This window comes from Aurantimicrobium sp. MWH-Uga1, from assembly GCF_003325955.1.
In the GTDB taxonomy this organism is placed as follows: Bacteria; Actinomycetota; Actinomycetes; order Actinomycetales; family Microbacteriaceae; genus Aurantimicrobium.
The window spans coordinates 1,369,052-1,425,829 of sequence record NZ_CP030929.1; the positions used below are offsets into that span (position 1 = coordinate 1,369,052).

The window sequence follows — 56,778 nt, forward strand, 5'->3', positions numbered from 1 at the left end:
GAGGGCGACTTAGCTCACCGAACAAGCGACGCAGCGAAGAGGCTCTCTACCCTTGCTGAAGGGATGAAAGAACTTCTCGGGCTTTAAAGTTCTATTCGGCAGTGATGCGCTCAGCGATGAGTGAGGTGCGCGGCACAAAAGTGTTTGCATCGCCGATGGAATATGCGCCTTCAACTGCTTCTAAAGCACGTTCAAAACGAGCGGCATCGTTGGCATACAAAGTGAATAGCGGTTCACCCTTGCGAACCATATCACCGGGCTTGGCGTGAAGATCAATGCCTGCAGCATGGATAACCGCGTCCTCAGCACGAGCTCGGCCAGCGCCAAGGCGCCAGGCAGCAATGCCGAAGGGAAGAGCTTCTTGGCGAACCAACATGCCATCACTTTCAGCATGTACCACATGTGATTCAGATGCGGAAGGCAGTTCTGCGTCTGGATCCCCGCCCTGAGCAGCTATCGTGGCACGCCACGAATCCATTGCTTTGCCATTGCGGAGATTCTCCGCGACGTCTACATCGTGTAAACCTGCCATGTTGAGCATTTCGGTGGCGAGTGCAACAGTCAGCTCAATGACATCGGCGGGGCCGCCACCTGCCAGCACCTCAACCGATTCACGCACTTCGTTGGCGTTACCGATAGTCAGACCCAGCGGGATGTTCATATCGGTGAGCAACGCTGTGGTGTTCACTCCAGCATCCGCGCCGAGGGCAACCATGGTGCGGGCCAGCTCACGTGAACGCTCAATGTCTTTGAGGAATGCGCCTGAACCAAACTTCACATCCAGCACGAGGCTGTCAGTTCCTTCAGCAATTTTCTTGCTCATGATGCTGGAGGCAATGAGAGGAATAGCTTCCACCGTTGCGGTGATATCACGCAAGGCATAGAGCTTGCCGTCAGCAGGAGCCAGACCAGAACCCGCAGCACAGATCACCCCGTTAAGCTCAGCTAGTTGGTTAAACATCTCCTGGTTAGAGAGATGTGCTCTCCAACCAGGAATGGATTCCAATTTGTCTAGGGTGCCACCGGTGTGACCCAGCCCGCGGCCGGAAAGCTGAGGCACTGCCACTCCAAAAGAGGCAACAAGAGGCATCAGTGGCAGGGTGATCTTGTCTCCGACACCACCAGTGGAGTGCTTATCCGCCGTGGGACGCTTCAGCGCAGAAAAGTCCATCCGTTCGCCCGAGGCAATCATGGCCATCGTCATGTCTTTGATTTCTCGACGGTTCATCCCATTGAGGAAAATGGCCATGGTCATGGCAGACATTTGCTCTTGAGCGATGAAACCTCTGGTGTAGGCATCGATCATCCACTGAATCTGTTCAGTACTGAGCTCACCCTTGTCTCGTTTGATGGAGATTAATTGAACAGCATCAAAGGGTTCGATAGTGGGCGTGCTCATCATTAATCCTTGGTTTGAGACGTAAATGCATCAAGTTGCCGCGGACCAAAAGCGTCGGGCAATACTTCTTCGATGGTTTTCAACCCAGATACTGTCTCCAGAACCATTCCTTCTTGGGAGTGTTCAAACAGAAGTTGTCGGCATCGGCCACACGGCATAAGAATTTCCCCATTGCCATCGACACAGGTGAACGCAACAAGCTTCCCTCCACCGGATGCGTGTAACTGAGAGACCAGACCACATTCTGCGCACAGAGTGAGGCCGTATGACGCATTTTCTACATTGCATCCAGAAATAACTCGACCATCGTCTACTAGAGCTGCTGCCCCCACTGGGAACCTGGAGTAGGGAACATAGGCATTCTTCATGGCTGCTTGTGCAGCATGACGTAAGACATCCCAATTGATGTCTTCATGTGACGAACCCATATTGTTCCTAGCTCTTTACGTAGGGTTTTCCCGCTGCTGCAGGTCCTCGGACGCGGCCGACAAAGCCGGCAACAGCGAAGATGGTAACGACATAAGGCAACATGAGCATGAACTCACTTGGCACCGGTGAGCCAATAATCGACAGTACGTTTTGGAGGTTGCTGGCAAAACCAAACAACAGGGCAGCCAACGTTGCGCGAATGGGGTCCCATCGGCCAAAAATGACTGCTGCTAAAGCAATGAATCCCGCTCCGGCTGTCATTTCTTTTTGGAATGCTCCCACTGAACCGAGTGTGAAGTATGCTCCACCGATACCAGCAATGGCGCCAGCAAGGGCAACATTCCAGAACCGTGTGGCTGCCACATTAATTCCTACGGTGTCAGCAGCCATGGGGTGCTCGCCCACCGAACGCAGGCGCAGACCCCACTTGGTTTTAAACAGGGCATAGGCAACCACAGCAACAATCACATACATCAAATAGACAATGACGGTTTGCCTAAACAGCACCGGTCCAATTATGGGAATTTGGCTCAGTACAGGAATATCTATGCGGTCAAATCGCGGAGGAGAGTTCAATGCAGGAGTATTCGCGCTCAACACTTGCGAATAGAGAAAGCTTGTTAAGCCCAAGACCAAGACGTTTAAGACAACTCCTACGATGACCTGATCTACCAAATACTTCACAGAGAATGTCGCCAACACAAAGGAGACGAGCATTCCAGCAACCATGGCCGAAGCTAGACCGAGGTAAGGGGATCCTGTCAGGGTAGCGACCATCGCAGAGACAAATGCTCCGGCAAGTAGCTGCCCCTCAATTGCGATGTTGATGACGCCAACACGTTCAGAAATAATTCCGCCGAGAGCACCAAAGATCAGAGGAATACTCAGACCAAGCGTTCCTAAGAGCAAACCAGGAATGAGAATTGAGCCATCTGCACCCGCCCAGGTGAGGAACCCAACCATAAAGAAAAAGCCGAATGCGCTGATCATCCACACAGGGGATGATTTCCCCGTTCGAGAAAGTAGGAAACTCACCACTGTGAAAGCAAATAGCACAGCAGTAACGACAATTCCTGTCCCTAAGGCAGGCAAATCTATGGCAGGAAGTTGAATGAAATCTGACTCTGTAGACAGTCTGAAATTGGTGCTTGCACCTGTATTGAGAACAATGAAAATGAGGAAAGAAACTGCAGTGAACGCTGCAAAAGCTATGGGTGCTTTCCAGCTTCGCAACACTACGGTGTTTGCAGATTCATTCTTGAGGGTAAGGGCCTGGCTCATTGCGCCACCACCTTCACTCGTGGCCGACGCAACGATACGGGCTGAGGTTCGCCCGGAGGAACAGGCAACCTAAACAACGCACGAATGAGAGGCGGTGCAGCAATAAATAGGACAATCAGAGACTGAACAACCAGAACGATATCGATTGGAATACCTTCAGCGGCTTGCATGGCAAATCCACCAGCTTTGAATGCCCCGAAAAGGATTCCTGCAAAGAACACGCCCCATGGCTTAGCTCTGCCCAACAGAGCTACAGTGATGGCGTCAAAACCGATACCGGCATCGATACCAGAACTGAAGCCAGAGGGAACAACACCCAATACTTGTATTACTCCCGCAACGGCAATAAGTCCGCCGGAGAAGAGCATTGCGTAGATGTACATCCGATCGACGCGAATACCTGCAACTCGAGCTGCATTAGGGTTCTCACCAACTGCGCGGAATTGAAATCCCAGACTTGATCGCGACAGAAGCCACCAGACAAAAACTGTGAGCAAGACAACGAGGATAAATCCTGAGTTGAGGTTATAGCTTGGTCCAAGCAACTTTGGGAGCACCGCTGTTTCAAGAATGGGTGCTGTTTTGGGGTTGTTTGAACCGGGAGCTTGCAAAAAACCTTGAGTTCTCAACATCCATGAAACTAAATAAAAGGCAATGTAGTTGAGCATGATGGTCACAATGACTTCATGTGCGCCCGTACGAGCTTTGAGTACACCAACAATTCCAGCCCACAATGCACCACCAACAATTCCGGCAACAATCGCAACGATGAGGTGGATAACCGGAGGTAACTGCCACGTAAATCCCACGTAGCCTGCACAGGCAGCGGCAATCAACATCTGACCTCGTCCACCAATGTTGAACAAACCAACCCGAAACGCGAGGGCAACACCTAGTCCAGCAACGATGAGAGGTGTTGCGAAGGTGAGCGTCTCGGTGAGCGGTTTGATACCAGTGGCAAAAGCTGGCCGTCGGAAGTTATACACCGAACCTTGGAATAGGGAGGAGTAAGCGCCAAAAACAGAGTCCCAAATTGCTTGGAATGTGGAGAGTGGTCGAGCAAAGAAATAGGTGGTCGCTTTGTGAACCTGGGGGTCAGTAACAGCAATAAGTATTGCTCCCACAAGCAACGCACTAATGACAGAGAGGATTGATATCACTACACTGCCACCGAGCATTTCTTTCAACGCGATATTCCAGCGGGATGGGGGTGCAATCTCACCCTGCGGTGTGAGACCGGCTTCGGTCGTTTTCTTGCTCATGCAGCAACTCCTGAAGGTACTTCGCCGGCCATCATCAAACCAAGGACTGCACGCGGAGTATCGGATGGAACGATTCCGACAACACGCCCTTTGTACATCACCGCAATCCTGTCTGCGAGCGCAACAACTTCATCCAATTCACTGGACACGACCAGCACAGGAATGCCGTTATCGCGAGTCTCAACAATGCGTTTGTGAACAAATTCGATGGAGCCCACATCAATTCCGCGTGTTGGTTGCGCTGCAACGAAAAGGTTCAAATCACGACTGAGCTCTCGAGCAAGAACTATCTTCTGTTGGTTTCCTCCAGACAATTGAGATGCCTTCGAGGTGATGCCTTGAGAGCGAACATCAAATTCAGCAGAGGTCCTGGTGGCAAATTCGGCGAGTGTTTTGAGTTGCAAAGCACCTGCTCGAACAAATGGTGCGCCGTGAGCTCGGTCCAGCATGAGATTCTCAGCAATCGTAAAACTTCCGACAAGACCATCTTCTGTTCTGTCTTCGGGAACAAATCCAACACCGGCATCGAGTATGTGGCGCACTGACTTACCCAGAAGTTGCTCCCCATTGAGGGTGATGGAACCTGTGGTGTGGTGAGCAAGACCGAGGATTGCTTCGGTCAATTCTGTCTGACCGTTTCCTTGGACTCCTGCGATACAGACAATTTCACCTGCCCTGATCGTGAAACTCACATTGTCAACGACGGCAATGCCACTGGGGTCTAATACGGTCAATGATTCAACGACAAGGGCGTCTGAACCAAGTTGGGCTTTTTTCTTCTCCACTGTGAGTTGAACAGCACGGCCAACCATCATTTCTGCCAGTTCAGTATTTGTGGCCGTTGGTGAAGCTTCACCAACGACCTTACCTAAGCGAATCACGGTGATTTCGTCGGCAACTTCTCGAACTTCACGTAACTTGTGGGTAATGAAGATGATTGCTGTTCCCGCATCACGAAGTTGTTTCATGATGGCCATCAACTCGTCTGTTTCCTGCGGGGTAAGTACCGCGGTGGGCTCATCAAAAATCAAGACCTGTGCATCACGCGATAGGGCCTTGATGATTTCTACACGCTGTTGAACGCCAACAGGTAAATCTCCTACCAGGGCGTCGGGGTCAATATCGAAACCGAATCGGGCACTTACATCAAGCACTAGCTTCCGCGCAGCCTCAATATCCAGTCGTCCACCACGCTTGGTTTCCTCGTGACCGAGCATCACATTCTCGGCAACAGTGAAGACCGGGATAAGCATGAAATGCTGGTGGACCATTCCAATACCCGCTGCCATTGCATCACCGGGACCAGAAAAGTGCTGTACGACATCGTCCAGCAAGATCTCTCCCTCGTCTGCTTGATAGAGCCCAAACAGAACGTTCATCAGGGTGGATTTACCAGCGCCATTTTCTCCAACTAATGCATGAATTTTGCCAGGCAATGCCACAAGGTTGATGTGGTCGTTGGCAGTCAGCTGGCCAAAACGCTTAGTGATATTGCGCAGTTCGAGCTTCATTGATCTCACAACTTCGTGGGCGGAAAGTGAACAATTTGAGTCTAATCACTGCTAGGTAATGACCTAGCAAGGAAAAGTTTGGGGAGGCAACCGCCGAAGCGGGGCCTCCCCAAACTAGTGCTGTATTACTTTGGCGAAGAAGGAGAAACTACCTTGATCGAACCATCGTTAATGCCCTTGGTGATGGCATCCAGCTGGCTCTGCAGGTCAGGATTTACCTTCGATGCGTAGTCGTGGAATGGTGCAAGACCAACACCGCCGTTAGCAAGTGTTCCCACGAATGGGGTGTTGTCGAACTTGCCGTCTGCTGCTGCGAGAGTAACGTCAGCAACACCAACACCAACCTGCTTGAGAACAGAGGTCAAGAACATGCTCTTGATTTCTGGGGCAGTGAGGTAAGCGTCGGAGTCAACACCGATCAGTGGGATGTCCTTGCCGGAGTCCTTGATTGCTTCAGCTGCGCTGAGGAAGATAGGACCACCAACGGGGAAGATGACGTCAGCGTTCTGGTCAATCAGACCCTGTGCTGCGGTCTTTGCCTCAACGCCAGCTGCAAATCCACCGGTAAAGGAACCGGTCTGAGATGCAACGTCCCAACCAACAACCTTGACGTTAGCGCCGTTTTCCTGGTTGTAGTAAGCAACACCATCAGCAAAACCATCCATGAAGATAGTTACTGGTGGGATCTGCATTCCACCGAAGGTACCTACGACACCAGTGGTGCTGTAGCTAGCTGCGGTGTATCCAGCGAGGAATGCTGCCTGTGCAGTGTCGAAAACGATGGGCTTTACGTTGTCAGCAACAATGCTGCTGTCGTCAACAATGGCGAAGTTCACATCAGGATTTGCTGCTGCTGCTTCCTTGGTTGCGTCAGCAAGCAAGAATCCAACAGTGGTGATCAGGGTACAACCCTGGTCAACCAAGCTCTGAATGTTAGGTGCGAAATCGGTTTCTGCAGCGGATTCAACGGTGATGGGGGTTACACCCAATTCATCTGACGCAGCAGTGAGGCCTTCGTAACCAGACTGGTTGAACGACTTGTCGTCAAAACCACCTGAGTCAGAAACCATGCAAGGTACTGCGAGGCTGCCGCCGTCGGCAGCGTCGTCTGCTGGTGCGCTTGCACATCCAGCCAAAAGGGCAACTACACCCAGCGCTGCTGCGCTGCTGATGGCTACCTTACGAGAAAAAATTCCCAATGTGTCCTCCAAATACGAGTCCACATACAGGCCGTATGAGGTAGAGACCACGTTACTCGAAACAGCGAATTTCGCCACTCATCGGGTTCTTCTTAGCGGATAAGTTACACAATAGAAATAAAGATCTACGGAATCAGTCGTTTTGAGCCTAACGAACGACGATTTCCTTCGGTTTACTTCTTACCCTTTTCGAGAGCGGCAGCTGTGAGATCCCCCATAAGAACTGCAGCTCCACCCTCCACGATGCCTTGAGCTGCATACTGCTCAAGGCGTTCGCGTGAGTCTGCAATGTCGAGGTTACGCATGGTGAGTTGGCCAATGCGATCCTCCGGACCAAATGCAGCATCTTCAACACGTTCCATCGAGAGCTTGTCGGGGTGGTAACTGAGGGCAGGGCCGGTGGTGTTAAGGATGGTGTAGTCATCTCCGCGGCGCAGGCGCAGCGTCACTTCACCGGTGACTGCAGAGCCAACCCAGCGAACAATGGACTCACGCAGCATGAGTGCTTGTGGGTCAAACCAGCGACCTTCATACATCAGGCGACCAAGGCGGCGACCTTCAGCAGCATAGTTAGCCAGAGTGTCTTCGTTGTGGATGGCATTGAGCAGTCGTTCGTAAACGATGTGTAGTAGCGCCATTCCTGGAGCTTCATAAATACCTCGGCTCTTTGCTTCGATGATGCGGTTCTCAACCTGGTCAGAAATACCCAGACCGTGGCGACCACCAATAGCGTTTGCTTCGAGCACGAGAGCGACAGGGTCGTCAAAACGCTTGCCGTTGATTGAGACGGGGCGGCCTGCTTCGAAGGCAACCGTAACTTCTTCAGTCTTGACCTCTACGTCATCACGCCAGGCAGCAACTCCCATGATGGGCTCGACAAGGTCGAGACCTTGGTCAAGGTGTTCCAACAGCTTCGCTTCGTGTGAAGCACCCCAAATGTTGGCATCGGTGGAGTACGCCTTTTCTTTGGATGCGCGGTAAGGAAGATCGCGAGCTAGAAGCCACTCGCTCATCTCGTGGCGACCACCGAGCTCATTGACGAAGTCTGCATCAAGCCAGGGCTTGTAGATACGAAGTGACGGGTTAGCCATCAGCCCATAGCGGTAGAAACGCTCAATGTCATTGCCCTTGTAAGTAGACCCGTCACCCCAGATGTCCACGCCATCTTCGTGCATTGCACGCACCAGCATGGTTCCGGTAACTGCACGACCCAAAGGGGTGGTGTTAAAGTACGTCTTTCCAGCAGTACGAATGTGGAATGCACCACACTGCAATGCGACGAGACCTTCCTCTACAAGAGGCCCACGGCAGTCAATCAGGCGAGCAATCTCCGCGCCGTATTCGAGTGCGCGGCCGGGAACACTGTCGATGTCGGGTTCGTCATACTGGCCAAGGTTGGCGGTATAGGTGCATGGGATAGCTCCCTTTTCGCGCATCCACGCTACAGCGACAGAGGTGTCTAGACCTCCAGAGAAAGCAATACCAACGCGCTCACCAACAGGCAAAGAAGAAAGAACCTTAGACATGCCTCAATTCTAGCTGGGGGTGAACTCTCCCAAGGTTCTCCCCTAACATGAGCTACACCCCCTCTCTTTCAAGGATCACTGATGCTCCCCACTTCGTTACCTGCCCCTCGTTTGATTGAGCCCAACTCGGTACCTTCCCTCCGGTGGGGAATCATTGGGCCTGGTGGAATTGCGGCAACCTTTGCTGACTCGGTTCACAAACACACTGCACAACGCGTTGTCGCGGTGGCATCTCAAACTCCCGGCAAAGCAGAAGCCTTCGCCACACCACGAGGCATTCCCTACGCACTGACCTCGTATCAGGAACTTGTCTCTCACCCAGAGGTGGATGTGGTTTACGTTGCCACCACACACGAATTCCATAAGGAGCATGCACTCCTTGCTATTGCGGCAGGTAAGCATGTCTTAGTTGAAAAGCCACTGGCCACCAACCCCACCGATGCACAAGAGATCCAGGATGCTGCCTTCAGTGCCGGGGTCCTCGCTATGGAAGCGATGTGGACCAGATACATTCCTCAATCCGACGTGATGCGTCAACTTCTCAGCGACGGAGTCCTCGGAGAAATTCAATTCGTGCTCTCCGACTTTGGTCAAGATCTCCGCCATGTTCCACGTTTGATGGATCCTCTTTCTGGTGGTGGATTGTTGGATTTGGGTATCTACAACTTCGCGTTCTCTTCTTTTGTATTGGGAGAGGCATCTGAGGTTGCAACAGTTGGTTCTCTCACTTCAACTGGCGTGGACCAAACGACAACAACTTTGTTGACCTATGCCTCTGGTGCTCAGGCCGTGGCAACGGTGACCATGGCCGCATTCACACCTACCGCAGCATCCATTTCAGGAACAAAAGGACGGCTCAATATCCACGAGCCTTTCTTCACTCCAAGCGGCTTGACCCTTTTTGCTTCAGAGTTCAACCCAAACCCAGTTGCCTCCTGGCGAGATGAGACTGGAGTTCCTGCACATGAAGGGTTGAGTTATCAGGCAACCGCGCTGGCGTCCTTCGTTGATCAAGGGTTGAATGACTCTCCCCTGCGTCCGCTACATGAAGCAGTCAGCGATATCGGTCTGATTCTCCAGGCCCGCCATCAGATTGGCGCATTCCTGACAGGAGAGAAGTAACCTCCGGTTACTTGCCTCGAGCAGGGAAGAGTTGCGTTACAGCAGGCTCAGCCAATAGTGGTGCAATAGGTAATCCAGCTGCTCCAATCATCAGCAGGTTGGGTCCAAGTTCTGCTGTTTTCACTAGCAGCCTGTCTTGAGGCGCGGTAAGTGTGCTCCAACGGAAACGACTGAGCAACCGGTCACGATCGTATGAATGCAAAACTGCAAGATAACCAGCGATGAGTACTATCTCAGGGTTGAAGATGTTGACATAGTTACCAACTGCTACAGCCAGAGCGTCAATTTGTGATTCAAGAAGTTTTTGAACTTTTGAACTGACCGGTTTTGAAAGCACTACTTCAAGTTCTGCATCATCAGCGCTTTCTATTTTGAGCGCTGCTAACAAATCTTCACGGCGAACCAATGACTCTAGCGTTCCTTGCAAACCTGAATAATCTTCGCGTGGGGAATCTGAAATACGGACGTGCCCGAGCTCACCGGCATAACCTGCAGCCCCACGAAGAAGTATTCCTCCGTGAATAACTCCACCGCCGATGCCACCGGAACCACCAAAGAGATACACAATTTCACTGAAGCCGCGGCCTGCTCCAAGATCGCGTTCAGCAATAGATCCCAAACTCGCGTCATTGTCAATAAACACTGGGAGGCCTGTTTGTTGATGCAACATGCGTGCAAAAGGAACTTCTACCCAGTTGAGGTGGGGAGCGAGCCGAACCACTCCATCCTCAACTCGAATCTGCCCGGGGATCGCAACCCCTATTCCAGCGATACGGAATGTAGCGGGCATCTTGGCTCGAAGTTCCGAGATGAGCTTGGTGGCAATCTCTACTGATTCATTCGGGCTGGGAACTGAAGGATGGGTGTGGCGTACCTTGTCGATTACTTTTCCGGATAACGTCACCACACCCACAGTGGTGGCGTCAGTATCAGGATTAACAGCAAATACAACTACTTCATCTGAGAATGACACCATCAAAGAGGGTCGTCCAACCCCTTGAGTGACATTTGCTTCAGACTCAATAATGAGTCCGAGTTCTTGTAATTCAGTAACCAGGTCAGAAATAGTCGAGCGATTCAGCCCGGTCCGTTGGGTAAGGGCAGAACGAGACATTGTTCCAAATTGACGAAGCAATCTCAGAATTGCCGACAAATTATGTTGGCGAACTTGTTCACGGTTACTGCCGACGGTTGACGCACCACTACTGGCTTTTGCCCCGGAAGGTGTCATAGAAATTTTCTCTCTGTGTGAATGCTGTCAAACATATTCTTACCTCTAAACAACAAATTAATACAGTTATGTGTTTTTGAGTTGACAAGTATTACACGTACGGGTCTATATTGTTCCCTAAGGCAACAAATACACAAGACCACTAAGGACAAATCGACAATGTCGTCACTAACCCCTACCCGCGAAGACAAATTCTCTTTCGGCCTCTGGACGATTGGCTGGGCAGCCCAAGATCAGTTTGGTGGGCCAACTCGTGAGCATCTGGATGTTGTTGAAGCTGTTGAGAAGCTCGCCGAACTGGGCGCGTACGGTTTGACCTTCCATGATGACGATCTCTTCCCATTTGGAAGTAACGATGCCGAACGCCAAAAGCAGATAGACCGCCTCAAGCAAGCTCTTGCCGACACTGGTTTGATCATTCCGATGATCACCACCAACCTCTTTAGCCACCCCGTTTTCAAAGATGGTGGTTTCACAAGTAATGATCGAGGTGTTCGTCGCTTTGCTTTGCGTAAGGCACTTCGCAACCTCGACCTTGCTGCCGAGATGGGTGCAAAGACCTTCGTTATGTGGGGTGGCCGCGAAGGTGGAGAGTACGACAGTGCCAAGGACATTCAGGGTGCTCTTCAGCGCTACCGCGAAGGTGTCAACCTGATGACCTCCTACGTCAAGGACAAGGGCTACGACATTCGCTTTGCCATTGAGCCCAAGCCCAACGAGCCACGTGGAGACATTCTTCTGCCCACGGTTGGTCACGCTATGGCGTTCATTAACACTCTGGAACATCCAGAGCTCGTGGGTCTCAACCCCGAGGTCGGCCACGAGCAAATGGCAGGACTGAACTTTACTGCGGGCATAGCTCAGGCCATTGAACACGGAAAGCTCTATCACATCGACCTCAATGGTCAGAAGGGTGTGAAGTTTGACCAGGACCTCGTCTTTGGACATGGAGATATTCTCAATGCCTTCTCCTTGGTGGATCTTCTTGAATTTGGTGGCCCCAACGGCGGCCGCGCATATGACGGTCCCCGTCACTTTGACTACAAGCCCAGCCGCACCGAAGACTTCACTGGGGTGTGGGACTCAGCGGCTGCAAACATGCGCATGTACCTTCTGCTGAAAGAACGTGCCGCAGCATTCCGCGCAGACCCCGAAGTCAAAGCTGCTCTTGAAGCTTCACGCGTAGCGGAGATTCACACCACCACACTTGCTCCAGGTGAGACCTACCAGGATCTTCTGGCAGATACCGCTTCCTATGAAAACTTCGATGCGGACTCCTACTTCAACGGACGTGGTTTTGGATTCGTCAAGCTCAACCAGTTAGCTATTGAACACCTCATGGGCGCTCGATAACTCATGGCTTTAGTAGCTGGGGTTGATTCATCAACTCAGAGTTGCAAAGTTGTCATTGTCGATGCCCTCACCGGTGAGCTAGTCCGACAGGGTCGAGCGAGCCACCCGAATGGTACCGAGGTCGACCCCGCCCTGTGGTGGGAAGCATTGCAAAATGCAATCCGGGAAGCCGGCGGGCTTGACGATGTTGACGCAATATCTATCGGTGGCCAGCAACACGGAATGGTTGTTCTCGATTCCGAAGGTCGAGTTATCCGTGATGCACTGTTGTGGAATGATACGCGGAGTGCTGCGCAAGCAGACGAGCTCATCGCCCACTTCGGAGCCGAGAACCTAGCAGCACAAACAGGTTCTGTTCCTGTTGCTTCATTCACCTCAACCAAATTGTTGTGGCTTCGACAGAACGAACCAGACAATGCAGCCCGAGTTGCTGCTGTTGCTCTCCCGCACGACTGGTTGACCTGGAGACTTGCAGGTTTTGGGCCTACCGGGGAAAGTGAAAAGGGTCCTGTTCTTGACGCTTTAACCACCGACCGCTCTGACGCCAGTGGAACTGGGTATTTCAATCCCACCACCAATGAATATCTCGAGGATGTAGTTACCTTTGCCCTCGGGCATGTTCCGATTCTCCCCCGAATTGTGTTGCCGGGTGAACCTGCGGGAGAAACACCAAAAGGAACACAGATTGCGTGTGGCGCTGGAGATAATGCTGCAGCTGCGTTTGGAATCGGAGCAACGGAGGGGGATGTAGTTGTTTCGCTTGGTACTAGTGGAACTGTCTTCTCTGTTTCGCGATCATCAACTCAGGACAAGGGCGCAACAATTGCGGGCTTCGCGAGTGCTTCCAATTCTTTCTTACCTTTGGTCTGCAGCCTCAATGCTGCCCGCGTGATTGATTCTTTCGCTGACCTTCTCTCTGTCTCTCATGATGAGCTGGGATCACTTGCACGTGATGCTGAGCCAGGTGCAGGGGGAATTGTTCTGGTTCCTTATTTTGAAGGTGAACGCACTCCTAACTTGCCCAAGGCCACAGCTGAACTTGTTGGCCTGACCTTGGCAAATCATTCTCGCCACAACATAGCTCGCGCTGCCATTGAGGGAATGTTGTGTGGTTTGAACGCAGGTCTTGATGCTCTTGTTGAAGCAGGTGTCGAGTGCAAACGTATTTTTCTCGTGGGTGGCGCGGCCGCCAATCCTGCTGTGCAAGAGATAGCTGCAGAGATTTTTGGTGTTCCAATTGTTGTCCCTCAGCCAGGAGAATATGTCGCTACGGGTGCCGCACGACAGGCTGCCGAATTGCTCATGGGAACCGAGCCGACATGGGAGACAAGCACCATAGCCACCCTCTCACGTGGACGTAGGGTTGACGTCATCGATAACTACCGAAAAGCAGCTGATTTTGCTGCGAAACGTTAAACCTCCTATTTAGTGTTTTAAACAACAAAATAAGCAGTTTCCCTGTTTTGTTACCAGTTTGTAACCAAATCAGGTTGTTATTTATTTGTTGGATAGGGCAACATATAGGCAGGGCTCACCGTCGAGCCCGACTCGAAGTTAACTTCGAGAAACCAAGAGAAAATTGAAGGGAGAGAAATGAAGAAGTCTTCATTGATCTCAATCGCAGCTCTAGCAGCTGTGTCCGCACTTGCCCTCTCGGGTTGTGCTGGTGCATCTAACGATGCAGCTGCAAGCACTCGTGCTTGTGTAATCCTCCCCGACACCGAGTCTTCACCTCGTTGGGAATCTGGCGACAAGCCAGCTCTCGAGGCTGCTTTGACCGACGCTGGTTACGAAGTAGACATCCAGAACGCTCAGGGTGACACTGCAAAGTACGCAACCATCGCAGACCAGATGCTCAGCAAGGGCTGTGGCGTTATGATCCTCACCGACCACCAGGGTGCAGCTATCCAGGTAGCTGAGAAGGCAAAGGAACTTGGAGTTCCAGTTATTGCTTACGACCGCCCCGTTGAAGGTGCTGACTACTACGTTTCATTCGACAACGAAGCAGTTGGTGGTATTGAAGGTCAGTGCATCGTTGACGGTCTGACCGCCGCTGGCAAGGACCCTGCAACCGCATCTGTTGTTTACGTTGGTGGAGACCCTGCTGACGGTAACGCAAAGATGTTCTACGACGGTGCTGTAGCTGTCATGTCAGCTGCTGGTATCAAGCCTGCCGCTGAGACCCCAGGTACCTGGGATGGAACCAAGGCTGGAACCGCATTCGAGCAGGCTTACACCTCTCTCGGCGGTAACGTTGACGCTGTTTGGGTAGCAAACGACACCAACGCAGCTGCAGTTATCACCATCCTTGACAAGAACGGCAAGACCGTTCCTGTTTCTGGTCAGGACGCATCTGTTGCTGGTCTTCAGAACGTTCTTCTCGGCAAGCAGACCTGCACGGTCTACAAGCCATTCTCTGTAGAAGCTGCTGCTGCCTCCGACCTGGCAATCCAGATCCTCGGTGGCAAGGCTCCTTCTGTTGAGAAGAAGCTCGCTGACGGAACTCCTTTCGTCGCAGTTACCCCCATCAAGGTCGGTCCTGAACAGGTCATCGACGTTGTATCCGCTGGTGACGCATCTGCCAAAGACATCTGCACCGCAGAGCTCAAGGCTGCATGTGAGAAGTACGGCGTAAAGTAATACCCCAATAGATAAGACTTTGCGCCGGTCTATCCGGCCGGCGCAAAGTCTTTATCTTGTTAGACCCCCACACTTCCTGTCATTCTTATGACACACCCGCCCCGGCACTGACGCTGGATGACACATCAAAGGAGATGGGCATGGATGTGCCACTGATCGAACTCTCAGGAGTTAAGAAAAGCTTCGGACCTGTCGATGTACTTAAAGGAATCGACTTCAAGGCATACGCCGGTCAGGTCACCGCACTAGTTGGAGACAACGGTGCAGGTAAGTCGACACTGATTAAGGGACTTTCAGGAGTCCAGCCCTATGACGAAGGAATCGTCAAATTTGCCGGTGAAGACGTTCACCTCACTTCACCCCGCCAGAGCGGTGCTCTCGGTATCGAGGTTGTGTATCAAGACCTCGCTCTCTGCGACAACTTGGACATCGTGCAAAACATGTTCCTCGGTCGTGAAGAAATTAGCCAAGGGACCCTCGATGAGGGCTCAATGGAATTCCAAGCAACCAAGGCCCTGCAAAGCCTCTCAGTTCGAACCGTGAAATCAGTTCGCCAAAAAGTTTCCTCGCTCTCTGGTGGACAACGTCAGACCGTTGCTATCGCTCGATCTGTCCTTCGTAACGCCAAACTCGTCATCCTTGATGAGCCAACAGCCGCATTGGGTGTAGCCCAGACCGAACAGGTTCTCAACCTTGTTCGCCGTCTTGCCGACAACGGCATAGGCGTCATCATCATCAGCCACAACCTGGCTGACGTCTTCCAGGTCTGCGACTCAATCAACGTCCTCTACCTGGGCCGTATGGTTGCATCCCTCAAGACTTCAGAAACAACCCAAGCCGATGTTGTGGGATACATCACCGGCACTAAGAGCATGGAAGAGGTTGCGTAATGGCTTCGCTTGAACCCACAGCAATTGGAAGTGGCCACGAAGGTAGCGTCCGCGATCAAATCACCGCCTACGTTCAGCGGCTGAAGAACGGTGAAATGGGAGCGCTTCCTGCTGTCATCGCACTGTTTGCTCTCGTCGTGCTCTTTGCTTCACTGAGCCCCTACTTCCTGACAACCTTGAACTTTGCCAACCTGTTTGTTCAGGCAGCACAGCTCACTGTTCTTGCAGCAGCATTGGTTTTTGTTCTGCTACTGGCAGAAATTGACCTTTCGGCCGGTGTGACCGCTGGTGTTGGTATGGCCGTATTTGCGGTGTTGAACCTCATGATGGGAATCAACTGGATCATTGCCGTTATCGCGGCACTCCTAGTTGGAACTGTTGTTGGGTGGACCATCGGTATCTTTGTCGCAAAGATTGGTGTTCCCTCCTTCGTGGTCACCCTGGGTCTCTTCCTTGGTTTCCAAGGCCTCATGCTTGTAATGCTGGGTGACGGTGGCCTTTACCGCCTTGACGTCCCCGAGCTCAAAGCCATCATGAACGGAAACATGCCTGTGTGGGCAGGATGGCTCATGCTGGCCATCATGGTTGCAGTCTCATTGGGACTGGGATTCTATGACCGCGCCCGTCGCGCTAAGGCTGGTGTGGCTAACCGCCCCATCTCATTAATGTTGCTTCGTGTTGGAACCATCGCTGTCCTCGGTGGTATCGCAGTAGGTGCCATGAGCGTCAACCGTAGTGTTTCGGTTGTCCCTATCGAGGGTGTACCCATCGTTATTCCCATCGTGATCGGAATTCTCTTTGTGGGAACTTTCGTGTTGGACCGCACCACTTTTGGCCGTCACCTTTATGCCGTTGGTGGAAACCCTGAAGCCGCACGCCGTGCAGGTATCAAGGTTGCCAAGATTCGCATCACCGCATTCATCATCTGTTCAACACTTGCTGTTGTCTCCGGCATCTTGGCTGCCAGCCGTATTGGTGCAATTGAATCAACAGCTGGTCGTTCGATCGTGCTCAGCGGTGTAGCAGCTGCTGTCGTCGGTGGAGTCAGCCTCTTCGGTGGACGTGGCCGCTTGATTCACGCTGCTATCGGTGCTCTGGTCATCGCCATCATCGATAACGGCCTGGGCCTCATCGGTCTGCCTGCAGGTGTGAACTTCCTGGTTACCGGTGCAGTGCTGATTGCTGCTGCAACTATTGACGCCCTCTCTCGCAAGCGCTCCGGCGGCGGGGTTCGCGTCTAACACTCAGTGGAGTAGTTGTGCCCCCACGATGTGCAAACATGTGGGGGCACTACTGTCTTCAAAGAAGAAACTCATGAGCATCACTCTCGATCACTCTGGATTCACACGACTGAGTACCTCCTCAGGAGTGTCAATGGTGGTTTCCACCTTTGGTGCACGACTGGTTGAGCTGTGGGTTCCAGATAGAAATGGTCGCCTGGCCAACGTTGTCCTGGGTTTACCCACTACCCGGGATTATGCCCATCGAGCTGGGCTGTATCTGGGCTGCACGGTCGGTCGTGTTGCCGGGCGCATTCCGCAAAGCCATTTTGTTGGGGGCGGGCTATCTTTCGACGTTGAGCCTAATGAACGCGGTAATCACCTTCATGGCGGACCAGCACAAAGCTTTGATCGCGTGGAATGGGAGCTCGTTACTTTCGACACCGATGATGTTGTCTCTGCTGAGTTTCGCTACTGCAGTCCGGCAGGAGAAGAGGGCTATCCCGGTGAGCTCACTGTGACCTCACGGTATGACCTGAGTTCTGATGGAGAACTAACCTCGACCCTCACAGCACACACCACCGCGCCAACCCCTGTTAACCTCACCACGCATGCCTATTGGAACCTGTCCGGAATTCCTGGACACACTGTTGAAGATCATGAATTGTTCGTGGATCATGCTGGGCAGTTGGAAACAGATAGTGCGCAACTGCCCACGGGACACTTTCTTTCCTCACCTCAGCAACTTTCATTATCTGAACACAGCTGGGATGACACTTTCATCTTGACCAACGCCAACCACCTCACAACTGCTGCAGCGCGGCTTCACCACAGCGGAACTGGCAGGACTTTAACCCTCTACACCTCAGAGCCCGCCATGCAGGTCTATTCAGGGGCCTACCTTCCACAAGAAGAACTCGATGCTGAGCACATCCTCACGCCATTTGGTGGGCTGTGTTTAGAGCCACAACGCATCATTGACAACCCATTGCTGCCCCAGTTCCCCTCCATTGTTCTGCTGCCTGACGAAACCTACCGGCACATCACACGACACAAGTTCAGCGCAACATAACTCGATCGAAGAACATTTCTGGTCTAGGTGACCAAACACGAGGCGGAGATAGTGCTTGTAGTCTGAATGGGAAGACGAAATACGTCCATCCCAGCGAAATTGAGTAGCGATGTCGACCCCACCCGCCACACCTCCGACGACTCGTCGAGCGCGTGCACTGAGGGTTGTTCCGCTCCTTGGTCCGGCACTAGTAGCAGGTGTGGCCTATCTAGACCCTGGCAACGTGGCCAGCAATATGACCGCCGGGGCCCAGTTTGGTTATCTGTTGGTCTGGGTTGTCGTAGTTGGCAATCTCATTGCCTGGCTGGTGCAATATCTTTCCGCCAAGCTGGGGATAGCAACAGGTAAATCTCTCACCCAGATTTTGGGTGAACGCATACGCAATAAATGGCTGCGTCGAGGGTTTTGGGTTCAAGCAGAAATAGTGGCTATGGCCACCGATCTGGCCGAAGTTATTGGTGGGGCAATTGCTCTGAATCTTCTTTTTGGAATGCCCTTGCTGGCAGGAGCCCTCATCATGGGGTTGCTGTCCTTGTTCATGCTTTCCATGAGGGACAGATCTGGCTCCCAGGTCTTCGAGCGCATGATTATTGGCCTGCTCTTGCTTATTGCCGTTGGGTTTGGCATGGGATTAGTTGTGGCTCCGCCTGATCCTTCTTCAGTTCTGGGAGGTCTGTTCCCCCGCTTTGACGGCCCCGACTCTGTGCTGTTGGCAGCATCTATCTTGGGCGCTACCATCATGCCTCACGCCATTTATGCTCACTCCGCATTGACTCGTGACCGTTTTGGTTTAGTGCAAGCTGGTGTTCAGCGAGGAACAATTCTCAAAGCAACGCGGGTGGATGTGACCATAGCTCTTGTCATCGCTGGAAGTGTCAATCTAGCTATCCTGCTTACTGCAGCAGTAAGCCTGCAGGGTGTGGCAGGAACGGACAGCCTCGAGGGTGTCTACAATGCTTTGGGCACTGAGCTTGGACCTGCCATCGCCGTCTTGTTTGCTATTGGCTTATTGGCCTCAGGATTGGCCTCAACTTCTGTGGGCGCCTATGCCGGCGCAGACATCATGAGTGGTCTTACCAAACTGAACGTGTCCCTGCTGTGGCGCAGGCTTATTACGCTTATCCCTGCCTTTATTATCTTGGGGCTAGGAATAGACCCCACTTGGGCATTGATAATGAGCCAAGTTGTTCTCTCCTTCGGTATTCCCTTTGCGCTGATACCGCTCTTGATTTTCACGAAAGATAAAAAGATTGTGGGAGAGGACTCCAACCGCACAGCAACCACGGTGCTAGCAATTACAGCAGCAGGATTTGTGATTGCTTTGAATCTCGTTCTTCTCTGGATCACCTTCGCGAGTTAGAGGTTAAAGCACAAGGGCGCCGAACCCTGAGGATCGACGCCCCTGAAGCGTGTAGTTCGAAAGACTACTTGAGAACAACGGTTGCGCCAGCCTCGGTGAGGGCAGCGTTAGCCTTGTCAGCGGTCTCCTTGTTTGCACCTTCGAGGATGGTTGCAGGTGCACCATCAACGAGAGCCTTTGCTTCACCAAGACCGAGGTTAGTAAGGGTACGAACCTCCTTGATAACAGCAATCTTGTTAGCACCAGCAGCTTCGAGAACGACGTCGAAAGAGTCCTTCTCTTCAGCAGCGTCGCCACCAGCAGCGCCAGCAGCAGCAGGTGCGCCAGCAGCAGCAACAGCTACGGGAGCTGCAGCGGTGACCTCAAAGGTCTCCTCGAATGCCTTAACGAACTCGCTGAGCTCGATGAGTGAGAGCTCCTTGAAAGCCTCGATGAGCTGCTCAGTTGAGAGCTTTGCCATGATTTTCTCCTTGTTATTTTTCGTTTAAACCGAGAACTAGTAAGGACTAGTTGCCGGACTCTTGCTTTGCACGCAGTGCGTCGACTGTACGAACAGCCTTGGACAGTGGTGCGGTGAACAGGTATGCGGCACCGAAGAGAGAGGCCTTCGCAGCACCGGCAAACTTTGCCAGAAGTACTTCGCGGGACTCGAGATCGGCGAGCTTTCCAACCTCAACTGCGTCGAGAGGCTTACCGTCGAAGTAGCCGCCCTTCAAAATGAGCTGAGGGTTTGCCTTGGCAAAGGCACGCAGAGCCTTCGCAACAGCGACAGCGTCACCGTGTACGAATGCAATAGCCGATGGGCCAGCAAGCTGGTCATCGAGACCAGTGATGCCAGCCTTAGCGGCAGCAAGCTTGGTCAGCGTGTTCTTTACCACGGCGTAAGTCGCGTGCTCACTGATTGATCTGCGCAGCTCCTTGAGCTGTGCAACAGTGAGGCCGCGGTACTCGGTGAGCAGAACTGCATTCGAACCAGAGAAATTCTTCTCGAGTTCGGCGAGCATTGCTTCCTTGTTCGCCATGGCGCTCCTTGTGGTTTCACACACCCCACTTGTGTGGGGTGATTTTCCGCAGGCCGCTGAAAATAAAAAAGCTCCAGCGCAGGGCTGGAGCGAAAGAAAACACGTGAACGTGCATATCACTAACAGTTAGCCTGCGCGGGTTTTCGTCGAAACGAACTTTAGATGGATGTTCATTTTCATGAACACACCAATAACCAGCGGTCTTTGGTTATCTCTAGGTTATGTGAGAGTTGCCCTCTCCCGCAAATCGGTAGACTAGAGACTTCCCTCCCTTATTAGCGCTGACGCTGACACAGTTACCTCGTGAGAGACGGTAACAAGATGTGAGCTGAAGCATGTCACGAAGATTAGAGGCCTCGTGAACGCAGTTGTAACCCTGACCCCCGCTCCCGTGCTGGACCGCACGTACCTTGCTGAAGATCTCACTGTCGGCAAAGTGAACCGTGCCTATGAAGTCCACGAGTACATGAGCGGTAAAGGCCTGAACGTTGCCCGCACCCTGCACTTGGCAAAGCACCCCGTCTCTGCTGTGCTGCCCATTGGTATGCAGGACCAATACCTTTTGTTCTCAACACCCTTCCCCCAGATTCTGCGCATCATGCCTGTCCAGGGGCGAGTGCGTGTGAATACGACAGTGGTTGAGCGGGGTGGCCGAACAACCAACATCAACCAACAAGCCATCCCTTTCACCACCGAGGACTGGCGCAACGTCGTCGAGACCACTCTCGAACAGGTTTCAGACATGAACGCGGACTGGCTTGTGGTCTCCGGTATGCACCCGAAGATGATTGATACAGGTCTGCCAATTGACCTGAGTGAGCTTTTTGCCCGTGCACGTGATCTGGGTGCTCGTGTTGGCTTGGACACCTCTGGTCCTGAGCTCAAGCACTGGGGACGCAGTGGCGAAGTCAACCTCATCAAACCCAACGCAGATGAACTTGCTTCACTCGTCGGGCACGAACTTCACACCCTGGGTGAAGTCATTGATGCCGGTCGCGAACTTATTGAGACTGGACTCGAAATTGCACTCGTGAGCCTTGGTCCCGACGGGGCTATTGCCATTACAGCCGATGAGGCAGTTTGGGCAAGCGCTATTGCACCAGAGGTAATAAACACCACTGGTGCTGGCGACGCATTCTTGGCCGGGTTCCTGAGCCAGGTAGTGAGTCCCGAAGCTTCTGCAGCAGGTCGCGAAAATGGCACACTACCCAAGCTCAGTCCGGAGGCAGCACTGACAACTGGCTGCTCCTGGGGAGCTCTTGCTGTGTCACTTCCGACCACATTGATTAGTTCTTTCGGTGATGCACCGAAAGCTCAATTACGTGAAGTTGACCCAAACTACACCCTGCTCGAGAAAGCTACCGTTCGCTACTAAGACTTCGGTAGGGTCACTATGAACTCGGTATTGCCTGGTTCACTTCTGACAGTCACTGTTCCGTTGTGGGCATGAACCACCGCGTGGACAATAGCAAGACCGAGGCCAGTGCTTCCTGTGGCACGGGTACGTGACGCATCTCCTCGAGTAAAGCGCTCAAAGAGATCTGGCATCTGGTCTGCAGGAATCCCCGGACCGTTATCAATGACACGGATGTGGACGCTGTCCTCGGTTTCTTCAAGAGCGACTCGGACCGTTGAACCTGCTGGAGTGTGCACCCGTGCATTAGCCAGGAGATTCACAACAACTTGGTGAAGTCGCGCCTGATCACCCAACACCTCAACGGGAACTTCGGGAATATCGATATCCCACGTGTGGTCTGGACCGGCAGCGTGTGCATCACTAACCGCATCAACCACAATGCGAGAAAGATCAACCTGGTGGTGTTCGAGTTCTCGACCTTCATCAAGTCGTGCCAACAAGAGAAGGTCTTCGACCAAACCGGTCATCCGTGTTGCTTCTGACTCAATGCGATTGAGGGAGTGACTGACGTCCTCTGGCAATGTGGCACTACTGCGTCTGGTGAGTTCGGCATAACCACGAATAGAAGCCAGTGGTGTTCTCAGTTCGTGACTTGCATCAGCAACAAAGCGACGCACTTTTTCTTCACTAGCCTGACGTGCTGTCAGAGCACGCCCAATGTGCACCAGCATGTTGTTAAAGGCTGAACCCACGCGACCTACCTCTGTTCGTGGATCCGTATCTTCTTCGCTGAGGCGCTCGCCCAGGTCGACATCACCTTTATCAAGGGGCAATTCGGACACTCGAGTTGCCGTGTCTGTCACACGATCCAGTGGACGAAGTTCATACCGTATGAGTGCACGACCTACCACGATGGCAGCAGCCACACCCAGCCCCGTGACAATCAAAATCACGATGAGCAATTGAGTGATGGCAGCGTTTACTTCCACCATGGGAAGCGCGATGACGAGTGAAGAGCCATCTTGGGCAGCAACGGAAACTGCACGATATTCTCCTGCGCCCTTAACGTGAATTGTTTCAGGTTCGCTGTTGGATTCCACTGATGCTAAAGCATTTGTATCTTGGAGGTTCACAGCAACCACGGCACCGCGATTGTTGAGAACTCCGGCGGTGACCTGCCCAGAAGGATCAACGATGGCAACCAGTGTTCCGGCCGCTTGGCCAGGGGCGAGAAGTGCATCGTTAGGACGATCGTCATGATCATCATCGCCGTCGCCCCGATGCCCAGGTCGGCTATCTTCCATGCCGTTTGAAACCGCCGCGGTTGAGCGCACAACGGCGTTAGTAATTTGCTGGTCCAGCCGGTCGACAAGAAAAGCGCGCAGTGAGACAACACTGACAACACCGATCAGTGCCGCAGCAACAACCAATAAGCCAGCCATCGTCACCGTGAGGCGACGACGCAAAGTCCAGGGAGCGCGACCTGCAGAAGACATTAGTCGGCTGGCTTAATCATGTAGCCAGCACCGCGCACAGTGTGCAACATGGGTGAACCTTCTGCATCAATCTTTTTGCGCAGATAAGAGATGTAAATCTCTACGACGGAACTCTTTCCCCCGAAGTCGTAGTCCCACACACGGTCAAGAATTTGTGTCTTGCTCACGACGCGGCGGGGGTTGCGCATGAGATAGCGCAATAATTCAAACTCAGTGGCCGTGAGTTCGATAGGTCGCCCTGCACGACGAACCTCGTGGCTATCTTCATCCAGTTCCAAATCACCTACGACCAAGACAGGGCTTTCATTGGCATCAATAGTCAAGGTTGATCGACGAATCAATCCTCGAAGCCTGGCCACAACTTCTTCTAAGCTGAAGGGCTTCGTGACATAGTCATCACCACCAGCGGTCAAGCCTGCAATACGGTCATCAAGGGAATCTTTCGCGGTGAGGAACAGCACAGGTACATCGTTACCGTCTGCCCGCATACGCTGGAGAACCTGAAGACCATCAATATCAGGAAGCATGATGTCAAGAACGACGGCATCGGGTCGGAAATCACGCGCCGTGGCGATGGCAGAGGAGCCATCGGCGGCAGTCTTGATTTCCCAACCCTCATATCGAAGGGCCATCTGTAGTAGATCAGTGAGGGAAGCTTCATCGTCGACGACGAGAACGCGAATGGGGGAACCATCAGCGCGGGTGAGGCGCATAGGGGCTGCAGCTGTGGAATCGTTCACATTTCGAGTATGACTAAGTTTTCTATGAGAATCCTATGAATCACCTAAGAAGCCAATGAATATCTCGAGAGATCGTCGGCACCCCGGCGAGCGCCTGCCCGAATGTCAGTGACCACCGCCAGAATAGAAAACGTGAATTCACCAGTGAACGTGGCAGGTATGCCCGAGACAAAGCCACAGGCAGAATTCCCACATATTGCCTATCTCGATCGTCTTGTCACGGACGGAACAGACGAAGCTGCGTGGCTTCGTGCCCGTGCTCGTGGAATTACTGCCACCGATGTGGCCAAGCTCAATAGCGTTAACGCCATCCCGACTGCAGCTTTAGAGAAACTTCGCGGATCCACCTTTACCGGCAATGTTTTCACTGACCATGGCAAAGCACGCGAACCGGTCATCGCTGCCTGGGTGAAAGAAAACTTTTCCATCAACCCCAGCTCTGCGTTATTCCACGCAGAGCCCGAACCTCGGCATCTTGCCACCCCAGATGGCATTGGAGTCATTGATGAGACTCTCGTGCTTGCCGAGATAAAAACTAGTCAAAAGCCCTTCGAGGGTGTCCCTGCCGGATATCTTCGTCAGGTCTATTGGCAGCAATATGTTCTTGGCGCAGAAAGAACGTTGTTCGTCTGGGAACAGCATGAGAACTTTGTTCCCATTTCAGATACTCCCAAACACATCTGGATCGAGCGCGACGAGCGTGCAATCCGTGAACTTGTGTATCTTGCCAACGGACTTATTGGTGAACTCCACCGTCTCACAAACTAAATCCACTTCCTAAGGAACATAAATGTCACTTCCCGAGATTCCAATCCTGGAGGGCGACTACGTTCGGCTAGAACCTCTCAGTAACGAGCGTGCTGAAGAACTCTCTGCTGCGTGCGAAGATGGCAAACTCCACGAGCTCTGGTACACCGCAATCCCCAGCCCTGAAAGCATGAAGGCGGAAATTGATCGTCGTATAGGTCTCTACACGGCAGGTTCGATGATGCCTTTTGCCACGATTGACGTTGCAACGAATAAAGCCATTGGCATGACCACCTTCATGAATATGAAGCTGGAGAACTTCAAGGTAGAGATTGGATCCACTTGGATGGCCAGCAGCTACCAAGGCACCGCCATCAACCCTGAAGCAAAGCTCTTGATGCTCAGCTATGCCTTTGATGTTTTGAGCTGCAACGCGGTCGAACTGCGCACGCATGAAAAAAATGCTCAGTCCCGTGCCGCAATTGAGAAGCTTGGTGCCAAACTCGACGGCATACTGCGCAATGACATGGTGATGGCGAATGGCACATTGCGCAACACTGCGGTTTACTCCATCACCAAGGACGAGTGGCCTGCCGTGCATGATGGTCTTATTGCTCGTCTTGATGACTTTGAGCAGGCAGAAGAGTCCTAGAGACTAGCTCCGGCTATAGCTATCCAGCGCATCAATGAGAGCAAGGTTGGCCTCAGGAGATCCGATAGAAATACGAATACCTGTGCCGCTGAATGCCCGGCAAATAATTCCTCGGCTCATCAGATGGGATTGAAGAGAATCAGTTTCTTCACCCGCTGCGAGCCAGACAAAGTTCGCTTGCGAGGAGGGAACATCCCACTCGGTCGTTGCGAGGTAGGCTTCGAGCTTGTCTCGTTCATCCAACAAGACATCGATGCGTTCTTGAAGTTCGGGTTCTGCAGCTAGCGAAGCGACCCCTGCGGCTTGAGCAATATCGGTCACTCCGAAAGGCAGTGCGACCTTGGCCAGGCCTTCCATCACCTCAGGGCGTGCAACGGTATATCCCAAACGTAATGCTGCGAGGCCGTATGCCTTTGAGAAAGTGTGCAGGACAGCTACATTCTCAAACTCTCGGTAAAGCTCCAGGCCACGTGCCGCTTGTGGGTCATTCTGAAAGTGAACATAAGCTTCGTCAATAACCACAAGGATATGAGCAGGAACCTGGGACAGAAAATCCCTCAGCTCGTCATGGCTAACAGCTGTACCAGTGGGGTTGTTAGGCGTGCAAATGAAGATGACTTTGGTTGCGGGAGTAATCGCCGCAAGCATGGCAGAAAGGTCATGACGATGATCGGCCGTGAGGGGAACCTCGACAGGTGTTGCCCCAGCACCACGAACCAAGATGGGATAAGCCTCGAAAGAGCGCCATGCATAGATCACCTCATCTCCGTGACCAGCAAAAGCACGAATGAGCTGTCCAGCAACCTCAACCGATCCAGTGCCAAAAGCGATTTCTGATTCCTTGACTCCTAAGCGTGCAGCTAATGCGGTGGTGAGTTCGGGCGCAGCCATGTTTGGGTAGCGGTGCATAGTTGATGCGGCATCTGTGATGGCCTGAATCACAGAGGGAAGCGGTGGATAGGGGTTCTCATTCGACGAGAGCTTGTACACCGGGCCATCCCAGCCATCCACAGTTGACTTTCCTGGTTTGTAGGCAGGGATTTTCTCAATGTGCGCAGGCTGCTTAATCACTCTTCAACGATACCGGGCATAACTTGCCAGAAAAACAAGAAGCCCCGTCGCTTACGCGACGGGGCTTCTTTGAGTTCAGTTGAACTTAGATGCTTGCAACATCGAGTGGGATGCCCGGACCAAAGGTGGTCGAGACAGCGCCCTTCTGGATGTAGCGACCCTTAGCCGATGAAGGCTTGAGGCGAACAACTTCTTCGAGAGCTGCGTTGATGTTATCGCTGAGCTGCTCTGCGGTGAACGATGCCTTACCAACGATGAAGTGAACGTTGGAGTGCTTGTCTACCTTGAATTCGATCTTTCCGCCCTTGATGTCACTCACTGCCTTTGCAACATCTGGGGTTACAGTTCCCGTCTTGGGGTTTGGCATCAGGTTACGAGGGCCGAGTACCTTACCGAGACGACCAACCTTACCCATGAGTTCAGGGGTGGAAACAGCTGCATCGAAATCGGTGTAGCCAGCGGCTACCTTCTCGATGAGCTCGTCGCCACCAACCTCGTCTGCACCAGCTGCAACAGCAGCTTCAGCAGCAGGACCGGTTGCAAACACAATAACGCGTGCGGTCTTACCGGTACCGTGAGGAAGCATGACGGTTCCACGAACCATCTGGTCTGCCTTACGAGGGTCAACACCGAGCTTGAGGGCTACCTCAACGGTGCTGTTGAACTTTGCTGAACCGGTTTCCTTAGCAAGTGCGACTGCTTCGGTTGCGGTGTACAGCTTGCCTTCTTCTACCTTTGCGGCAGCAGCAAGATATGCCTTTGACTTTTTAGCCATGATCTATCCCCTTAGCCCTCTACCGTGATGCCCATGGAACGAGCGGTTCCGGCGATGATGAGCTTTGCAGCTTCAATGTCGTTTGCGTTGAGGTCAGCCATCTTTGCTTCTGCAATGGTCTGAACCTGTGCTTGGGTGAGCTTGGCAACCTTCACTGTGTGAGGAGTACCAGAACCCTTAGCAACGCCAGCAGCCTTCTTGATCATTTCAGCTGCAGGTGGAGTCTTGAGGATGAAGTCGAATGAACGGTCTTCGTAAACGGTGATCTCAACGGGAATGATGTTTCCGCGCTGTGATTCGGTTGCTGCGTTGTATGCCTTGCAGAAATCCATGATGTTCACACCGTGCTGACCCAGAGCGGGACCAACAGGAGGAGCTGGATTCGCGGCGCCGGCCTGGATCTGAAGCTTAATCAGACCTGTGACCTTCTTTTTCGGTGCCATTTCTTTTTCCTTTTTTTGAATTCGAACTCATCGGGGTTCCGATGAACTCTCCCGTGAAATCAGGTGAACCTGATTCGCGGTAATCCCTGAGACTGAGCTCAGGGAAATCTGTATTACTGCTTAGTGACCTGGTCGAAGCTCAGTTCAACTGGAGTCTCACGTTCGAACAAAGAAACCAGAACAGTGAGCTTGCCGCTCTCAGGTTTGATTTCGCTGATCGAACCAGGAAGACCTGCGAAGGAACCTTCCTTGATAACCACGGTCTCGCCGATTTCGAAGTCGATCTCTGCGATAGGAGTACGAGCAACAGCCTGACCACCCTTGGCCTGAACAGCCTTGGCAGTAGGAACATCCTTGACCTCAACCAGGGGCTTGAGCATGTTGAATGCTTCCTGGAAACGCAGAGGGGTGGGGTTGTGTGCGTTGCCCACGAAGCCGGTCACACCTGGGGTGTGACGGACACACGACCAGCTGTCTTCGTTGAGGTCCATGCGCACGAGCACGTATCCGGGGATACGAACACGAGTGACCATCTTGCGCTGACCGTTCTTGATTTCAACAACGTCTTCCATGGGCACTTCGATCTGGAAGATGAAATCAGTGAGCTGCATTGAGGCGCGACGGTTTTCAATGTTGTGCTTAACTTTGCGCTCAAAACCTGCGTAGGAGTGAATCACGTACCACTTACCTGGCAGGGTACGAAGCTCTGCTTCGAAGGCCGCGTAGGGGTCTTCGGCAACTTCTTCTTCATCTTCAGAGGCAACAATGGCTGCTTCTGCTTCTTCGATGGTGTCGATGTCGAGAGCATCGGCAATTACTTCGTCAGCCTCCACGTCAACCACTGCGGCAGCATCGGTTTCGGTTAGTGCATCCAGAGCAGCCTCGAGCAGCTGCTCGTCTTCGCGCGTCGAATCAGTCACGTTGTTCCTGTCTTATTTGTCTAAATCGTGGTGCTGGCTAGCCAGCAGGTGTTGTTGCGCCGAGGTCACCGAATACGGCAATTACGGTCCAGCCAAATACTGCATCCATCGCCGACACAATCAACAACATGATGGTGACGAAGGCGAGAACTACCAACACGTAGTTGATGAGTTCTTTACGGGTAGGGGTGACGACTTTCTTGAGTTCACCCATTACCTGACGAAGGAAAAGCGCAATGCGCGAGAAAGGATTGCGCTTGGCAGCACGATCCTTTTTTGCGCGTGCGACGATGTCCTCACCGGGCTCGTCGGCTACGTCTTGCGCCATTTGTTTTCCTTTCGATTTGCAGGGCGGACAGGACTCGAACCTGCAACCTGCGGTTTTGGAGACCGCTGCTCTACCAATTGAGCCACCGCCCTCTGCTTCGTGCTGCCACTGAAAAGTTCAGTAGTTTCTTCCCAAAAGAAGGCGCGCGAAAGCATGGCATTTTTCAACCACTTCGCAACAGCTTAGGTCAGAAAGTGCCTCTGTGTAAAGCTGAGCCCAGAGCCCTATAGTTGTAGTCGTGCCTGAATTGAAGCGTATTTCTTCTCGTATTTCCGCCATCGCAGAGTCTGCGACCCTCAAGGTAGATGCCAAGGCAAAAGCCTTGCAGGCTGCTGGTCGCCCCGTTATCAGCTATGCAGCTGGTGAACCAGACTTCTCCACACCTGCTCACATCGTGGATGCGGCGCTGGCTGCGGTGAAAGATCCCAAGAACTACCGTTACACCCCTGCTGCTGGTTTACCCGAACTCAAGCAGGCCATTGCGGAGAAAACTCAGCGCGACAGCGGATGGGCTGTAGATCCCAGCCAGGTCATCGTCACTAACGGTGGGAAGCAGGCTGTCTACCAAGCTTTTGCCACCTTGCTAGATCCAGGTGACGAGGTTCTTGTTCCAACTCCCTACTGGACTACCTATCCCGAGGCCATCAAGCTTGCTGGTGGTAAGCAGGTTGACGTTTTTGCTGGCGCTGACCAGAACTACCTTGTCACCGTGGACCAGCTCGAAGCAGCACGCACAGACAAAACCAAAGTATTGCTTTTCGTCTCCCCCTCGAACCCCACTGGTGCGGTTTACTCCCCTGAGCAGACCAAAGCAATTGGCGAGTGGGCAGACAAGCACGGCCTGTGGGTTATCGCAGATGAGATTTACCAAAACCTGACCTATGACGGCCTCAAGGCTGTCTCCATTGTTGACGCAGTTCCAGCACTTCAGGACCGCACCATCTTGGTCAACGGTGTTGCCAAGACTTATGCCATGACCGGGTGGCGTCTGGGCTGGATGGTCGGCCCCGCCGATGCCATCAAGGCCGCTGCCAATCTTCAATCACACCTGAGCTCTAACGTTTCCAACATCTCCCAACGTGCAGCAATCGCTGCACTCACAGGCCCTCAAGAACCTGTAGAGGAGATGCGCGAAGCGTTCGATCGCCGTCGCAAGCTCATCGTTGAAGAGCTCCGCAAGATTCCTGGCTTTGAAGTTCCCATGCCCGAGGGAGCGTTCTATGTTTACTGCGACGTCACTGGCCTGTTGAACAAAGAGTGGGGTGGGGTTACCCCAACCAACTCTCTTGAGCTCGCTGACCTGATTCTTGATCAAGCAGAAGTAGCCGCGGTACCTGGTGAGGCCTTTGGTCCCAGCGGATACCTGCGCTTTAGCTATGCCCTTGGAGATGCACAACTGCTTGAAGGTGTTCAGCGTCTGCAGAAACTCTTTGGAACAAAGTAGAAGCTAGAGGCCGAGCTCGGCCTTTCTAGCCTGAATGAGATCAGTGATGAGCTCAGCATCGACATCCCAGTCCACGGGTACCTTAAACAAGCCTTTCGTGGTTTCGTAGGGAGCCAACCGTTCTGCAAAGCTCGTCATTGCTGCTTCGCTCCACGGAGCAAGTGACAGGTGATTCTTTGCTGCAGACATGCCGAATACATATTGCCCAGCAATCTGTATCTGCGGGGTATTCCAGGCCAGTTTGACCGTGGAGTCTGGAAAATTTGTCGCGATTGCATCCAAGATGCGCCGCAGTGTTGCAGCTTTGTTGTCATCCAAGCTCGCGAAGTACTCATCAAGATTCTCAAACTTAGCCATGGCTAAATCTCCACTCCAATGAGATTGGGTTCTGGGCGCAAGATAATTCCGAAGTGTGATTGCACCATGGCCTGGACATAGGTAGCAAGGCCAACTACCTCCGCCGCGGTGGCACCACCTTGATTGGTGATGGCCAGAGTGTGTTTAGTAGAAATGGCGGCATTTGATCCGGGGATGCGATATCCCTTGTGAACTCCCGCGTTCTCAATCAGCCAGGCTGCAGAAAGCTTCACTAACCGTGGTTGAGAAAACTTTGAAGGGAGGTCGGGAACTTCTGCTCCCAGAGGAAGGACTCTGTCTTGTGGATCTGGAGTGACAGGAAAACGTGGTGCGTCCTCGGGCAGGTTACGCGCAAAGTTTTCGGTGACGATGGGGTTCATAAAAAAGGAACCTGCACTAGCTGTGTCGGGGTCTGCAGGGTTGAGAACCATCCCTTTGCTCGAGCGCAGTGCGAGAACTGATCGTCGAACCTGTTCGAGGGATACCTGGGCACCCAGCTCAACACCCAGCGCAGAGGCGAGCTGAGGGAAAGCTATAGGTGCAGACTGGTTGTTTCCATAGGAAGACAGGCCCAACTCCACGGTGAGAATGACACCTTCTTTACCTTGTTTGAAAACAGAGTCACGGTAGCCCAGCGCCAGTTCAGAGGCAGGAATCCACGTAATCTCCTGGGTATATCGATCGAGGAACTCTACTGCGCGAAGAACTGTTGAAAGCTCTTGACCATAGGCACCAATGTTTTGGATAGGTGCAGCACCAGTTGAACCGGGGATCCCTGAGAGTGCTTCAATACCGACTAAGCCTTCGGAGATACTCCATGCAACAAGTTCATCCCAGTTCATTCCCGCAGCGACTCGAACGATACTGTGGTTGGGCGAGCGCGATATGTCTTGCTGCCGTTCAATACCCTGTGTGCACACGTGGATAACAGTGCCGTCGAACCCATTGTCAGCAACGATGGTGTTGGATCCACCGCCAAGAATGAGCCAGGGCTCATTCGAATCCCACGTATTCAGAGCAGCCTCTATGAGTTGCTCACGAGTTGTGGCGGTAATGAGTTCGCGCGCCGGACCCCCCACCTGCATGGTGGTCAGTGTGGACAGCGGAACGGTGCTCATTGGTTAGGCGAGGTTGACGCGAATCTGAGCTTTACCCAGGACTGTCTCGTCATTGAACTTGACGGTCAGATCGATACGAGCAATCTGTGAGTCTTCTTCCAGAGCACCCACTGCCGCGGAGACGGTGACATCAGCGCCAATTTGGCCATCGACAAGAACAGGGCGTGTGAAACGAACCTGATAGTCCACGATGCGAGCAGGATCACCTACCCAATTAGATACTGGCTGAACAGCAAGACCCATCGTGAGCATGCCGTGCGCAAGTACTCCTGGAAGCCCAACTGAGACGGCAACATCATCACGGTAGTGAATGGGATTGAAATCACCGGAGGCCCCGGCGTAACGCACCAAGTTGTCTCTGGTGAGGTGGAATGATTCTTCGGCGATGACATCGCCTTTGGAGAGCGTTGAGAAGTCAACCATGATTAGTCCTCATCTCCTCGAACGACCAGAGTGGAAATGGCGGTGACAACATGCTTTCCGTCCGCGTCCACAATCTCAGAGTCAGCGGTGACCATGTTGTGTCCACCCAGGCTTTTCACACTGGAGACGGTCAACGTTGCGGTGAGTTCATCTCCAGCAACAATTGCGCGAGTGTAGGTGAAGCGCTGCTCCCCGTGCACGACGCGAGAGAAGTCAATGCCTGCATCCGGCTCAGCTAAGAGCTGTGCGAGGGTGGCCTCTTGCACGACGACAGGAAAAGTCGTGGGCGCAACAAGGTCTTCGTGGCCAGCAGCCCGGGCTGCGTCCACATCAAAGTTGATGGGATTGGTCGAAAGTACCGCGCGAGAAAACTCGCGAATCTTTTCACGTCCAACGAGATACGGAGCGGTCGGAGGGAAGACACGACCTTGAAGTTCAGGATTTACAGCCACGCCACAATTCTAGGCGTGGCCTGGGAGAAGTGATGGGGTTTAACGAAAGAACCCCAGACCGTCATTGACCTGGGGTTCTTGGGGCAGCTACCGCTGCAAGGTGTTTACTGGCAGCTGTCGCACTGCAGCAGATCCATTGGATCTACTGGTACTGCGTAGCCACCTACTGTGTCGTTTGATTCGAATTCCATTTGTGCCTCCATAAAACTTGTCGAAACATTTACATGTTTCTGCCGCACCCCTGCGGTGAGTTATCACTATATAACGCGAATCACACCATTGTCATTCCACTACATGTAGTGTTTGAGAGTTTTTTTATGAGCTGCTGTGAGTTTGCCTAGAGAACCGCATATTTACGCGTTTTCTCGCCCAAAAAAACTTTTTTGGCTGCTGGGTTTCGGCGTGTCGAACTTCCCCGGTAATGTGGTCTGAGCCCACCGAAGGGCCCCAGTCGCACGACACTCGTCGTGGCGGGCATTCGGTGGATGAAACACTGAAGTGGATGTCTCACGACATGACAACTCCCAACGGCAATCACATGCACACTGTCGACCTCGAAACAATGAAGCTTCGCGAGCAAGTTTTTGAATACGCTCGCCGGCGCATGAATTACGACCCACCACCGCTGGATGGGCCCAAAACCATCAGCCAGCTTCGTCAGGAAGTCCCTGAGACGGTCACTGAAGAAGGCTTAGGCGGATTGGAAGCACTGAATCTTTTTGAGAATGTGCTTGCTGAGGCAACGATTTCCAACGACCACCCCAACTACCTTTCATTTATTCCCTGCGCTCCCACCGAGGCAGCAACACTGTTCGACCTCATTGTCTCGGCTTCAACTATTTATGGTGGCTCCTGGATGGAGGGTGCCGGTGCGGTGTATGCCGAGAACCAGGTTCTCGAATGGTTAGCCCGCGAAGCTGGCTTGCCAGAAGGCGCTGGAGGCGTTTTTGTGCAGGGTGGAACCCTGGGAAACCTCTCTGCTCTTGTTGCTGCACGTCACACTGCCACAGAGGCTCTCAAGGCCGCTGGGAAGCCAGTTCCAGCGCGCTGGCGCTTTGCCTGCAGCTCTGAAGCTCACTCCTCTCTCAAAGCAGCAGCCCGTGTGATGGATGTGGATATTGTTCCTGTTCCCGTCAACACAGAAGGCCGCCTCACCGGCCAGGCACTTGCCGAGACGCTCGAAGGCAACTGGGACGGCATCTTTGCCGTGGTGGCTACCGGCGGAACTACCAACTTTGGCATCGTAGATGAACTCGAAGAAGTAGGTAAGGTCACCAAGGCACACGATGTATGGTTCCACGTGGACGGCGCCTACGGCATCGCCGCGATGCTGGCGCCGAGCACGAAGCACCTCTTCGCAGGCGTTGCACTCGCAGATTCGTTCATTGTTGACCCACACAAGTGGTTGTTTGCACCCTTTGACGCCTGTGCTTTGGTGTACCGTGATCCCGAGCTTGGACGTATCACTCACACCCAGCACGCTGAGTACCTTGACGCACTCGAGAACCCTGAAGAGTGGAACCCCAGCGACTACGCCTACAACCTCACCCGTCGCCCCCGTGGTCTTCCTCTCTGGTTCTCATTAGCAACCTATGGTGTCTCTGCTTACCGCGAAGCTATTGAACAGAACATTCAATTGGCCTACAAGATCGCAGACGAGATTCGTCGCCGCCCTGATCTGGAACTAGTTCGTGACCCTCAACTCTCAGTTGTGGTGTTCGTCAAGAAAGGCTGGGCTCTCGAGGATTACACCCGTTGGTCAAACAAACTCCTCGCCGATGGAATCGGTTTCGTTGTTCCAAGTTCCCACAAGGGTGAACCCAACACGCGCTTTGCCATTGTGAACCCCCGAACAACTTATGAATCTTTGGTTCAAATACTCGACACGATGGTCTAACTAGGAATACGGTCTAATCGTGACAACTCCAAAATTCCACATGCCAGCTGAGTGGGCTGAGCATGAGCGCACGTGGATGGCCTGGCCCTCTTCTGGTTACACCCTCGGAGAAACTGAAGAGCTCGCTGATGAAGCACGTAAGTGTTGGTCTGATGTGGCCAACACCATCGTGAGATTTGAGCCGGTCACCATCCTGGTTGATCCCAGTGCCGTTGACGAAGCTAAGAAGTGGTTAGACCCCCAGGTTGACATTCTCATCGCTGAGCTTGATGACGCATGGATGCGTGATATCGGTCCCACGTTCGTTCGCGACAGCTCAGGAAAACTTGCAGGCGTGAACTGGATTTTCAACGGCTGGGGTGGTCAAAGCTGGGCAAGCTGGGAACACGATTCCCAAGCAGCCACCGCGATTTTGGACTCTCTCGGTGTTCCCCGGATTGACTCCCCGCTGACCAATGAGGGTGGCGGTATCCACGTCAATGGTTCACGCACCGTCATGATTACCGAAACAGTTCAGCTTGATCCAGGTCGTAATCCTGACTGGACCAAAGAACAAGTAGAAGCAGAACTTCATCGCACGCTCGGTGTGGATCACGTGATTTGGATGCCCCGAGGACTAACTCGCGACTACGACGAGTTTGGAACACGTGGGCACATCGACATTGTGGCCTGTTTCGCTAATGAGGACACTGTCCTCTTTCACGATCAGAAAAACCAAGAACACCCTGACTATTGGATTAGCCAAGAAGTGCGCAGAGTTCTCAAAGCAGCTCGCGATTCAGAGGGAAACAAACTCAACGTGATTTCAGTCCCTGCCCCTGAAGTGTTACAGGATGACGAAGGGTGGGTGGACTACAGCTATATCAATCACTACGTGTGCAATGGTGCCGTGATTTTGTGCGCCTTCGATGACGCAAATGATGAGAAGGCGAAGAAGGTGCTCGCCAAGGCATACCCCGGTCGTGAAATCGTACTCGTGGATGCACGCCCGCTATTTGCACGTGGTGGCGGTATTCACTGCATTACGCAGCAGCAACCAAAGGCATAGCCTTACTTCTGCTCTTCAGCTGTTCCCCGAAGGACATCTACTTGATGTTCCATCATTTTCGCGAGCTTATCCATCTTCTGATACTCCTCAGAGGATGAATCAGGACGGCCTGTGGTGGGGTACGAAGCGGCGGGACGTTCACTATTGTGTTCAGACATCGTCAGCTCCTAAATTGTCTGCGCATCGATGACGAAACGGAATTGGACATCACCTGCGACAACGCGATCATAAGCCTCGTTGATGTAGTCGGCATTGATGAGTTCAATATCAGCGACGATGTTGTGTTCACCGCAGAAGTCCAACATTTCTTGGGTCTCACGAGTTGACCCAATCTGAGATCCAGCAATAGAGCGGTGACGTTTCATCAACTTAGGCAGCGAGAATGAGTGGGTCATGTTCCCTACTGCACCCACGACGACATAGCTGCCGTCTTGACCAAGGAGGTCAAGGTATGGGTTCATGTCGTGGTCCCCAGGGAGTGTCGAGATGATGAGATCAAACTTTTCAGCGGCGGCCTTCATTGCATCTTTATCACTTGTGATCAGAACTTCATCTGCACCAAGAGACTTACACAACTCAACCTTTTCAGGGCTTGTGGTCAATGCGACGGTGTGGGCACCAAGTGCATGTGCAAACTTCACAGCCATGTGTCCAAGACCACCAACACCTGCTACTCCGACGGTCTTTCCTGGGCCTGCACCCCAGTGCTTCAAGGGGGAATAGACAGTGATTCCAGCACACAGTAACGGCGCGGCAGCAGCTTTGTCGAGATTTTCAGGAATGCGGTAGACGAACTTTTCCGTGGTCACGATTTCGCGTGAGTATCCACCATAGGTGAAAGAACCAGGCATGTAGGGATCGGCTTCGGCATAAGTGAGCAAAGGACCAGCCGGGCCTTGGCAAAAGTGCTCATCTCCTGCAATGCAGTTGTCACATTCTCCACAGCTTTTGACGATAACGCCAACACCCACAAGGTCACCAAGGGAATATTTGGTTACCTTGTCGCCGACTTCAACGACGCGACCAATGATTTCGTGACCTGGAACGGCGGGGTAGGGCATATCTCCCCAATCACCCCGAACGGTGTGAATGTCCGAGTGACAAATTCCTGAGTATTCAATTGCAATGCGCACGTCCTCTGGCAGGACATCACGACGTGTGATTTCAAATGTTTCCAGAGGTGCTTTTTCTGACTTTGCTCCTACAGCGCGAACCTGAGTGGTCATGATATGCCTTTCACATCGTTGAGAAGTAAATCTGAATTTGTAATTATGAAGCTGCAATGCCCACTTTATTGCGGTAACCCATGACTTTCGAACGCATGCCTATTCCGCATACTCCCACCATGTCATCACCCTTGAAATATCCGTAGATGCACTCTCCGCCGACTTCCCCTTCAAGCAGTCGAACGTCTTCACCTTGATCTAACAATCCGTAAGCAAGCAGGCTCACCTCAAATTGATCACTCCAGAACGAAGGGATGGGTGCAAAGTTCTTCGCAAGCTCTGTTGCGTGTGCCTCGAGATCTTCTCCCAATTGCAGAGCAACCTGCTTACCAACCTTTCGTGCCATTTCTGTCGGAATATTCCAGTGCTCAACTCGACGAGTTGTGGGGTCAAACTGTGGGATGGGGAAACGGGCAACATCACCAATTGCATAGACGTTGCTCCATGGAGTTCCATCTTTGCGAAGTGCGTGCAGTGTGGAATTGACATGAACTCCCGATTCGATGTCAATGTCATTTCCCTCTAAAAACTCGGTGTTCGGAAGAGAGCCGATGGACTCAATCAGAACATCACATTCCAGAGTTTCCCCGTTATCCAACACAACACCGGTGACCTTCTCCTCCCCCAGGATCTCAGTCAAAAAAGTATTCATCACAAAGCGAACACCGTGTGCTTCGTGACGACGCTGAATATCTTCAGCAAGCTGCTGCCCAAGCGGACGCAACATAGGAACCGGTCCCCTGCCTACTACAGTGACAGAGGCACCGAGCTTTGTTGCCGTGGCAGCTGCTTCACATCCGATGAAACCTGCACCGTAGACGACAACCTTCGCCCCTTGTTTTAGTTCTGCTCTCAGCGCCATTGCGTCATCAAGAGTGCGGATTGCGTGAGCACCAGAATTTGGCTTGCCAGGCAAATCTAGTCTGCGTGGACGAAGGCCGGTTGCAATAATGAGGCAGCTGTAATCCAGAACCTGACCGTCTGCAAGAGTGACTGATTGTGTGTCAAGATCCGCACTGACGACTGCGTTGCCTAACACCCACTCGACATCGTCAAGTACCTCTGAAAGAGGAAAAGCCACGGCGGCGTGGTCTACCTGTTCAGCGAGAACCTCTTTGGACAGCGGTGGTCGGTTATAGGGAGCGTGTGGTTCGTCGCCAATGACGACCAAACGACCCTCATAACCACTCTTCCGAAGTGTTTCCGCGGCGCGAAGTCCACCCATTGAGGCCCCGACAACAATTACGGGACGGGTCATCAGCTGAACTTAGTCTGCTTTTGTGAAAGAAATTGCCTGCATAGGGCAGATGTCTACTGCGAGCTGGACATTGTCCTGTTCGCTGTCATCCGCCGTTGCTTCGTATTCCAGCTTGTCGTCATCGTTAAGACGGAATACGTTCGGTGCATCAAATACGCACTGTCCGTAGTGCTGGCACTTTTCCATGTCGACATGAATCTTGAGCATTATTCTTTTTCCTCCACGGTTGATGGATATAGGTCTTTAGAGGGTGTGCGAATTCCGCGGAACTCCCAATCCCCTCCTAAAGCGGTTGAAATTACTTCTTCACTCTCAGTGGGTTGCGCTCCCACGTCTGTGCGGATCGGAGTGGGGCCGACGACGATGTGGTTAGTCAACCTACCGAGGCCTTCAACTTCAACCTCGACAACGTCACCAGGTTGAACCGGACGTGAGAACGCAGGGGTTCCTGAGAAGAGCATGTCACCAGGAACCAAGGTGATGGTGCGCGCAATATCTGCAACCAGATAGTGCATGTCCCATTCCATGTTGTCTGTGTTGTCTTCTTGCTTGACCTCGCCGTTGACATAGGTGCGAATCATCTTGTTGCGGAAGTCCCAGTCGGTGACCAAACCTGGGCCAACAGGTGCCAGGGTGTCTGATCCCTTCACGCGCAACATGGAGCCTGCGTCGGTGTCGCGGAAGTCGTGCAGACCGTAGTCGTTACCCACGGTGTATCCGGCGATGTAGTCGCCGGCTTCTTCAGGGCTGATGTTGCGGCAAGTCTTGCCGATCACAATTACGATTTCACCCTCATAGTTCAACCACTTGCAGCCTTCGGGGCGCACAACAGCACCTTTGTGGCTGTTGATCGCCGTGATGGGCTTGTGAAAATAGGTGGGTGCATCAGGGAGCTTGGTCATGAACTCCTTGGTGCGGCTGTCATAGTTCAAGTGAACGGCGATGATCTTGGTGGGCTCCGAAGGCGGCAGGTGTTGCGCATCTTCGATAGCCACGCGACGACCGTCGGCGGCAACGAGGAACTCTCCGTCGCGCACGGTTTGCACCGCAGCGCCGTCAAGCAGGATTCGACGATATTCAGTCACGTGAGAGAACCATATCCTTTGGAAGTGGGAAGCCGCCTTCGGGCTTCGGGAAGTAGATGTGAACCTGACCGGTGCCGACCGAGTTCTCGTAGTCTGAGTACATCACACCTTTGGAGGTGTTGGCCTCTTCACCAATGGCTCCAGCCATGGTGAGGTAGTGGCTGAAGTTAGCCTCAGGCTTGAACTTGAGGAACTCAGGCATGGTCTCAAGAACTCGCTTGTGATCTCCAGCTTTGAACCATTCAATGCGCTCTTCATCTGCAGCCCGTGCTTCTGGAGAGAAGATGTGGCTAGGGTCACTTGCTTCGTGCTTCCGCAAATCACGCAGCTTGTAGAAAGTGTGTGAGAGTGCACCAGAAGCCAAGAGAAGTACCTTGCGGTCTGAGTCACGGATGGCTTCACCGAGTGCACGACCTGCACGCAGGAAGTCTTCGGTGGTTGCGGTCTGGCACACCGAGACGGAAACCCACCGCTTGTCGAGGCCCTTACCGAGGTAGTCCCACAGGTTGACGGTGGCATACATAATGGGAAGGTAGGGGTCGGAAATGGGAGTAATCCATGTTCCGTTCTTTTCGTCATACTTGACGACAGACTCGGCTAGCTCACGGTCACCCCTAAAGGAGTAGGGAATCTGGGACATTCCACGAGGAAGTTCTTCCGCGGTGTACTTCCCCTCTCGGTGATCGTGCGACGTAATCACGAACTCGACGGTGGTGGCCCAGTGAGAGTCGAGCACAATCACGGTGTCGTAATCCAGCTTCTCCATCACGTCCTTGCGGAACTTTTCGAAACCAGGGACAAGAGAGATTTCTTTGCCCTCATTGAGCTCAAGGCGAGTCTCTTTAGGGAGCATGACTGTGGGTACGTGCGCAAGAATTGCTGCGCCTACTACTTCGCCCATGATTATTCCTTCCATCCATTTGGTGAAACTACGGTGTTCTTTACATCTGCATAGAAGTCGAAGGACCATGTGCCGCCATCGCGACCAATACCCGACTTCTTGGATCCCCCGAATGGTGCACGCAGGTCACGAACAAAGAAGCAGTTGACCCAGATAGTTCCGGCCACAATCTCGTCAGTGATCTTCTTGGCGTGGTCCTTGTTTCCGGAGACGACTACAGCAGCCAGACCAAACTCTGTGCCGTTTGCTTTCTCAATGACTTCCTCATCGGTACTGAAGGTCATCATGCACAGTACAGGACCAAAGATTTCGCTAGAGACGATCTCAGAACCGGGGGTTGGGTTCTTCACCAAGGTTGGTTTGAAGAACAGTCCGCCCAACTCTTCATTGGGTTCACCGCCCCAAACAATCTCTTGACCTTCAGCCTTGGCGCGATCAACAAATCCCTTGACCCGATCAAAGTGGACTTGGTGTATTTGTGGGCCAATGTCGGTGCCCTCATCACGTGGGTCACCCTGCTTGATTGCGGCCGCCTTTTCTCCAAACTTTTTCGCAAACTCATCAGCCACGTTTTCATGAACGAAAATACGCGTTCCTGACAGACATACCTGCCCAGCGTTGTCGTATTGTTCAACCGCAATTTCTGCAGCGAGGTCAAGATCTGCATCCTCGAGAACAATCATGGGGCTCTTGCCGCCGAGCTCGAAGGAGCAGGGTGTCAGGTTGTCAGCTGCTGCACGTGCGATGGCCTTGGCGGTGGGAACTGAGCCAGTGAAGGAGATGCGGTTGATATCAGGGTGAGCAACCAGCGCTGCTCCAGCTTCTTTTCCGTAACCTTGCACAACGTTGAAGACACCATCGGGAATACCCGCCTGCTTGGTTAAGTCCGCAAAGAAGGAGGCGCTCAAAGGAGTCCACTCCGCCGGCTTGAGCACGACAGTGTCTCCAGCGGCGAGCGCGGGACCAATCTTCCACGTTGCCAACATCAAGGGTGCGTTCCACGGAGTGATCAGTGCTGCCACACCGGAAGGGTCCCAGCTGATGTTGTTGGTGTGACCACGAGTTTCGAAGGGCTCATGGTGTAGGTCGTTGAGTGCCCAGTCTGCGAAGAAACGAATGTTCATTGCCACGCGAGGCATGACTCCCCTGCGGTGGGAGCGCAGTAATGAACCATTGTCCATAGTTTCGAGTTGTGACAGAGTCTCGTTGTTTTCCTCTACCAGGTCAGCAAGTTTGTGAAGCAGTACGCCGCGACCTTGGGGGCCGAGCTTGGCCCAGGCGGGAAAAGCAGCACGTGCTGCTGCAACAGCAGCATCCACCTCTTCTTGCCCACCACGAGAAATTTCTCCGAGGAAAGTTCCGTCAATCGGCGATGTGTTGGTGTAGGTCTGAGCTGAGGAGACGCGCTGACCGCCAATGTAGTGGCGGGTGTCGATCTCGGCACCGGCGACGCTGATTGTGCTCATGGGTCAGGTCCTCACATCGTCGTGTTGAAGTAATCATTCGTATACTAATGATTATTACTAGGATATAAAAGTCACACAAGATAAATCAGACATTTATTTGAAAGGTGTGCTGATGGCTCGCCCTCGGATTGCCATTCTTGCCAGGTTTGCTGAAAGCACATCAGCAACGAGATACGCCGCCATTGTGACCGCTCGTCGGTTGGCAGAAATGGTTTGGGCTGCAGGCGGCGAACCTCTGTCAATGTTGCCAGTGTCAGAAAGCGACTGGGCAGATCGCCTGCGCGGAATAGATGGCGTGCTGATGCCTGGTGGGGCTGACATCAACCCTCGAACATACGGCCAAGAGATTTCTTCGGAACACGTTTACGACGTGGACGATCTGGCTGATGAAGCAGACATCTCTCTAGTGAAATATGCCCTGCAAACCTCAATGCCATTCTTTGCTATTTGTCGAGGACTTCAAATCACGAATGTGGCTCTGGGCGGAACTCTTGTGCAACACATGGAGCAGCCGCACCAGCACCATGTTGCTCCCGTCACCATCGATAAATACCTTGACGAATTGGGCTTAAGCACTACTTCGTTGCAAGCTTCCTGTTATCACCATCAAATGATTGATCAGGTTGCCCCTGGCTTGGAAGTCATTGGACGCTCAACAGAAGGCTACGTCGAAGCAGTCAAAATTGATGCTCCTGGATGGGCCTTCGGTGTGCAGTGGCACCCCGAAGATAACTACGACACAGATAGTGCACAGCTAGAAATCCTGGCGCGATTTATCGCTGAGGCTTCTGCTTACGCTGCCCGCAATTAGCCTTCGATTTTTGCTGTGATCGCACGCAGCATGTCTGCTAGGTCACCACGCTTGTTATCAGCAACAGGTGAAACAACTTCAACTTCTTGACGGTTGAAGGCTGGAAACAAAGTCTCCATCAAGGTCTGTCCCTTGGTGGTCAACGTGACCAAGACAAGTCGACCGTCTTCTGTGCTGCGAGAACGCAACACAAGGTCCATCTTTTCTAGCGTGCTTAACACTCCAGTCAAGGTTGCTTTAGAGATACCGGCTTCTGCTGCGATGTCGCGAGTTTCTGCTGGTTCCCAAATCCAGGTCACCCAGAGAACAACAAAAGCAGTCCAGCTCAATCCGCTCTCGGCGAGCACATTTCGTTCAAAGTGATTGCGCACAGCACTCGCTGCGCGAAACAAGTTGGAAGTGACAGCCATTGCCTCAAAGTCGAGCTGCATGTGACTCAAGCGGTTAGCAACGCGTGCTTCGGTTTCGCCGAGTGTGTGGCTTCCAGTCATTTCACCATTCCCAAAAAACTTTCTCACACCATTGTGGCGGTAAGACTTGACTCTTCGTCAGCACTTCTGGTTATTATTGTTTATATTGTTCGTATCCAAACAATCTCAATGAGGAGATCTTCATGGCCACTCGCTCCCTCGCCGACCTCGACGTTTTTGATAATGGTGCCCCGTGGGATCTGTTTGCCGAACTACGTGCAAACGACCCCGTGAACTGGAGCGATGAAACAGACGGTGGTTCTGGGTTCTGGTCTGTTATGCGCTACCACGACATTGTGAAAGTGCTTCGTGACCCTGAAACATTCACCAGTAGCCACTTCACCAACCTGGAAGAGCTCGAGCCTGATCAAGAAGAGGCACGTCGTTCTTTGCTCGATTCTGACGGTACTCGTCACCGCGCGCTTCGCCGCCTGCTTCAAAACGACTTCACTCCCAACAACGTAGCGAAGTACGAAACCTTCCTTCGTGGTCTTACCGCGACAACGCTGGACAATGCATTTGCAAAGGGTGAGTTCGACTTCTTGCACGATGTTGCAGCTGATTACCCCATCCGTGTTCTGGCACGACTTCTGGAAATCCCTGACACCGATATTGAGAACATCATTCGCTGGGGTAACGCCATGATTGGTTCCAGCGACCCTAGTTTGACTGATCTTCTCCCCACTGACCCCGAAAGTGAAAAGTATCGCTTGGTACCTTTCCGCTCCCCTGCAGCTCTGGAAGTTTTTGCTTACGGTGATGAACTCAAGCGCCAGCGTGTTGGCCGCAATGGAACAGACATCATCTCCACCATGATCAATAGTGTTCCCATGGACGGCAAGCCACTGACTGATCAGGAATACCACACCAACTTCCTGCTTCTGATTGTGGCGGGTCACGAGACCACTCGTCAGACCATCGCACACACGATGAACAATCTCATGAATAACCCTGAGGTCATTTCTTACCTGCAGGAAAACCCTCAGGACATCCCTTGGGCAGTCGAAGAATTCCTGCGCTACGCCAGCCCCATCTACCACTTCCGTCGCACCGCGACCAAGGACGTGGAATTTGGTGGCAAGGAAATTAAAGCCGGCCAAAAAGTCGTCACTTGGTTTGCCTCTGGTAACCGTGACCCAGAGGTATTCGCAGACCCAGAAAAGATGGTCCCCACTCGTATGCCAAACGAGCACATGACTTTCGGTCGTGGTGGCCCCCACATGTGCTTGGGTAACGCTCTTGCACGTATTGAGCTGATCATCATGTTTGAAGATGTCATTCGCCGAATCGACAAGATGGAGCGCACAGGTCCCATGGACTTCGTTCACTCGAACTTCATCCACGGCATCAAGTCCATGCCTGTCAAGGTCACCCTTCGCTAACGATGTTGCCTCTTGCGGGCGTCTCACCGCAGTAAAGGCCTCCATAGAAATAGCCCCCGATGATCTCGGGGGCTATTTCATTTACTGCAGAGAGATTCAGACCAGTTGCGCAACCCTTGTGAGAAATGCATCAACAAGCGCATAGGTGCGTGCCTCACCAGCGGCATCTTCTGCCTTGGTTTGTGCAAGCATAATTTCTCCGTCTTGATGGTCTTCTGCCACACTCGGCCAACCACCCTCATCGAGCCAGCCTTTGAGAGCTGCAGAATCTAGCTCGGGATGGAATTGCACTCCGAGGGATCGATTGATTGTGAAAGCCTGAGGAGCCACGGGATTCCGAGCAATCTCATTAGCTCCAGGAGGAACAGTAAAGCGGTCGTAGTGGAATTGGAACCACGGCCCGTTGCTCACGAGTGTTTGATCATCGCTCCAGATGTAGGTCCAGCCAATTTCAGGATGCTGTCCGGGTGCCACGGTCCCACCCAGTGCACGTGCCATGAGTTGTCCACCAAAACAAATGCCAAGGACAGGCTTGTTCGATGTGACGAGATTACGGCACAGTTCAATTTCTGGAGTCAGCCAGTTTCCAATGCACTTGTCGTCCCAAGCTCCCCAGGGGGCACCGAGAAAAACTACTAAATCAAAGTCGTCTGTGTCGGGAAATTCCACAGTGACGTTGGGCTCCTTAAAGGATTCTTTGGGTACTACAAGGAATTCTGTGATGTCGAATCCATGGTGTTCTAGCCGGCGGCCTAGTGGACCCGTGGGGCTCACGTGATCGTGCTGAATTACTAAAGCTTTCACAAAGCACTCCTGGGATAGAGAATGAGTATTCACAGAATAACGATGAAATTTTGGCTGTGCGCTAGCACATAGGTATTATTCGTTAGTATCCTAACGATAGCGTTTTGACACCATATTTGCCACAAAGGAGTTGCAATGGTTAACGATCTGACAAAACTTCGAGATGACCTTGGCGAACGCGGGATTGATGTTCTGCGCGTGATGTACTCAGACGTCTTGGGTATCCCTCGCTCGAAGGACATCCTTGTCAGTCAGCTCGACAAAGCTTGCCACAACGGTCCCGCCTTTAGCCAAGGCGTGTGGACCACCACAACTGGTGGTGAGTTCCACGAGGCAAACGGCATCGCCAACGACGGCCTCCAAGACTTCTTTACCCAAATTGTTCCCAGCACTATTTCACCCCTTGCGTGGGAACCAGGTGTGGCATACGTCATTGGTGACGCTTTCAATCCTGACGGCAAACCCAACATGATGTCCCCCCGTTCTGTGCTTCAAAAAGTTATTGAAAAATACCAATCACTTGGCCTTCACCCCGTCGTGGGACCAGAACTTGAGTTCTACATCTCCACTAAAGACGAAATCGGAAACTTCCAACGCTCATTGAGTCAAACAGGGCGCGTTTACATGACGGGAACACTGGTTGATCCTGACGGTGACTTCCTGCATCTCATGCGCATGTTGGACAGCCTCAATATTGGTGCTTTTGCTGGAAACCATGAATTCAGCCCTAGCCAATACGAAGTAAACCTCTGGCACAGCGAAGCACTCGATGCAGCCGACCGCACGTTCTTTTTTAAGTCCGCGGTCAAGGACATCATTGCTAAGCGTGGCAAGCACGCAACCTTCTTGGGTAAGCCCTGGAGCGATGAGGGTGGATCAGGTTTCCACCTGCACTTCTCGGTGACCGACGCAGACGGCATCAACAAAATGCATGATGGACGTGGCAACCTTTCCCCAGCTGCAAAGATGCTTATCGCAGGTATTGTGAAACACGCCAACGCCCTGACCGCTTTCACCAACCCCACCATCAACTCGTTCAAGCGACTGGGCCCCGACACTCTTGCCCCCTATCGCTCCAACTGGGGATATGACAACCGTTCGTGCATGGTTCGCGTTCCACCTGAGCGTGGTCAAGGAACTCGTTTGGAGATTCGCGTGGGCGATGGTGCGGCGAACCCTTACCTTGTCATTGCAGCAATCCTTGCAGCTGGTCTTGACGGAATCGTCAATGAGATGGAATGCCCACCAGATGCTGTCGGCATGGCCTACGACAACGAAGATGCAGATATTCTTCCTGAATCCTTCACTCAGTCACTTGACGCACTCGAGGTCGACGACGCACTGCGCAACCAGCTTTCACAAGAATTGGTCAATGTATTCATGGTGCTCAAGCGTGATGAGATTGCTCGTTACGAAGCAGCTGTTGAGGACCCCACAACCCGTGAGGTAACAGACTGGGAAATCACAGAATACGCAGAGGCGTACTAACCCGCCCAGCACTGCAAGCAATAAAGGACCCCGGTGGATACCCACCGGGGTCCTTTATGTGCATCGATTGGGAGATGCACAAATTTAGATACTCGGGTTGGATCCTAAATCAGCAACCAAGGTTCCCCCATTAAAGGTGGTGCCAACTTCTCGGTAGTAACCGCCAAGAATCTTATCTACGGGGAGGAGTGAACCAAGTTCATCCCACTGCGAATCACTGAGGGTGAGTTCAGCTGTGCCACCCCAGGCCTGTCCCAGATCAAGGTCGACACCACCCATGGTGATGAGCTGGTCGAGTGAGTTCCCTGCGCCGGGAGTAATCGAAGGAACCCAGCGGCTGTGTAGCATCTTGTGGCCGTTGACAAAACCGTTGCTCTCAACGGGACCGGTGAGGGTCACCTTTGCCGACGCCAGTCGGTGATCATAGGCAGCAAGGCTAGCGCCGAACTTTGCTCCTGCTTCAAGACGTGGAGTTGCCTTGCCGCGGTTGTAAACACGGGTGGCGTGCATCGATCCAAGCTTCTTGGGGTAGCCCTGGAACCAACCACGAGCCATTGCGAAGTCTTTGGTTACCCAGATAGCGACGCAGCGGCTATAGGTGACACCCTCGTACTTGCAACGCACGACCACGAAGGTCTCCATGTACTGCGAGCGGTCTGGATCTAGCAACTCTTCAAAGTCATCAGAACACGACTGCCAGTCAGCCCAAATTAACGCAACAGCGCCAGGTTGCTCATCCGCCAGCTCCAACTCAGCAGGAAGGATGGCTCGGACGTTGGCAGGGTCGGTGAGGTACTCAACAGTCAGGAGCGTTCCGGAGTAATGCCAGGGCATCTCTGGAATGATGGCGCTTTTGCCCGACGGAGTTTTGGGGGCTAGAAAACCTTTAAGTGTGCTCATGACATTAGAGTTTATAGGTCATTCGTATCCAAACAAACATATTTTTGTCATGATTTGTTTACAGAAAATATTCCATATTCTTTTCACAAAAGTTATATTCTGAACTTGACCTTGCTAACACTTGTTGGCAAAGTTGGAACATCGTTTCTATCCAAACGATTTTTATGAACTCAATGAGGAGATCAAATAATGTCATCCACTCTCGAAGCGAAGGGCGCGGGGCTGAGTAAAGGCCGCCTCGGTGTAGCCGGAATCGTCTTCTTCGTCGTAGCTGCTTCTGCGCCGATGGCGGGTATGACTGGTGTTGTACCAGTTGCCGCAGTTCTCGGTAATGGCGCTGCTGTTCCAGGAGCCTACGTATTCGTAGGAATCATCCTGCTGCTCTTCAGCGTTGGTTTCACCGCGATGAGCCACAAGGTAACTAACGCAGGTGCGTTCTTCGCTTATGTTGGTAAAGGTCTTGGCCTCAACATGGGCGTGGCTGCATCGTTCGTTTCCGTCCTTGCTTACATGGCAGTCCAGTTCTGCATCTACGGATTCTTTGCCGCAATGATGAGCTTCACCTTTGCTGGTATGGGCGTTGATTTGCCCTGGTTCGTCTGGTTCGTTGTGGGTTGGGTTTTCGTAACTCTGCTCTCGCTGTTCAGCGTTGACGTGGGTGCTAAGTTCCTCGGTGTTCTCACCAGTCTTGAAGTGCTCTCCATGCTGATTACCGGTATTGCCATCCTGGCAAACGGTGGTCCAGAAGGCTGGAACTTCGAAGCAAGCTTCGCTCCAACAAACGTATTTGCTGGTGGCTTTGCTGGAACCGCGGGTATCGCACTCGCATTCGCATTCGCTTCTTTCATCGGATTCGAATCAACCGCCATCTACGGTGAAGAAGCAAAAGACCCCAAGAAGACCGTCCGTCGCGCAACCTATTGGGCTGTGGGAATCATCGCAGGTCTGTTCGCCATTGTGAGCTTCGCGATGATGACCGGCATGGGATCTTCCTCTGTTATCGATCAGATTCTCGAGCGTTCTGACGGACTTGCAGACCCTGCTGCCGTTCTGTTCTCCCTCGCTGGTGAATACGTCGGTCCTTGGATGGCAACCCTCATGCAGGTGCTGATCATCACAAGCTTGTTCGCAGGACTGCTCGCATTCCAGAACGCGGGTGCTCGCTACTTCTTCGCGATGAGTCGTGGTGGAACTCTTCCTGCAAAGTTAGCTACTACCAACCGTCGTGGGGCTCCTTCCGGTGGCGTCTGGACCATGTCTATCGCCGGCTTCATTGTTGTTGGACTTTTCGCAGTCTTTGCACTTGACCCCATCCTCAACCTGTTCTACTGGCTCAGCGCTGTTGCAGTGCTTGCCATCACTCTGGTTGAGATTTTGGTCAGCATTGCTGTGATTGCTTACTTCTCGAAGAACGAAGGCGCCAATGTCTGGCAGGGCAAGATTGCTCCAGCACTGGCAGCAATCGGTATGTCTTTGGCGATGTATCTCATCGTTGCTCGCTTCAACCTGCTTGCAGGTACCGCAGCAGACGGCGTTGACCCATCACTGCCCGAAAGCGCATTTGGGCTGAGCCCGTTGGGTTGGTTCCTGGTGACCCTCCCTGCAATCTTCTTTGTGATCGGCCTCATTGTTGGAATCGTTAACAAGAAGGAAAACGCAACCTTGACTCAGGACATGATGTCCTAAGTCACACTCAAAACTGGGGCGCTCACCTGCACAAGGTGGGCGCCCCTTTTTTTGCAGCTCCGACTGGGTTAGTTGAGAGTTAACAACCGAAGCCCCCTGAGAATTCAGGGGGCTTCGGTGAAGGTGGATTAAAGCTTGATATAGGTGGTCTTCAACTCGGTGTACTTATCTAAAGCATGACGTGATTTGTCGCGCCCATTGCCACTGAGTTTGAAACCGCCGAATGGAACTGTGAGATCTCCTTCTTCGTAGCAATTCACCCAGACAGTTCCAGCCCGAATCTGACGAGCCAAACGGTGCACCTTAGAGACGTTAGCTGTCCAGAGACCAGCAGCAAGCCCGTAGTCAGAGTTGTTGGCCACACGAATTGCTTCCTCGTCGTCCTTAACCGTGGTCACAGAAAGTACTGGTCCAAAAATCTCTTCTTGCGCTAGAGCAGAGTCAGGGTTCACATTGATAAAGACGGTGGGTTCGTAATAGGCGCCGCCAGCAAGTGGGGCGCTGAGCTCTACTGAGTGACCTCCGAGTGCCAGAGTTGAACCATCTGCAAGACCGCGGTCAACGTGTGCCTGCACTTCAGCACGGCGTGATGAAGAGGCAAGCGGTCCCATCTTGGTCGCAGGATTGAATGGATCTCCAGGCTTGTAGTTTTCGGCGGCTTTGATAACACCAGCAATAACTTCGTCAGCGACGTCCTGGTGCACAATCAACCGAGAAGGTGCCGTACACATCTGGCCTGTGTTGAAGAAGATACCCCAGGCAGCTGTGTCGATAGCAGTCTGCAAGTCTGGAGCATCCGGAAGGATGATGTTCGGTGACTTGCCTCCAAGTTCAAGCCACACACGCTTGAGGTTCGACTGCGCTGCATATTCCATATATGCGCGGCCGACTTCGGTGGAACCAGTGAAGGCTAGTGAGTCAATGGCGCGGTGAAGACCGAGTCCCTTACCAATGACTGAACCGCGTCCAGGCAATACGTTCAGCACTCCGGCAGGGATACCGGCCTCGAGTGCCAGTTCTGCAATGCGGACAGCAGTCAGCGGTGTGAGATCAGCAGGCTTGTGAACTACGGTGCAGCCGACAGCCAGCGCAGGGGCAATCTTCCATGCAGAGAGAGTTAGCGGGAAGTTCCAGGGTGTTACCACGGCAACGACACCCACAGGCTCACGTGTGATGAGTGCGAGGTCGTCTTCACCTACGGGAGAAATTTCATCCAGATCTTTATCTGCCATCTCGGCATACCAACGATAGGTGTTGATCAATGCTCGAAGTTCAATACCCCATGCGTCTGCGATGGGCTTTCCCATCTCCACGCTGAGCATGGTAGCAAGCTCCGTGCGGTGCTGCTCCATCAATGCGACCCATGCCAACATGAGCTCTTTACGCTGCTTTGGTGCCATGCGTGGCCAGGGGCCTTCGTCGAAGGCCCTGCGGGCAGCTACAACTGCTTGCTCGAGTTCATCACTGGTTGCGTATGGAACTTGAGTAACTGTAGATCCGTCTCGTGGGGTAACCAGTGGAACATACGAGTCGTCTTTGGCCGCTTGTGCTTTGCCATCGATAACCATTGCCTGTGGCCAGGTCAAAGTATTTGCGTAGTCAGTCCATTCCTGAACACTCTTGGTGGGGAAGTTCATATCTGTTCCTTACGGCTTCTTATTCGGCAACGGTGAGGACAACTCGGCCACGGATTTCTCCTCGGCGCAAACGGTCGAGTGCTTCTTGTGCGTCGCCGAGTGGCATGGTTTCAACCAGGTGGGCAACCCCCTGCGTCCTAACGAACTCGAGGAGTTCTTTCATTTCTGCCAGGCTTCCCCAAATGCTTGTGGTGATAACTGCCTCGCTAGGAATGACGCCCACTCCGAACTCGAGACGACCACCTGCAAGCCCGACCACAACAAGAATGCCCTGGCGATTGACCGCGCCAGCAGCTGCCTGCATTGTGGGGTTTGCTCCCACAAAGTCGATGATGGCGTCATACTTTACCCCAGCAGGAAGTTCCTTCACTGCGTGATCGGCACCGAGTTCTTTGGCTGCAGCCAGTTTGTCATCTGCCATATCGAGAACGGTGAGTTCAACGTTGGCTAGCTTCTTAATGAATTGAACCGCAAACTGGCCCAAGCCCCCAGCGCCAATGATGAGTGCTTTCGCCCCTGGAACATTGAGGTGTGGAAGTGTGCGCTTGACTGCGCGGAAAGCGGTGAGGCCACCGCACGCAAGTGGCGCCGTTGTTACAGGGTCCAAATCCCCAATGGGAACGAGGTAGTCACGGCTGGGCACACGCATGTATTCGCTGTAACCACCGTCATCAACAACCCCAGCTTCGTGGCTGTTGGCGCAAATCATTTCTAGGCCTGCGTTGCACTGGCGGCAGTCATCCTTTCGACATCCCCACGGTGCATAAACAAGCACACGACCAAGCTCAGGGTGTTCTCCTACAATTTCGTGACCGAGCACCAGTGGAAGGGGTCCACCAAAGTGGCCATCAGCAACATGGATGTCTGAGTGGCATACCCCGCAAGCGATGACCTTGATGATTTCTTCACCTGGCTCAGCAGTGGGAATCTCTCGTTCTTCGAAAACTAGTGGCTTATTTGCTTCCACCAAGACGACAGATTTCACGAGACCTCCACAGTGAGAAATGCCCGGCAATAGTTGCCGGAGAAGTAACCCTCGGTTACTGTATATATTGTATATCCGATTGAGGGATATGTAACTCAAAGATGAGGAACCATGGCATCACACACCGCTACAGCACCCACAACGATGGCTGATTGCGCGAAAATCATCGAGCAAAACCAGATTCACACGGTCGAATGTATCTTCACAGATACATGGGGAATGCCCCGAGGTAAGCGGTTACCGGTTGAACAGTTTCTCTCCGGAGCAGGATTCGCTATCGCTGCAGTGGCCTTCTCGTGGAACTTCCGCTCGGATGTAGAAGCAACACCGTGGTTTGAGCGCGACATGGGCGCACCAGATATGAAAGCCATCCCAGATCTGCAGTCTTTCCGCATCGCAGGATGGGAAGAAGGAATGGCGACTGTCATGTGCGACATGGTGGATGGCCACACCGGAGAAGCCATCACAATGGATGGTCGCGGCATGCTCAAAAAGACCATCGCAGAATTCGACAAGCTTGGCTACGGCATCAACCTGGCAACGGAGCTCGAGTTCCACCTCTTCAACGATGACTGGACTCCCATTTCTGACCAGGCCTATTGCTACTCCATGGACCGTGCTGATGAGCTGGAGAATGTCATTGGCGGGATTCGTCACGCTCTGGAACGCTCAGGCATCGAAGTCGAAGCATCCAATGTCGAATATGGGCCATCCCAGATTGAAATCAATCTCAAATACGATGACGCCTTGACCATGGTCGACAAAACGATACTGTTCCGCCACATCGTTCGCCGCGTTGCCCGCAAAAACAATCTGCATGCGACCTTCATGGCAAAGCCCATCAACGGAGGCGCTGGTTCCGGAATGCACGTTCACCTCAGCCTGACCGATAAGGCAGGTAAGAACTTGTTTGCAGCCAAAGACTCAGACCACGTAGTGCACTCTGACCTGATGAGAAAGTTCCTGACCGGCGTACTCACACACAACCTGGAACTTCAGATCATTGCGCAACCAACACAAAATGATTACAAGCGCATCGTGGATTACTCGTTCTCCCCCACACAAGTTTGCTGGGGACTCGACAACCGCTTGGTTGGAGTTCGGTGCATCACTGATGCGGGGCCGGGAACCCGCATGGAAGTTCGATGGGCTGCTGCAGACTCTAACCCCTACCTCGTAGCGCAGGGTTATCTCCAAGCAGGACTTGATGGAATTCGGAATAACTACGAACTCATTCCACAAACTATCGGCGACGCCCACCTCGATGAGTCGCTCGTGAGGTTTGCCACTTCGATGCGTGACTCTCTAGAAAACTTCTCCAAGAGCACCTGGAACGTTGAGTGCTTCGGTCAAGACTTTGTTGAAAATTTCACCATCATGCAACAGAACGAAATGGCAGCATTTGCTGCGTGGGTGACTGACTGGGAAACCCAACGATACCGAGACGTCATCTAACTCAAGGAACTCTGTGTCAAAAACAATTCTTCTTATCACGCACGAGGAAACCGTTGCATCGGACTATGGTTATGTGGCGGACTATCTGACCGAGCTTGGCCACACAGTTATTCATCACGAAGTGCTCAATGCGACCAAAAACTATGACGGGTTCCTCCCCGCCAACACCAACTTCCCCTCCCTGGTCGGTGTTGACTCTGTCATTATTTTTGGCTCATTCACTCACGCCTACAATCCTGCAACTCGTGCATGGGTCGAAGAAGAAATCGAATTTATACGGACCATACGCGAACGTGGCATTCCCTATCTCGGCATCTGTTTCGGAGCCCAGCTCCTTGCAGAAGTTCTTGGCGGTCGAACCATCAAGGCAGATCGGATGGAGGTGGGCATGATCGAATTCGATACTTCTGCCGGATGCCCTACCGCGCCAGGACCCTGGTTCTCATGGCATAACGACATCGTCGAACTCCCTGAGGACGTTGAGATTCTTGCACGCTCCGAAATTGCTCCCCAGGTTTTCAAAGCCGGAAACTCTTTGGGAGTCCAGTTCCATCCAGAGGTGACAACAGAGCTCATGAACGAGTGGCTTCGTGTTGGCGGAGATGAATTGACCGGGACCTACACCGCGGATGAATTCAGGCAAGAATGGAATGCGAAGGGTAAATATGCCCAAGCTCATGGCAGGGAACTCATTGATTGGTTCCTTACCGTTGAACCTGTCAGCGCATAACTTCTGAAATTAAGAATCCCCTTTCAGATGAAAGGGGATTCTTTGTGCCTTGTGGCGTTGGAGGTTTAGAACGTCTCGCGACGCTTCATCGTGAAGTAACGAATCTCCTGGTATTCCTCGAGGCCTTCTGCGCCACCTTCACGCCCAGTTCCCGAGGCTTTAACTCCGCCGAACGGTGCGGCAATATTGGAGAGCAGGCCATTGTTGATTCCCACCATGCCTGTTTCGAGTGCTTCGGCAACGTTGACGGCGCGATCAAGATTTTCGGTGAAAACAAAAGCTGCAAGACCAAACTCTGTGTCATTTGCCTTTGCAATAACTTCTTCTTGAGTCTTAAAGCGAGATATAGCTGCAACCGGTCCGAAGATTTCTGTCGACGCAATATCAGCGTTCGCTGGGACGTTATCGAGAACAGTGGGCTCAAAATAGTGGCCTTCACGCTCAGGCGCTTTTCCACCCGTGCGAAGAGTTGCCCCCTTCGCAATTGCATCATTGACTAGGTGAGTCAAGCGTTGGACTGCACGATCATCGATAACCGGACCCAGATCGACTTCTTTATTCATCGCGTTACCGAGCTTAAATGCTGCCATCTTGGCAGTGAAGCCTTCGACAAACGCATCAGCGATGCCTTCTTGAATAAACATACGGTTGGCAGCCACACATGTTTGTCCACCGTTACGCATCTTGGCCAAAATGGCTCCGTCAATGGCGCGCTCTAGGTCAGCATCATCAAAAACAATGAGTGGCGCATTACCGCCGAGCTCCATGGAGCTCTTGACAATGTTCTTTGCCGCCAGCTCCATCAGTGTGGAACCAACGGGAGTTGAGCCAGTAAATGAAATCTTGCGAACTCGCTGGTCAGCCAACAGGGTTGAGCTGAAACCAGGGGCATCAGTTGTGGTGATGACCTGAACGAGGTCTTCAGGGACACCTGCCTGAACCATCAAATCCTGCACAACAACAGTGGTCAGTGGTGTGAGGTTGGCAGGCTTAACCACACAGGCACAGCCCGCCGCGAGCGCTGGTGCAATCTTTCGCGTGGCCATTGCCATGGGGAAATTCCAGGGGGCAATCAACACTGCATTACCGACAGGAGCGCGACGAACCAATATGGTGGCATCCCCCGCAGGCGAGTCTCGGTAGAGCCCCTGTGCACGCAACGCTTCCTCAGCAAACCACCGTACATAATCTGCGGAGTATTGAACCTCTGCATACCCTTCTGCAAGAGGCTTACCCATCTCACGAGAGATGATGTAGGCGAGGGTGTCTTTGTTTTCAATCAGCTTGGCGTAAACGGCATGGAGTGTGTCCGAGCGCAGGCGGGGGCTGGTGCGAGCCCACTTCTTTCCAGCTGCGTCAGCCTTCGCAAGAGCCGTGAGTGCATCAGCTGGGGTGTGGTCAGGAAGAGTGCCAATGACCTTTTCAGTTGCTGGATCAATGACATCAAATGTCTTCGCTGCTGGAAGTAGCCGTGCTGTGCTGATGCTTGCAAGCGCTTTGTCCGATGCCGCTAAAAGATCGGCATCTGGTTCGAAGTACGACATTGTCCTTCTCTTTCTTTAGAGCCCACCGCGGGCAATTAGTTGCTGGGCGATGACGTTTTTCTGAATTTCATTGGTGCCCTCACCAACAATCATCAACGGAGCATCACGGAAGTAGCGCTCAACATCGTATTCGGTTGAGTAGCCATAACCTCCATGAATGCGAATTGCGTTCAGAGCTATCTCCATTGCAACTTCAGAGGCATACAGCTTGGCCATGCCAGCTTCCATGTCACAACGCTCACCGCTTTCATATTTCTCTGCAGCAAAGAGTGTGAGCTGTCGCGCTGCGGTGAGCTTCGTTGCCATCTCTGCCAGGTAGTTACCTATAGATTGGTGCTTCCAAATGGGCTTGCCAAAGGTTTCTCTCTCCTGCGCATATTTGATGGAATCTTCCAACGCCGCTGCTGCTACACCGAGAGATCGAGCAGCAACCTGAATACGGCCAACCTCCAGACCTTTCATGAATTGAGTGAACCCCTTACCTGGTTCACCACCAAGAATTTGGGTTACTGGTGTGCGATAGTCATCGAAGGAAATCTCACACGACTCAACACCCTTGTATCCCAATTTGGGGAGATCCCGGGAGACGTTGAAGCCAGGTCCCGGCTCAACAAGAATGATGGACATCCCAGTATGACGGGGCTCTGCAGCTGGATCGGTCTTTGCTAACAGTGCAATCAATCCCGAACGGCGCGCATTTGAAATCCAAGTTTTTGATCCGTTGATAACAAGATCATCACCATCTGTTTTTGCAACTGTGGCGATTGCTTGGAGGTCTGAACCACCACTGGGTTCTGTCAATGCCATTGTGGCGCGAAGCTCTCCGGTTGCCATCAATGGCAAGTACTTGCTCTTTTGTTCTTCGGTTCCATAGAGGGTCAGCAACTTGGCAACAACGGTGTGACCACCCATTGCTCCCGAGAGGCTCATCCATCCACGCGCAAGTTCCTCGGTGACCTGGACATAGGCAGGCATAGAAATGGGGAGACCGTCATATTCCTCGGGAACTGCAAGCCCATAGATACCCATTTCTTTCATCTGTTCAATCCACGCTTCGGGGTATTCATTCGCGTGTTCAACTTCGTTGACTGTGGGCTTTACATCGCGGTCAATAAATGCTCGAACGGTGTCGACGAGCATCTGTTCTTCGTCGTTGAGATGTGAG

General features: G+C 52.7%; 56 protein-coding genes and 1 tRNA gene (2 of these 57 only partly in view). 21 read left to right on the plus strand and 36 right to left on the minus strand.

All coding sequences use genetic code 11. The features are described from left to right. On the plus strand, positions 1-87 hold the final stretch of the coding sequence (locus AURUGA1_RS06760; protein ID WP_114129443.1) for a phospho-sugar mutase. It extends 1,611 nt beyond the left edge of the window; the window shows 87 of its 1,698 coding nt (coding positions 1,612-1,698); its start codon lies beyond the left edge, outside the window; the stop codon is at positions 85-87. Between the two features lie 4 nt (positions 88-91). Here AURUGA1_RS06760 and AURUGA1_RS06765 read toward each other — a convergent pair whose 3' ends face one another. The 7 genes from AURUGA1_RS06765 to argG form a co-directional block, all read right to left on the minus strand. Continuing rightward, positions 92-1,399, minus strand: a complete 1,308-nt coding sequence (locus AURUGA1_RS06765) for a thymidine phosphorylase (protein WP_205214640.1) — start codon at positions 1,397-1,399, stop codon at positions 92-94. 2 nt (positions 1,400-1,401) lie between these two features. Further along, the gene (locus tag AURUGA1_RS06770) at positions 1,402-1,827 is read right to left on the minus strand and encodes a cytidine deaminase (protein ID WP_114129445.1); all 426 of its coding nucleotides are present in this window, start codon (positions 1,825-1,827) and stop codon (positions 1,402-1,404) included. A gap of 7 nt (positions 1,828-1,834) precedes the next feature. After that, positions 1,835-3,109 (minus strand): ABC transporter permease, encoded by a 1,275-nt coding sequence (locus AURUGA1_RS06775; protein ID WP_114129446.1) that lies wholly within the window; start codon positions 3,107-3,109, stop codon positions 1,835-1,837. Next, positions 3,106-4,371: an ABC transporter permease gene (locus tag AURUGA1_RS06780; protein WP_205214641.1), complete on the minus strand. Its 1,266-nt coding sequence runs from the start codon at positions 4,369-4,371 to the stop codon at positions 3,106-3,108. The genes AURUGA1_RS06775 and AURUGA1_RS06780 overlap by 4 nt, the downstream gene beginning before the upstream one ends. Then, a complete protein-coding gene (locus tag AURUGA1_RS06785) occupies positions 4,368-5,882 on the minus strand; it encodes an ABC transporter ATP-binding protein (RefSeq protein ID WP_114129447.1) in 1,515 nt (504 codons plus the stop codon). The genes AURUGA1_RS06780 and AURUGA1_RS06785 overlap by 4 nt, the downstream gene beginning before the upstream one ends. A gap of 125 nt (positions 5,883-6,007) precedes the next feature. Continuing rightward, complete coding sequence (locus AURUGA1_RS06790) at positions 6,008-7,081, minus strand: BMP family protein (protein WP_205214682.1); 1,074 nt, start codon at positions 7,079-7,081, stop codon at positions 6,008-6,010. A 173-nt stretch (positions 7,082-7,254) separates the two neighbouring features. Further along, the gene (argG, locus tag AURUGA1_RS06795; RefSeq protein ID WP_114129448.1) at positions 7,255-8,607 is read right to left on the minus strand and encodes an argininosuccinate synthase; all 1,353 of its coding nucleotides are present in this window, start codon (positions 8,605-8,607) and stop codon (positions 7,255-7,257) included. A gap of 81 nt (positions 8,608-8,688) precedes the next feature. Here argG and AURUGA1_RS06800 point away from each other — a divergent pair, with 81 nt between their 5' ends. After that, a complete protein-coding gene (locus AURUGA1_RS06800; protein ID WP_114129449.1) occupies positions 8,689-9,729 on the plus strand; it encodes a Gfo/Idh/MocA family protein in 1,041 nt (346 codons plus the stop codon). Positions 9,730-9,736: 7 nt separating this feature from the next. Here the strand turns inward: AURUGA1_RS06800 and AURUGA1_RS06805 are convergent, their stop codons facing one another. Then, positions 9,737-10,960 carry an ROK family transcriptional regulator gene (locus AURUGA1_RS06805; protein ID WP_114129450.1) on the minus strand — a complete coding sequence of 408 codons (1,224 nt, stop codon included), beginning with the start codon at positions 10,958-10,960 and terminating at the stop codon, positions 9,737-9,739. Between the two features lie 159 nt (positions 10,961-11,119). Between AURUGA1_RS06805 and xylA the strand changes: the two genes are divergently transcribed. The 7 genes from xylA (at position 11,120) to AURUGA1_RS06840 (ending at position 19,495) form a co-directional block, all read left to right on the plus strand. Continuing rightward, complete coding sequence (xylA, locus tag AURUGA1_RS06810) at positions 11,120-12,313, plus strand: xylose isomerase (RefSeq protein ID WP_114129451.1); 1,194 nt, start codon at positions 11,120-11,122, stop codon at positions 12,311-12,313. A 3-nt stretch (positions 12,314-12,316) separates the two neighbouring features. Beyond that, entirely contained in the window at positions 12,317-13,729 is a 1,413-nt protein-coding gene (xylB, locus tag AURUGA1_RS06815; protein ID WP_114129452.1) for a xylulokinase, read from the plus strand. Between the two features lie 177 nt (positions 13,730-13,906). Further along, the gene (locus AURUGA1_RS06820) at positions 13,907-14,953 is read left to right on the plus strand and encodes a sugar ABC transporter substrate-binding protein (RefSeq protein ID WP_114129453.1); all 1,047 of its coding nucleotides are present in this window, start codon (positions 13,907-13,909) and stop codon (positions 14,951-14,953) included. A 140-nt stretch (positions 14,954-15,093) separates the two neighbouring features. Next, positions 15,094-15,843, plus strand: coding sequence for an ATP-binding cassette domain-containing protein (locus tag AURUGA1_RS06825; RefSeq protein WP_114129454.1), 750 nt, complete (start codon positions 15,094-15,096; stop codon positions 15,841-15,843). Further along, a complete protein-coding gene (locus AURUGA1_RS06830; RefSeq protein ID WP_114129455.1) occupies positions 15,843-17,084 on the plus strand; it encodes a sugar ABC transporter permease in 1,242 nt (413 codons plus the stop codon). The genes AURUGA1_RS06825 and AURUGA1_RS06830 overlap by 1 nt, the downstream gene beginning before the upstream one ends. Before the next feature lie 73 nt (positions 17,085-17,157). After that, positions 17,158-18,135 carry an aldose epimerase family protein gene (locus tag AURUGA1_RS06835; protein WP_162784088.1) on the plus strand — a complete coding sequence of 326 codons (978 nt, stop codon included), beginning with the start codon at positions 17,158-17,160 and terminating at the stop codon, positions 18,133-18,135. Between the two features lie 109 nt (positions 18,136-18,244). Then, positions 18,245-19,495, plus strand: coding sequence for an Nramp family divalent metal transporter (locus AURUGA1_RS06840; RefSeq protein WP_114129457.1), 1,251 nt, complete (start codon positions 18,245-18,247; stop codon positions 19,493-19,495). Between the two features lie 64 nt (positions 19,496-19,559). Here the strand turns inward: AURUGA1_RS06840 and rplL are convergent, their stop codons facing one another. Together rplL and rplJ are read right to left on the minus strand one after the other, a co-directional pair. Beyond that, the gene (gene rplL / locus AURUGA1_RS06845) at positions 19,560-19,955 is read right to left on the minus strand and encodes a 50S ribosomal protein L7/L12 (RefSeq protein ID WP_114129458.1); all 396 of its coding nucleotides are present in this window, start codon (positions 19,953-19,955) and stop codon (positions 19,560-19,562) included. 46 nt (positions 19,956-20,001) lie between these two features. Continuing rightward, positions 20,002-20,517, minus strand: coding sequence for a 50S ribosomal protein L10 (gene rplJ / locus AURUGA1_RS06850; RefSeq protein WP_114129459.1), 516 nt, complete (start codon positions 20,515-20,517; stop codon positions 20,002-20,004). Between the two features lie 358 nt (positions 20,518-20,875). Here rplJ and AURUGA1_RS06855 point away from each other — a divergent pair, with 358 nt between their 5' ends. Further along, positions 20,876-21,892, plus strand: a complete 1,017-nt coding sequence (locus AURUGA1_RS06855; RefSeq protein WP_114129460.1) for a 1-phosphofructokinase family hexose kinase — start codon at positions 20,876-20,878, stop codon at positions 21,890-21,892. Here the strand turns inward: AURUGA1_RS06855 and AURUGA1_RS06860 are convergent. Both AURUGA1_RS06860 and AURUGA1_RS06865 read right to left on the minus strand, forming a co-directional pair. Then, complete coding sequence (locus tag AURUGA1_RS06860) at positions 21,889-23,370, minus strand: cell wall metabolism sensor histidine kinase WalK (RefSeq protein ID WP_114129461.1); 1,482 nt, start codon at positions 23,368-23,370, stop codon at positions 21,889-21,891. The genes AURUGA1_RS06855 and AURUGA1_RS06860 overlap by 4 nt on opposite strands. Continuing rightward, the gene (locus AURUGA1_RS06865) at positions 23,370-24,083 is read right to left on the minus strand and encodes a response regulator transcription factor (RefSeq protein ID WP_114129753.1); all 714 of its coding nucleotides are present in this window, start codon (positions 24,081-24,083) and stop codon (positions 23,370-23,372) included. The genes AURUGA1_RS06860 and AURUGA1_RS06865 overlap by 1 nt, the downstream gene beginning before the upstream one ends. Before the next feature lie 186 nt (positions 24,084-24,269). Between AURUGA1_RS06865 and AURUGA1_RS06870 the strand changes: the two genes are divergently transcribed. Both AURUGA1_RS06870 and AURUGA1_RS06875 read left to right on the plus strand, forming a co-directional pair. After that, positions 24,270-24,878, plus strand: coding sequence for a YqaJ viral recombinase family protein (locus AURUGA1_RS06870; RefSeq protein WP_114129754.1), 609 nt, complete (start codon positions 24,270-24,272; stop codon positions 24,876-24,878). A 22-nt stretch (positions 24,879-24,900) separates the two neighbouring features. Next, entirely contained in the window at positions 24,901-25,509 is a 609-nt protein-coding gene (locus AURUGA1_RS06875) for a GNAT family N-acetyltransferase (RefSeq protein ID WP_114129462.1), read from the plus strand. Positions 25,510-25,512: 3 nt separating this feature from the next. On the opposite strand, the gene hisC is transcribed toward AURUGA1_RS06875, so the two are convergent. From hisC to AURUGA1_RS06905, 6 genes are all read right to left on the minus strand, one after another. After that, on the minus strand, positions 25,513-26,580 hold the full coding sequence (gene hisC / locus AURUGA1_RS06880; protein ID WP_114129463.1) for a histidinol-phosphate transaminase: 1,068 nt from the start codon (positions 26,578-26,580) through the stop codon (positions 25,513-25,515). Positions 26,581-26,665: 85 nt separating this feature from the next. Then, entirely contained in the window at positions 26,666-27,355 is a 690-nt protein-coding gene (rplA, locus tag AURUGA1_RS06885; protein ID WP_114129464.1) for a 50S ribosomal protein L1, read from the minus strand. 11 nt (positions 27,356-27,366) lie between these two features. Beyond that, positions 27,367-27,798, minus strand: coding sequence for a 50S ribosomal protein L11 (gene rplK / locus AURUGA1_RS06890; RefSeq protein ID WP_096380005.1), 432 nt, complete (start codon positions 27,796-27,798; stop codon positions 27,367-27,369). A 113-nt stretch (positions 27,799-27,911) separates the two neighbouring features. Continuing rightward, a complete protein-coding gene (nusG, locus tag AURUGA1_RS06895) occupies positions 27,912-28,718 on the minus strand; it encodes a transcription termination/antitermination protein NusG (protein ID WP_114129465.1) in 807 nt (268 codons plus the stop codon). 37 nt (positions 28,719-28,755) lie between these two features. Next, positions 28,756-29,046 carry a preprotein translocase subunit SecE gene (secE, locus tag AURUGA1_RS06900; RefSeq protein WP_096380000.1) on the minus strand — a complete coding sequence of 97 codons (291 nt, stop codon included), beginning with the start codon at positions 29,044-29,046 and terminating at the stop codon, positions 28,756-28,758. A gap of 19 nt (positions 29,047-29,065) precedes the next feature. Continuing rightward, positions 29,066-29,138: transfer RNA gene (locus AURUGA1_RS06905), tRNA-Trp, on the minus strand. A 146-nt stretch (positions 29,139-29,284) separates the two neighbouring features. Here AURUGA1_RS06905 and AURUGA1_RS06910 point away from each other — a divergent pair. Continuing rightward, complete coding sequence (locus AURUGA1_RS06910) at positions 29,285-30,490, plus strand: pyridoxal phosphate-dependent aminotransferase (protein WP_114129466.1); 1,206 nt, start codon at positions 29,285-29,287, stop codon at positions 30,488-30,490. A 3-nt stretch (positions 30,491-30,493) separates the two neighbouring features. Here the strand turns inward: AURUGA1_RS06910 and AURUGA1_RS06915 are convergent, their stop codons facing one another. The 4 genes from AURUGA1_RS06915 to AURUGA1_RS06930 are packed head-to-tail and all read right to left on the minus strand — an operon-like array spanning position 30,494 to position 32,840. After that, positions 30,494-30,847: an iron chaperone gene (locus AURUGA1_RS06915; RefSeq protein WP_114129467.1), complete on the minus strand. Its 354-nt coding sequence runs from the start codon at positions 30,845-30,847 to the stop codon at positions 30,494-30,496. A gap of 2 nt (positions 30,848-30,849) precedes the next feature. Beyond that, positions 30,850-31,965, minus strand: coding sequence for a UDP-N-acetylmuramate dehydrogenase (locus tag AURUGA1_RS06920; protein ID WP_114129468.1), 1,116 nt, complete (start codon positions 31,963-31,965; stop codon positions 30,850-30,852). Between the two features lie 3 nt (positions 31,966-31,968). Continuing rightward, positions 31,969-32,388 (minus strand): MaoC family dehydratase, encoded by a 420-nt coding sequence (locus AURUGA1_RS06925; RefSeq protein WP_114129469.1) that lies wholly within the window; start codon positions 32,386-32,388, stop codon positions 31,969-31,971. A gap of 2 nt (positions 32,389-32,390) precedes the next feature. After that, a complete protein-coding gene (locus tag AURUGA1_RS06930) occupies positions 32,391-32,840 on the minus strand; it encodes a MaoC family dehydratase N-terminal domain-containing protein (protein ID WP_114129470.1) in 450 nt (149 codons plus the stop codon). Positions 32,841-33,354: 514 nt separating this feature from the next. Here AURUGA1_RS06930 and AURUGA1_RS06940 point away from each other — a divergent pair. After that, positions 33,355-34,737: an aminotransferase class V-fold PLP-dependent enzyme gene (locus AURUGA1_RS06940; protein ID WP_114129755.1), complete on the plus strand. Its 1,383-nt coding sequence runs from the start codon at positions 33,355-33,357 to the stop codon at positions 34,735-34,737. Between the two features lie 40 nt (positions 34,738-34,777). Next, positions 34,778-35,785 (plus strand): agmatine/peptidylarginine deiminase, encoded by a 1,008-nt coding sequence (locus tag AURUGA1_RS06945; RefSeq protein WP_114129471.1) that lies wholly within the window; start codon positions 34,778-34,780, stop codon positions 35,783-35,785. Between the two features lie 2 nt (positions 35,786-35,787). Here AURUGA1_RS06945 and AURUGA1_RS08075 read toward each other — a convergent pair whose 3' ends face one another. Genes AURUGA1_RS08075 through AURUGA1_RS06975 form a run of 7 tightly spaced genes read right to left on the minus strand, consistent with a single transcriptional unit; the run spans position 35,788 to position 41,721 of the window. Then, positions 35,788-35,943, minus strand: coding sequence for a hypothetical protein (locus AURUGA1_RS08075; protein ID WP_162784089.1), 156 nt, complete (start codon positions 35,941-35,943; stop codon positions 35,788-35,790). A gap of 9 nt (positions 35,944-35,952) precedes the next feature. Then, entirely contained in the window at positions 35,953-37,011 is a 1,059-nt protein-coding gene (locus tag AURUGA1_RS06950; protein ID WP_114129472.1) for an NAD(P)-dependent alcohol dehydrogenase, read from the minus strand. A 43-nt stretch (positions 37,012-37,054) separates the two neighbouring features. Continuing rightward, positions 37,055-38,269, minus strand: coding sequence for an NAD(P)/FAD-dependent oxidoreductase (locus AURUGA1_RS06955; protein ID WP_114129473.1), 1,215 nt, complete (start codon positions 38,267-38,269; stop codon positions 37,055-37,057). Positions 38,270-38,278: 9 nt separating this feature from the next. Further along, positions 38,279-38,476 carry a ferredoxin gene (locus AURUGA1_RS06960; protein ID WP_096379981.1) on the minus strand — a complete coding sequence of 66 codons (198 nt, stop codon included), beginning with the start codon at positions 38,474-38,476 and terminating at the stop codon, positions 38,279-38,281. After that, complete coding sequence (locus AURUGA1_RS06965; protein ID WP_114129474.1) at positions 38,476-39,354, minus strand: fumarylacetoacetate hydrolase family protein; 879 nt, start codon at positions 39,352-39,354, stop codon at positions 38,476-38,478. Before AURUGA1_RS06965 ends, AURUGA1_RS06960 begins: the two co-directional genes overlap by 1 nt. After that, on the minus strand, positions 39,347-40,255 hold the full coding sequence (locus AURUGA1_RS06970; protein WP_114129475.1) for a catechol 1,2-dioxygenase: 909 nt from the start codon (positions 40,253-40,255) through the stop codon (positions 39,347-39,349). The genes AURUGA1_RS06965 and AURUGA1_RS06970 overlap by 8 nt, the downstream gene beginning before the upstream one ends. A 2-nt stretch (positions 40,256-40,257) precedes the next feature. Further along, complete coding sequence (locus tag AURUGA1_RS06975; RefSeq protein ID WP_114129476.1) at positions 40,258-41,721, minus strand: aldehyde dehydrogenase; 1,464 nt, start codon at positions 41,719-41,721, stop codon at positions 40,258-40,260. 112 nt (positions 41,722-41,833) lie between these two features. On the opposite strand from AURUGA1_RS06975, the gene AURUGA1_RS06980 reads away from it, so the two are divergent. Then, positions 41,834-42,532, plus strand: coding sequence for a gamma-glutamyl-gamma-aminobutyrate hydrolase family protein (locus tag AURUGA1_RS06980; RefSeq protein ID WP_114129477.1), 699 nt, complete (start codon positions 41,834-41,836; stop codon positions 42,530-42,532). Here AURUGA1_RS06980 and AURUGA1_RS06985 read toward each other — a convergent pair. After that, positions 42,529-43,023, minus strand: coding sequence for a MarR family winged helix-turn-helix transcriptional regulator (locus tag AURUGA1_RS06985; RefSeq protein WP_096379971.1), 495 nt, complete (start codon positions 43,021-43,023; stop codon positions 42,529-42,531). The two genes, AURUGA1_RS06980 and AURUGA1_RS06985, sit on opposite strands and share 4 nt — an antisense overlap. 122 nt (positions 43,024-43,145) lie before the next feature. Between AURUGA1_RS06985 and AURUGA1_RS06990 the strand changes: the two genes are divergently transcribed. Then, positions 43,146-44,384 (plus strand): cytochrome P450, encoded by a 1,239-nt coding sequence (locus AURUGA1_RS06990; protein ID WP_114129478.1) that lies wholly within the window; start codon positions 43,146-43,148, stop codon positions 44,382-44,384. 96 nt (positions 44,385-44,480) lie between these two features. On the opposite strand, the gene AURUGA1_RS06995 is transcribed toward AURUGA1_RS06990, so the two are convergent. Further along, positions 44,481-45,188, minus strand: a complete 708-nt coding sequence (locus tag AURUGA1_RS06995) for a type 1 glutamine amidotransferase (RefSeq protein ID WP_114129479.1) — start codon at positions 45,186-45,188, stop codon at positions 44,481-44,483. Positions 45,189-45,323: 135 nt separating this feature from the next. Between AURUGA1_RS06995 and AURUGA1_RS07000 the strand changes: the two genes are divergently transcribed. Beyond that, on the plus strand, positions 45,324-46,676 hold the full coding sequence (locus tag AURUGA1_RS07000; RefSeq protein WP_114129480.1) for a glutamine synthetase family protein: 1,353 nt from the start codon (positions 45,324-45,326) through the stop codon (positions 46,674-46,676). 84 nt (positions 46,677-46,760) lie between these two features. Here AURUGA1_RS07000 and AURUGA1_RS07005 read toward each other — a convergent pair whose 3' ends face one another. Next, entirely contained in the window at positions 46,761-47,576 is an 816-nt protein-coding gene (locus AURUGA1_RS07005) for an acetoacetate decarboxylase family protein (protein ID WP_114129481.1), read from the minus strand. 189 nt (positions 47,577-47,765) lie between these two features. On the opposite strand from AURUGA1_RS07005, the gene AURUGA1_RS07010 reads away from it, so the two are divergent. Continuing rightward, entirely contained in the window at positions 47,766-49,262 is a 1,497-nt protein-coding gene (locus tag AURUGA1_RS07010) for an APC family permease (RefSeq protein ID WP_114129482.1), read from the plus strand. Between the two features lie 128 nt (positions 49,263-49,390). Here the strand turns inward: AURUGA1_RS07010 and AURUGA1_RS07015 are convergent, their stop codons facing one another. Both AURUGA1_RS07015 and AURUGA1_RS07020 read right to left on the minus strand, forming a co-directional pair. Further along, on the minus strand, positions 49,391-50,899 hold the full coding sequence (locus tag AURUGA1_RS07015; RefSeq protein ID WP_114129483.1) for an aldehyde dehydrogenase: 1,509 nt from the start codon (positions 50,897-50,899) through the stop codon (positions 49,391-49,393). A 19-nt stretch (positions 50,900-50,918) separates the two neighbouring features. Beyond that, positions 50,919-51,884 carry a zinc-binding dehydrogenase gene (locus tag AURUGA1_RS07020; RefSeq protein ID WP_162784090.1) on the minus strand — a complete coding sequence of 322 codons (966 nt, stop codon included), beginning with the start codon at positions 51,882-51,884 and terminating at the stop codon, positions 50,919-50,921. Positions 51,885-51,995: 111 nt separating this feature from the next. Between AURUGA1_RS07020 and AURUGA1_RS07025 the strand changes: the two genes are divergently transcribed. Both AURUGA1_RS07025 and AURUGA1_RS07030 read left to right on the plus strand, forming a co-directional pair. Beyond that, on the plus strand, positions 51,996-53,339 hold the full coding sequence (locus AURUGA1_RS07025; protein WP_114129485.1) for a glutamine synthetase family protein: 1,344 nt from the start codon (positions 51,996-51,998) through the stop codon (positions 53,337-53,339). Positions 53,340-53,352: 13 nt separating this feature from the next. Next, positions 53,353-54,069, plus strand: coding sequence for a type 1 glutamine amidotransferase (locus tag AURUGA1_RS07030; protein ID WP_162784091.1), 717 nt, complete (start codon positions 53,353-53,355; stop codon positions 54,067-54,069). Between the two features lie 65 nt (positions 54,070-54,134). Here the strand turns inward: AURUGA1_RS07030 and AURUGA1_RS07035 are convergent, their stop codons facing one another. After that, complete coding sequence (locus tag AURUGA1_RS07035) at positions 54,135-55,613, minus strand: NAD-dependent succinate-semialdehyde dehydrogenase (protein WP_114129487.1); 1,479 nt, start codon at positions 55,611-55,613, stop codon at positions 54,135-54,137. Positions 55,614-55,628: 15 nt separating this feature from the next. Beyond that, a protein-coding gene (locus AURUGA1_RS07040; protein WP_114129488.1) for an acyl-CoA dehydrogenase family protein crosses the window boundary here: on the minus strand, positions 55,629-56,778 show its 3' portion. The gene runs 5 nt beyond the window's last position; only the last 1,150 of its 1,155 coding nucleotides appear in the window; its start codon lies beyond the right edge, outside the window; it ends in the stop codon at positions 55,629-55,631.

Excerpts from the sequence above, each read along its gene's own strand:
- AURUGA1_RS06765 (WP_205214640.1), bottom strand. The coding sequence starts at position 1,399 with ATGAGCACGCCCACTATCGAACCCTTTGATGCTGTTCAATTAATCTCC.
- AURUGA1_RS06770 (WP_114129445.1), bottom strand. The coding sequence starts at position 1,827 with ATGGGTTCGTCACATGAAGACATCAATTGGGATGTCTTACGTCATGCT.
- AURUGA1_RS06775 (WP_114129446.1), bottom strand. The coding sequence starts at position 3,109 with ATGAGCCAGGCCCTTACCCTCAAGAATGAATCTGCAAACACCGTAGTG.
- AURUGA1_RS06780 (WP_205214641.1), bottom strand. The coding sequence starts at position 4,371 with ATGAGCAAGAAAACGACCGAAGCCGGTCTCACACCGCAGGGTGAGATT.
- AURUGA1_RS06785 (WP_114129447.1), bottom strand. The coding sequence starts at position 5,882 with ATGAAGCTCGAACTGCGCAATATCACTAAGCGTTTTGGCCAGCTGACT.
- argG (WP_114129448.1), bottom strand. The coding sequence starts at position 8,607 with ATGTCTAAGGTTCTTTCTTCTTTGCCTGTTGGTGAGCGCGTTGGTATT.
- AURUGA1_RS06800 (WP_114129449.1), top strand. The coding sequence starts at position 8,689 with ATGCTCCCCACTTCGTTACCTGCCCCTCGTTTGATTGAGCCCAACTCG.
- AURUGA1_RS06805 (WP_114129450.1), bottom strand. The coding sequence starts at position 10,960 with ATGACACCTTCCGGGGCAAAAGCCAGTAGTGGTGCGTCAACCGTCGGC.
- xylA (WP_114129451.1), top strand. The coding sequence starts at position 11,120 with ATGTCGTCACTAACCCCTACCCGCGAAGACAAATTCTCTTTCGGCCTC.
- xylB (WP_114129452.1), top strand. The coding sequence starts at position 12,317 with ATGGCTTTAGTAGCTGGGGTTGATTCATCAACTCAGAGTTGCAAAGTT.
- AURUGA1_RS06820 (WP_114129453.1), top strand. The coding sequence starts at position 13,907 with ATGAAGAAGTCTTCATTGATCTCAATCGCAGCTCTAGCAGCTGTGTCC.
- AURUGA1_RS06825 (WP_114129454.1), top strand. The coding sequence starts at position 15,094 with ATGGATGTGCCACTGATCGAACTCTCAGGAGTTAAGAAAAGCTTCGGA.
- AURUGA1_RS06830 (WP_114129455.1), top strand. The coding sequence starts at position 15,843 with ATGGCTTCGCTTGAACCCACAGCAATTGGAAGTGGCCACGAAGGTAGC.
- AURUGA1_RS06835 (WP_162784088.1), top strand. The coding sequence starts at position 17,158 with ATGAGCATCACTCTCGATCACTCTGGATTCACACGACTGAGTACCTCC.
- AURUGA1_RS06840 (WP_114129457.1), top strand. The coding sequence starts at position 18,245 with ATGTCGACCCCACCCGCCACACCTCCGACGACTCGTCGAGCGCGTGCA.
- rplL (WP_114129458.1), bottom strand. The coding sequence starts at position 19,955 with ATGGCAAAGCTCTCAACTGAGCAGCTCATCGAGGCTTTCAAGGAGCTC.
- rplJ (WP_114129459.1), bottom strand. The coding sequence starts at position 20,517 with ATGGCGAACAAGGAAGCAATGCTCGCCGAACTCGAGAAGAATTTCTCT.
- AURUGA1_RS06860 (WP_114129461.1), bottom strand. The coding sequence starts at position 23,370 with ATGTCTTCTGCAGGTCGCGCTCCCTGGACTTTGCGTCGTCGCCTCACG.
- AURUGA1_RS06865 (WP_114129753.1), bottom strand. The coding sequence starts at position 24,083 with ATGCGCCTCACCCGCGCTGATGGTTCCCCCATTCGCGTTCTCGTCGTC.
- AURUGA1_RS06870 (WP_114129754.1), top strand. The coding sequence starts at position 24,270 with ATGCCCGAGACAAAGCCACAGGCAGAATTCCCACATATTGCCTATCTC.
- AURUGA1_RS06875 (WP_114129462.1), top strand. The coding sequence starts at position 24,901 with ATGTCACTTCCCGAGATTCCAATCCTGGAGGGCGACTACGTTCGGCTA.
- rplA (WP_114129464.1), bottom strand. The coding sequence starts at position 27,355 with ATGGCTAAAAAGTCAAAGGCATATCTTGCTGCTGCCGCAAAGGTAGAA.
- rplK (WP_096380005.1), bottom strand. The coding sequence starts at position 27,798 with ATGGCACCGAAAAAGAAGGTCACAGGTCTGATTAAGCTTCAGATCCAG.
- secE (WP_096380000.1), bottom strand. The coding sequence starts at position 29,046 with ATGGCGCAAGACGTAGCCGACGAGCCCGGTGAGGACATCGTCGCACGC.
- AURUGA1_RS06915 (WP_114129467.1), bottom strand. The coding sequence starts at position 30,847 with ATGGCTAAGTTTGAGAATCTTGATGAGTACTTCGCGAGCTTGGATGAC.
- AURUGA1_RS06920 (WP_114129468.1), bottom strand. The coding sequence starts at position 31,965 with ATGAGCACCGTTCCGCTGTCCACACTGACCACCATGCAGGTGGGGGGT.
- AURUGA1_RS06925 (WP_114129469.1), bottom strand. The coding sequence starts at position 32,388 with ATGGTTGACTTCTCAACGCTCTCCAAAGGCGATGTCATCGCCGAAGAA.
- AURUGA1_RS06940 (WP_114129755.1), top strand. The coding sequence starts at position 33,355 with ATGACAACTCCCAACGGCAATCACATGCACACTGTCGACCTCGAAACA.
- AURUGA1_RS06945 (WP_114129471.1), top strand. The coding sequence starts at position 34,778 with ATGCCAGCTGAGTGGGCTGAGCATGAGCGCACGTGGATGGCCTGGCCC.
- AURUGA1_RS08075 (WP_162784089.1), bottom strand. The coding sequence starts at position 35,943 with ATGTCTGAACACAATAGTGAACGTCCCGCCGCTTCGTACCCCACCACA.
- AURUGA1_RS06950 (WP_114129472.1), bottom strand. The coding sequence starts at position 37,011 with ATGACCACTCAGGTTCGCGCTGTAGGAGCAAAGTCAGAAAAAGCACCT.
- AURUGA1_RS06955 (WP_114129473.1), bottom strand. The coding sequence starts at position 38,269 with ATGACCCGTCCCGTAATTGTTGTCGGGGCCTCAATGGGTGGACTTCGC.
- AURUGA1_RS06960 (WP_096379981.1), bottom strand. The coding sequence starts at position 38,476 with ATGCTCAAGATTCATGTCGACATGGAAAAGTGCCAGCACTACGGACAG.
- AURUGA1_RS06970 (WP_114129475.1), bottom strand. The coding sequence starts at position 40,255 with ATGGGCGAAGTAGTAGGCGCAGCAATTCTTGCGCACGTACCCACAGTC.
- AURUGA1_RS06975 (WP_114129476.1), bottom strand. The coding sequence starts at position 41,721 with ATGAGCACAATCAGCGTCGCCGGTGCCGAGATCGACACCCGCCACTAC.
- AURUGA1_RS06980 (WP_114129477.1), top strand. The coding sequence starts at position 41,834 with ATGGCTCGCCCTCGGATTGCCATTCTTGCCAGGTTTGCTGAAAGCACA.
- AURUGA1_RS06985 (WP_096379971.1), bottom strand. The coding sequence starts at position 43,023 with ATGACTGGAAGCCACACACTCGGCGAAACCGAAGCACGCGTTGCTAAC.
- AURUGA1_RS06990 (WP_114129478.1), top strand. The coding sequence starts at position 43,146 with ATGGCCACTCGCTCCCTCGCCGACCTCGACGTTTTTGATAATGGTGCC.
- AURUGA1_RS07000 (WP_114129480.1), top strand. The coding sequence starts at position 45,324 with ATGGTTAACGATCTGACAAAACTTCGAGATGACCTTGGCGAACGCGGG.
- AURUGA1_RS07005 (WP_114129481.1), bottom strand. The coding sequence starts at position 47,576 with ATGAGCACACTTAAAGGTTTTCTAGCCCCCAAAACTCCGTCGGGCAAA.
- AURUGA1_RS07010 (WP_114129482.1), top strand. The coding sequence starts at position 47,766 with ATGTCATCCACTCTCGAAGCGAAGGGCGCGGGGCTGAGTAAAGGCCGC.
- AURUGA1_RS07015 (WP_114129483.1), bottom strand. The coding sequence starts at position 50,899 with ATGAACTTCCCCACCAAGAGTGTTCAGGAATGGACTGACTACGCAAAT.
- AURUGA1_RS07025 (WP_114129485.1), top strand. The coding sequence starts at position 51,996 with ATGGCATCACACACCGCTACAGCACCCACAACGATGGCTGATTGCGCG.
- AURUGA1_RS07035 (WP_114129487.1), bottom strand. The coding sequence starts at position 55,613 with ATGTCGTACTTCGAACCAGATGCCGATCTTTTAGCGGCATCGGACAAA.